Here is a 57,671-nt window from a genome sequence, read left to right on the forward strand (position 1 = left end):
CACTGCCGTCACGGGTTGTTTCATCGGTATAGGTGCACCTGCATCATACTTGTTGCGCTTCACATACTGCCCCGCCCCTGCTGTTCCGGCATACTGTCGATCTCGAATGACATACTCCCCGCGGCACAACACCGTCACCGGACACCCCTGTACCTGCATGCCTTCAAATGCACTGTAATCCACGTTCATATGATGCGTATCTGCCGAGATCACCCTGTTTACAGAGGGGTCAAAAATAACGATATCCGCATCTGTCCCGACAGCCAGAGTCCCTTTCTGCGGGAATAGTCCAAATAACTTGCTCGCTCTTGTCGAACATAGATCGACCCACTGATTGAGCGTAATCCGCCCCTTGACTACACCTTCCGAATACAGAATGCTGAGGCGATCTTCGATGACCGGCCCTCCATTAGGAATTTTGCTAAAATCATCCTTGCCCAGGTCCTTCTGCCCTTTGAAATTAAACGAGCAATGATCAGAGCCAATCGTCTGCAACTGACCGCTTTTCAATGCATTCCACAGCACTTCCTGATGCGCTACTTCCCGCAGCGGAGGTGACCAAACATACTTTGCACCCTCAAAGTCCGGCTGATCCATGATCGACTGATCCAAAGTCAAATACTGAGGACAGGTCTCCCCCCAGATTCGGTAGCCCATTTCACGCATACGTGCGATCTGCTCCACCGCTTCCGCACAGGTCACATGCACGACATACAGCTGTGAATCCGCAAGTGCAGCCAGACGCGCCGCACGCCCTGTTGCTTCTCCCTCCAGCAAGGATGGACGAGTCAGCGCATGATGAATCGGCTCGGTGCGCCCTTCAGCGAGCGCCTGTCGAACCAGCAGGTCAATGACATCCCCGTTCTCGGCATGCACCATCACGAGTGCGCCGTACTCTTTTGCCTTCTGCAGCGTCTGGAAGAGAATCCCGTCATCGGCCTGAAACTGGTTTTTATACGCCATGAACACCTTGAAGGATGATACACCCTCTTCTTCAATGATCTGCGGCAGCTCTTCCAGCACCTGATCATTCATCTCCCCAATCATGAGATGGAAACCGTAGTCGATGGCGGCTTTACCCTCGGCTTTGGCATGCCACTCTTGGAGTGATTCGATTAATGGACGGCCTTTTTGTGTCAGACAGAAATCAATGATCATTGTTGTACCGCCAAAGGCTGCCGCTTTCGTTCCCGTCGCAAAATCATCCGCCGTTACCGTTCCACCGAAGGGCATATCCAGATGTGTATGCGGGTCGATCCCGCCCGGAATGACGTAACAGCCCGCTGCATCCACAACCTCCGTTCGTTCGTCAGGCATCAGTCCGATGCCAATCTGTGTGATTTTACCCTTTTCGATCAAAATATCTGCTTCAAAGGTATCTGACGCTGTGACCAACACACCGTTACGAATCAATTTGCGGGTACTCATGATATCGCCTCCTTGGTTGATTGATCTCTAACGGATTGCAGCATGGCAATCGCAGACTGACGTTCATTCCAGGTTACAGGTTCCTGCTCAGGTACAAGCTCAACCATCTCTATCGCCCCATCCACCGGGCAGACGATCGAACACAGATTACAGCCAACACAATCCTCCTCCACCACTTCTAGATAGGAACCGGACGGGTCGGTCAACATATCAATACACTGGTGCGAAGTGTCCTCACAAGCAATATGGCATTTGTTGCAATTGATGCAGACATCGCGGTTGATGCGGGCGACCACTTTGTAGTTCAGATCAAGATTGCCCCAATCCGAGTAACGTGGAACCGTCTGACCTACCAGTTCTGCGACACTGCTCAGGCCCTTTTCATCCAAGTAATCGTTCAGCCCATCAATCATGTCCTCCACAATGCGGAATCCATGATGCATCGCTGCGGTACATACTTGGACCCCTGTAGCGCCCATGAGCAGAAACTCTGCGGTATCCCGCCAATCAGATATGCCGCCTATGCCCGAGATCGGCACACCCACCTCCGGATTACGCGCGCACTCGGCAACCATGTTCAGTGCAATTGGCTTCACGGCTGGTCCACAGTATCCACCGTGCGCGCCTTTGCCGCCCACATGGGGCACGGTATTCCACGAATCCAGATCCACACCTGCCAGGGAGTTAATCGTATTGATCAGGGAGATCGCATCTGCGCCACCGCGGACAGCTGCCCGGGCAGTCGCCGTAATATCCGTGATATTCGGCGTGAGTTTCACGATCACCGGTGTGGTCGCCACTTCCTTCACCCACATCGTCTGGAGTTCGACCAGGTCAGGTTGCTGACCAGAGGCGGCTCCCATACCACGTTCGGCCATGCCATGCGGGCAACCAAAGTTCAGCTCCAGGCCATCGACGCCGACAGCCTCCACCTTTTTGACAATCTCATGCCACTTCTCCCGCGTAGGTTCCACCATCAGTGAAGCGATAACCGCACGGTCCGGGAAGCGTTTCTTGGTCTCGGCGATCTCCCGCAGATTCACTTCCAGCGGACGGTCCGATATCAATTCAATATTATTAAACCCCGCCACCCGCTGCCCACCAAAATGGACAGCCGCGAAACGCGATGATGTATTGATAATTGGCTCGCCCAGCGTCTTCCACACCGCACCACCCCAGCCCGCCTCGAACGCACGCTGAACCTGATATCCCGTATTGGTCGGTGGTGCAGATGCCAACCAGAATGGATTGGGTGATCGAATACCTGCCAGATTAATGGATAAGTCAGCCATAACGATCCCTCCTTGGTGTTGTTTGAACTTACAGTCTGCCGCTTACGGCACGGAAGCTACTAAAACACGTGCAGTTTGTTATCGGTACATTGTATAGCGCCTGCTCATGCCGTCTCTTCCACCTGTCCAGGCAATGCCTTCATGACTGCGGCAGCAGCCAGCTTACCCTGCTGTGCAGCCGAGACAACCATCGCCTCACCCTGGCCCTGACCAAAAATGACATCTCCTGCCGCATAGATCTGAGGATGCGAGGAGCGGTACGTATGCGGCTCTATCTCGACGACGCCCCAGTGGTGACGCAGCCCAAACGCTTCAATTAATGGTAATAAACGATGCTGTCCAATCGCCCGGATGACCGTATCACATTCAATCATGAACTCCGATCCCTCCACAGGCACAGGCAACGCGCGCCCACCACCAGGCGGGGAAATTAGCTCCATTTTCACACATTCCACAGCTTGAACCCGACCATTCTCGTCTCCAATGATACGCTGCGGCATCGTAAACCACCGGAACTCTACACCCTCCTGCTTGGCAAACGTATATTCAAACGCATACGCCGTCATCTGGCTTTCCCCGCGCCGATATAACATCTGCACCCGCTCGGCACCAAGGCGTACCGAACAGGTCGCTGCATCTACCGCCGTATTGCCCGCGCCAATAACGGCGACCTTCAGACCATTCAGCGCGGGTGGAACACCCTGCTTGGTAGACTCCACCAGTTCAATCGCGTCATAGACACCTTCCAGTGTCTCCCCTTCAATGCCCAGCATGGGTACTGAACCCATGCCACAGGCCAGAATGACCGCTTCATGCTGCTCCAGCAACTGCGAAGCAGGGATATCCACACCAATGCGCACACCATAACGAATCTGCACACCAAGCGCCTCTACCTGCTCCACTTCCCATAGCGCAACCGATTCGGGCAAACGGAAAGATACGATGCCGTACGTATTCAGCCCCCCGCCTTTGGGTTTGGCCTCGTAGATCGTCACCTCATATCCTTCGCGCCCCAGTTCACGTGCCGCTGACAGTCCTGCTGGCCCTGCTCCCACAACAGCGACGGTTCTCCCATTGGCAGGTGCTGCCTGGAATAACGGCTCATTCTTCGCACGCGCCCAGTCGGTGGCATATCGCTGCAAGTCACCAATCCGGATCGGCTTCGACGATTCGTTTAGCACACATGCGCCTTCACAGAGCTCTTCCGTGGGACATACACGTGCGCAGCTGGCTCCAACCGGATTCGCATGCATGATGGTGCGGGCGGAACCTTTCAGGTGCCCTGTTGATATTTTGCTAATAAAAGAAGGGATATTAATGTCGGTTGGACAAGCCTTGATACAAGGTGCATCGTAACAGTACAGACAGCGGTTCGACTCCTCCATCGCTTCCTTGCCTGTCATGGCGGGTTTCATCTCGGCAAAACGACTCTCCCACCCATAATCGGATAACGTTGTTCCTGAGCTGTTCATCAATGTCATGCACCTCCTGGAGAATGATCCACGCTATCTAAAACAATCTTACGTGCATTACACATGCCACCCCGCTGACAGAATCACTTACCGATCACTCGTTGCTGCTTCCTACAGACTAACCAGATGTTCGTACGTTTCCGGCCTGCGATCCCGGTAGAACTGCCACACATTACGCACCTCACGAATCATCTCCGTATCCATCTCTCCAATAACGACCTCATCCTGATCCCGGCTACCTATCGCTACCATTCTGCCTCGCGGGTCCACCAGGTACGACTGTCCATAAAATTCACCCATATTCCACGGCGCTTCCACGCCAACACGGTTAATGGCCGCTACATAATAGCCGTTAGCTACCGCGTGAGCAGGCTGTTCCAGTTTCCACAGATATTCCGATGTACCCGCAACCGTAGCGGACGGATTGAATACAATTTCTGCCCCTGCGAGCCCAAGCAATCGTGCCCCTTCCGGAAAATGACGATCATAACAGATGTACACACCCACTCTGGCGTAGGCCGTATCAAAAACCGGAAACCCAAGGTTACCTGGTTTGAAATAATACTTTTCCCAGAACCCATTCGTACCCTCACCTGCTTCCACATGCGGGATATGATGTTTGCGGTATTTGCCCAGATACGTACCATCCGCATCAATAACGGCTGCCGTATTGTAATACGAAGCAATGCCCTCCACCTCGTATACAGGTAAAATAATCACCACCGCAAGCTCCTTTGCCAGCTCCTGAAAACGTCTGGTCGTTGGTCCTTCCGGCACCGGTTCAGCGGATGCATACCATTTGGGATTCTGCTCTGTGCAAAAGTACGGCCCATAGAATACTTCCTGCAACCCGATGATCTTGGCGCCTCTTGCAGCCGCTTCACGGACCAGCGTTATGTGTTTCTGAACCGCAGCTTCTTTGTGCACCTCAACGGGAGCCGAACCTTCGATTTCATGAGAAGCCTGTATTAATCCGATGCTGATTTTGCTCATAACGTCACAACGCCTCCTCAGGTAAAATGATTGATTGGTTCATTCCACTGCACATCCTCCGAATGGTGCGATACAACACTTCCGTGCCAAGTACAATATCCTCCGGGGAGGAATATTCGCTGGGATGATGACTGATGCCGTCTTTGCTGCGGACAAAGATCATGCCATAATCACACGCAAGCGAAATGGCCAACGCATCATGGAACGGACCACTCATCAGTTCTGGCAAAATAACCCCGATCTCTTCCGCGGATGAACGAATCACCGACTTGATTGGCTCTGCACAATACCGCGGCTCACTATTCGTATCCTCTGTCAGCGAGTAGGTTAGACCATATCGGAAACTCACGTCATCCAAAATGTTCATCAATCGGGCTTCAAGCCGGTTCCTGCGCTCCATCTCCATGTCTCGCAAATCAACCGTGAAACTGACTTCCTCTGGGATGATGTTACGCGAGTCTGGAAACACCCTCAGACTACCCACCGTACCTACGGTTGGAGCTTCCGGGTCTTCTCTCACCATATCGTCAAAAGCCGCAATGACTTTGGCGCTGCCTACCAAAGCATCATGCCGCATCCCCATCGGAACGGAGCCCGCATGACCCGCCATGCCTTTCATCGTCACCGTAAGCCACAACGGGCCCGAGATGCCCGTCACCAGACCTACTGGTGCATTCAACGCTTCCAGCACCGGCCCCTGCTCAATGTGCAGCTCCAGATAACTGCCAATGGAACCTGGCGGATAGATCGCTTCTTCAAAATCCGAAGGAGAACAGCCGAAGGCTTCCAGCGCCTCCCGGCGAGTCACTCCGTTTTTATCCTGACGCTCCAGTTCGCCCTCTTCCAACTGACCGGTTATACCACGCGAGCCGAAAAGGCCTTTGTTAAAACGGGAACCCTCTTCATCGCAAAAGGCAATCACTTCAATCGGCATTAGGGGCTGAATGCCATTTTCGATCAGGCACTGCACGGCTTCGAGTGCGCCAAGCACACCAATCGCTCCATCATATCGACCGCCGTAGGGCTGAGAGTCGATGTGGGAACCAATCATGAGGATCGGCAGCGCCTGATCCTCACCTTCCAGACGACCAATCAGATTGCCAAACGGATCAAGTCGTGTCGTCAAACCGGCATTTTCCATCCAGAGACGAACCTGTATGATGCCGTCCATATCTTCCGGGGTCAGGGCAAGTCGGCAGACACCCGTCTCCGCGATTCGGCCAATCTGTGACAACTGCTCAATTCGCTCATTCAGCCGATGCTGATTAATGACTTTGCCTCTTGTGGTCTGCATCCTCCCTCGCCTCCTTGTGTTTTATCCATCCACGCCAACTAACCTGCGTCCAGACTACGTAGCGCAACGAGTAAACTTCCAGCGATCAGATCCAACTCATCCTCGGTGGTGACAAAAGGTGGGGAGATCGTCAAAATGTTTGCAAACCCCGGCACGGTATCGCCGTTCTTGCCAATCAGGATGCCGTCCCTTTTACAACTGGCGAGTACCTTCATCACTTTGTCCGCCTCCGCAGGAGAACCGTCTGCTTCAATCAATTCAATGCCACAGGCGAATCCGAATGAACGGATATCCCCCACAACAGGCAGTTCGAGCAATGGCTCCAGCTTCTCACGAAGCAGATATCCCAGTTCTTCCGCCCGGCTGACCAGATTCTCTCGTTCCAGAATCTCCAGATTCGCCAGTGCCACCCGGCAGGACACGGGATTCCCGCCAAATGTATTCACATGGCGAAAATGGGCATCCGGGCCGGGTTCCCGGAACGTATCATACAGATCGGCTCGCACGGCCGTTGCTGATAGCGGCGAATAGGCACTGGTCATGCCTTTTGCCATCGTCACAATATCAGGCTGTACGCCATAGTTCTGATGACCAAATTTCTGCCCAGAGCGGCCAAAACCACAGATTACCTCATCTACAATGAGCAACACACCATAGCGCTGACAGATCTCTTGCACGGTACGCATATAATCCGGCGGGGGTACAATCATGCCGCCTCCTGTGATTACCGGCTCCATAATTACTGCGGCAACCGTCTCAGGACCTTCCCAACGAATCACCTCTTCATAGATAGTTGCACATTCGAGTCCGCACCCATCCTTGTTTCGTCCAAACGGACAGCGGTAACAATACGGTGGTGGAATATGAGAGAAACCTACGCCAAGCGGCTCGTATTTGATCTTGCGGGCAGCTTGCCCGGTGGCGCCCAGTGCGCCCATGGAGTTACCATGATAAGCACGGTGACGGGAAATGAATTTGTGACGAGTAGGCTCACCATTCTGATGGTGATACTGACGGGCTATTTTGAAAGCCACCTCATTCGCATCTGAACCTGAGTTGGAGAAGAATATTCGATACTCCCCCTCCAGCCATTCATTCAGCTTCTCCGCCAGCAAAATCGCCGGTTCGTGACTCTGCGTCATCGGTACATAAGCGAGTGCTTTCATCTGTTCATAGGCACTTCTCGCAATCTCCTCACGGCCATGCCCCACATTCACACACCACAGTCCGGACATCGCATCCAGATAACGCGTACCATCCTGATCGGTGATCCAACTGCCCTCCCCACTTACCGCAATCATTGGATGATCGTTATGAGGCGAGATGTGATGCCACACGTATTTGCGATCCTTCTCCAGCCATTCTTCCTTCGTACCGCCAAGCGGCTGAGGCTGCTGATCCACAGAACTCATTCGTCATCCTCCTCCACACGCTTATTTCACCGCTTCTTCATAGATGCTTTTCTCGAGCGCTTCATCCAGGTTGGCAGCTTTTTTGATCAGACCATAGTTCAGTGCAATATCCGCAGTCCGGGTAAATGACTCATCCACAAAACTGCCGACTTGCTGCTCCGTAAATCCTTCCGGTTGAATCAGCTTCGCAATCTCTTCCAGCATCGTGACCTGATGTTCACGGGTGGTGCTGCCATCCGTCACATTACTCATCACGATATCCACCGTTTCATCCTGTTGATCAATGGCGTAATTCCACCCTTTCAGAATGGCACGGGTCACTTTGATCGCAAGCTCACGGTTGCTGTCTACCCAATCCTTTTTGGCAATCAGCGTATCCTCCAGCATGCCAACACCGGCATCTTCAATGTTGAACACATCCAGATCGGATTCTTTCATTCCACTTTCCAGTACAACGTGGTATTCGTTATAGATCGTCGCCGTAGCTACATCTACCTGATCGTTGAAAAACTGATCCATTGTGAAGCCCTGCTTCACCAATTCAATGTCTTTCTTCGGGTCCAGGCCGTTCTTCTCCATGAACGCGAGCACCTGAAACTGCTGACTGCCAAACCAGGTACTGACCATCTTGCCCTTCATCTGAGCCGGATCGGTAATGCCCAGGGACTTCTTCGCAATCAAACGATAGCTGCTCTTCTGTGAGATCTGGGCGAGCGAGACGAGTGGCAGGCCGTTATCCCGGCTGACCAGCAGACTGTCTACACCCGTAATGCCCACATCGGCCGCGCCATTGACCACCTGCTGCTCAATCACGATATCCGGGCCACCCGGAATAATCTCGGCATCAATGCCTTCCTCTGCAAAAAAACCTTTTTCCTTCGCTGCATAAATCCCGGCAAACTGCGCCTGCGGCACCCATTTCAGTTGAATTTTCACTTTGGTTAACGGTTGATCTGCTTCTCCCGCCCCTCCTGAACTCGCGGCAATAGGTCCAGCCGCTGGCTCGGACTTCGTAGAACATGCGCTCAGCATCGTAACAACCAACAGGAGCAATACCAGCAAACCCGGCTTCAACGTTTTGTACATGTACAGAACAACCCCCTGTTTATATACGAATTTTCAAGCATCAGTCCGAGTTCAAAAAGTCTGCTTTTCAGTACCGTGGACTTTTTGAACAACCTCAATCACGTATTACGATCTATGGATGGTTGATACCCTGATGTATGTTAGTGATCTGTGCGTGCACGATTCCACGGAATGAGTCGCTTTTCTGCCAGAACAACCGCTTCATACAGCACAATACCGAGCGCAGCGGCGATGACAATGCAGGACCAGGCCAAGGGCATGTTCGCCAGTCGAATCTGATCCGAGAGCAAGTATCCGAGCCCTTGTGAGGCAATGAAAAACTCACCCACAATGGCCCCGATAATACTGGTCGACATATTGATCTTCAGTCCGGCAAAGAGGGAAGGCATGGCGTGAGGCAGTCTCAGCTTCCAAAAAAACTGCATCCTGCTCGCAGCAAGGCCACTCAGCAGATCACTGTACTGCGGTTGAATGGAAGTCAGCCCTTTGAACAGGCTGACGGCCATGGCGGCCATTGTAATCACCGTGACGACTGCAATACGCGACCAGATCCCATCACCAAACCAATTGTTCATAATCGGGGCAAGGGCCACAATCGGAACAGCGTTCAGTGCTGACAAAACCGTAACCGCGGCCCTGCCGCTTGTTGGAAAGAACGATGCACCCGCTGCCGCTAGAGCGCCCAACAATGATCCGAGCAAGAAACCTCCCAGCATTTCGGTTCCGCTGTACATCGCATAACGAAAGAGCATATTGGCATTTTCCTGAATGGATGCCGCAATCGCGGAAGGCAAAGGTAGTTGGTAACTTTCCAGCGAAAATATCCAATGAAACAACCTGAGCTGCCAAAGGGTGAGAAACAACACACCAGCACCCCAAGGAAGCATGCTCAGTGCAATGGAGCGCCCGCGAACGCTGGTGCCCAATCTGGCCTTTTCAGCTTGTCCCTGTTGTCCATGAATTTCCGATCCGGGAGAAGCCGTCATCTGTGAACCAGTGAGGGGCGTAGCCGCGCCAGTTACAGCAGCAATTGCCACACCTTCATCCTGCTTCCGTTGCAAAACTTGACCTTCACTCATGTGGCATCCCCTCCTTTGGCCCTGAATTCAGGCTGCCAAGGGGTCAGCCAACGTTCTGCCAAACTGATGGCCAGATACGAGATCAGGCCAATGCCAATGCTAAGCATGATGGTCGCCCAGAACATGCCAACTTGGGCATGACCGTAATATAACGAACTGACCATCAGGACGCCGAGTCCATCGGGAGCGCCCATCAATTCCACAACGATGGAGGAGGTCACCGCCAGCGGAGCGGCTATTTTCAACCCAGAAAATAGTCCCGGAAGTGCTGAGGGCAGCAGACATTTGATATATCGTGCAGTCAGTGAAGCTCCACAGGAACGCATAAGTTCCAGGTGCTCTGGTGCTGTACTTTTCAATCCTTTTAACGTATGGATGATGATCGGGAAGAAAGTAACATACGCCGCCATAACAATTCGGGCCCACTCCCCGTTGTGAATGATGCCGTACACAATTGGTGCTAGACCAATAACCGGAACCATCTGTGAGGAGACAACATATGGCGATAACGTGCGCTCCAGCCAGACAGCCGCACTCATGAGCAGCGCCAAACCCAGACCCAGCAACGTTCCCCCTGCAAAACCAATGGCTGCATTGCCAAACGTGACAGCCCCCTGCTCTGCGAGCGTACTCGAGTAACGAAACAAGGCTACAAAGACTTCGTGCAGATAAGGAAGGCGAGACGCCGCCTGCTGGGGTGACAAGAACAGTTGGAGTATCCAGGCGATTCCTTCCCACAGCACCAATATGGCCATAATCCAGATGACAACCCAGGAGCGATATCCTGGTTTAAAGAACCGCAGAGACATGAGATTCATCACGCTCCTCGTAGAAGCAGTTGCGAATGGTCGTGATCATGTGGTAGAAGGCTTCCGTTTCTCTTAGTTCACTATGACGTTCGGAAGGCAGATTGACGGAATGAATGGAATGCACCTGTCCCGGATGTGCCGAGAGTACGATGATCCGGTCGGATAGAAATACCGCTTCGGGGATGCTGTGTGTGACAAAGAGGAAGGTCTTGCCTGTTGAGCGCTTGATCTCAAGCAGCTCCAATTGAAGTTTTTCTTTGGTGAATTCGTCCAGGGCCGAAAAGGGTTCATCCATCAGCAGCAATGGTGGATCAAGCGCAAGGGCACGTGCAATGGATACACGTTGCTGCATCCCGCCGCTGAGCTGCCATGGATAATGGTCTGCGAAGCGGGTTAGCCCTACCATTTCAAGCAGTTCACCGCTAATGCGGCGGCACTCCTTCCGGCGGGTACCGAGCAGCTCCAAGGGCAATTCCACATTGTGACGAACGGTGCGCCAATCGAACAGGGCTGGTGTCTGGAAAACGATGCCGAACTGTCGCTGTAGACGAGCACGCTCAGGTTCCTGACCTGCAATGCGTACGGTGCCTGAGGTGGGCTGAAGCAGATCACCTACCAGCCGGAGCAAGGTCGACTTACCACAGCCGGAAGGGCCCAGCAGAGAGACAAACTCATTGGACTGGATCTGGAATGTAACATCCGACAAGGCAGTCACTTGTTGTGTACCTTTGCCAAAAACAACGGACACATGATCTACATCAATATGGCAGGCTTCGGGGACTGTGGCTGAGGATATGGAGGACATGGGCATTCTCCTTTGTGGGAAGTTGTTTTCATTGCACACCAAGGCTGAATGGGAGGTTTATATACACAAACGTAACAGGTTTTGCTTGTTAGATAATACTATATCGCTTTGGGCGGGGATTACATTATACAGTGTGTTTTGAGTATGGGCCTGTTCATGTTACACAATGTAAAATGAGACCCATTCTCAGATGTATTCATGTGAATTTCCTTGGTAGAAAGCTAACATATATTTCACCTAACAATAAACGTACGATCATTTGTATTTATTGAATGAATATTCGGAAAATATGACATATCCCCTCGTATTCTTGTTCGTTTTCTTGTATAAAGATTGAATATAGAATCCAGAAATTGGGGTGGTCATGATGTTTGATTGGCTGGGATGGAGAAAAGGATTGCCGCTGTGGCGATCGTATCGGTTGAACGCACATATGAAGGAAGATGTCGAACAGATCTTTGAGGGGATTGCGGAAACGAGACGGCAGCTTATGATGGACTGGGCAGATGAACAATGGAATCACCTGGACCGTTTGCTCCAACAGATACAGTCGGTCCAATTAGAGGATGTATTACAAGGTTCACAGCAACGAAGCAAACTAGATGCATGGTTTCAATCCAGTTATATTCGAGCCGTAGACAGTACGGAGCTATTCATGCTGAACGAACAGAATCAGGTGGTATTCTCTACATATAAGAAACATATTGGACAGATCTATGAAGATTACGAAGCTTTAATTGGACCAGGATTGAAATACTCCAGAGCAGATCTCCATGGAAAAAAATGCTTGTATGGTCCTTATTCTGATCCACTGACGTTGGATATTGGTCCACGCTCGTCCGCTTTTCACGATGATGTCACCTTGCTGTTTATCTCCCCAATCCTGCAGGAAGGTCGATATGTCGGTTCATTATGCAGCCGTGTACCCGGGGATATACTCGGTGACCTGATCCAACGAGAATCTGGTCATATCTATCCTGATTCCGGTGACAATTACCTCTTTATGGCTGAGTCAATATTACGGCCCCATCTGCAACCAGGCACCGCCTTATCCCGAAGCCGCTTCGAGGACCGTACTTTTACACATGGGGAAAATCTCAAAGATGGTGTCACCACCGAATGGGGTATCGTTTCCGTCAAGGAGCATACCGAGCTGGAACTCATGTTCACTGACCCGTCGACCGGAGAACTACACCCCGGAGTAGCAAACACCATTCAGAATGGTTCCAATCTGTTCGTAGCTTTTCCCGGCTACTCGGACTATCGCCATATTTCTGTGATCGGCAAAGGCATCACCTTCCAGCTGCCACACTGTCCTGATCGCTGGGGCATGATGTGTGAAGGGGATCTGGAGGAAGTGTATCGGATACGAAGCATCGGCTGGCGCCAGTTCAAGCAGCACAGTCTCTTCACGCTTTTGTCAGGCGTTGCAGGAGCAGCTCTTGTCTATGCCCTCACTGGTAGTGGGTGGAGCGCAGCAGCAATGGCCGCTGTTAATGTGTTATTCGGATTCTTCACTGCATTACAGCTGCATCGCAGCCAATATCAACGAGTTCATGAAGACTTGCGTCGCATCAGCCGATTTATTCGAATTAACGCCGAAGGCAGGGGGGATCTGACCCAGCGCCTGGACACGTCTGCTTTTGCCCAAGATGAATCAGGTGAACTGGCGAAGTGGATCAACAACATGATCGATTCTCTGGAAGGCATTATGCTGAAGGTACAACTTGCCACGGTAGACGTTATGGATAATCAGTATCAGATGCGAACTTCAACAGAGACAACCCAAGGTACGACTGAGCGTGTGAACTACAAGCTTGGTTCGATGATTCAGGCCATTCGCACCCAACTGGAAGATCTCGACCAGGCCAAGATCGCTGCTGATCACATGCGCATAACGCTGCAACAACTGGAGACCTCTGCTACCGAACAGATCAGCGTGGCTCAACAGGAAGTGGAACGAATCGGCGATAAAATGACCCAAATCTCAGGAGCGGTGTCCGATACCAACCGTACCATCCTGTCCTTCATGGATACCATGAAAGAGATTTACCGTGCACTGGCTGTCATTGATGAAATTTCAGCTCAGACCAACCTGCTGGCTCTGAATGCCACCATTGAAGCTGCACGCGTGGGCGAACATGGCCAAGGGTTCTCAGTCGTGGCAGGGGAAATCCGCAAGCTGGCCGAGTTATCCCGCTCTTCAACTGAAAATATTCATCAGATTCTGGACCGAATCTCAACGGCAGCAGGAGCCGCATCTCAATTAATCACAGAGGGTGATCAGGTACTGGCTGAAGGAACAACACTGGTTCAGGCCGCTTCGCAACTTCTGCAAAATGCTACCGCTGAAGAACCTGAGCGCACGCAAGTCGTGGATCAAGTGGTCATGCTGATGGAGAATATTGCTGCAATCAGCCATCAAAATCGGGCGACTTCTGCTGAGGTAGAAGCAGAGATGATGGAGCTGATCCGTGATATGTTGCAGGTTCAGCATTCTTCTCATAATGTGGAAGCCATTACCGTCTTTCTGCAACAACTCGTGGGTCAATTCCATCTAAACCATCCTGCCAAAAATGCTGTCATCTGACGTCATCGTTGACGCGGATTGGAGAAATAGCTAAAATTTGATGCAACTGTTCCTTTTGAAATTGTCGTATCATTTATAATAGAAGATTTCCAATCTGAACCGATGAAAGGGTGGTCTGCATGGAACTGCTTCAGGATTCATTTGGCCGGATACATGACTACATCCGTATTTCTGTTACGGACCGCTGTAATTTACGCTGTGTGTACTGCATGCCTGCAGAGGGCATGGAGTTTGCTCCACATGATGAGATTATGAGCTACGAAGAGATTGCGCAGGTGCTGAAGGTGCTCGCTCCCATGGGCATGCGCAAAGTCCGACTCACCGGGGGCGAACCGTTGGTACGCAAGGATCTGCACAAGCTCGTCAGCATGATCTCGGCAATTGACGGGATTGACGATATTGCCCTGACTACCAACGCTCTTCTGCTGGACAAACAAGCTCAGGCGTTGAAAGATGCCGGGTTGAACCGGATTAACATCAGTCTGGATTCCCTGCGCGCTGATCGCTTCTCCATGATTACCCGCGGCGGAGATGTGAACAAGGTGCTGAAAGGCATTGAAGCTGCAACTGCCGCTGGCCTTGCTCCGATCAAGCTGAATGTTGTGCTGATGAAGGGTATCAACGATGATGAGATCAAGGATTTTATTGCAATGACGATTGATCAACCTCTTCATGTGCGTTTTATTGAATATATGCCGATTGGACAGGCTTCAGATTCATGGCGCAAATCTTATTTGCCGCTGGAAGCCGTGACAGATGTATGTGCTGAAGCAGGCTGGACGGTAGAAAATACAACAGGCCCTGCGGGCAATGGCCCATCACGAAATATGAAAATTGCGGGCTCCGAAGGCACATTTGGATTGATTCATCCCGTAAGCGATCACTTCTGTGACAATTGCAACCGACTTCGGCTGACCGCAGACGGACATATCAAAGCCTGCCTCTACTGGTCAGATGAGTATAATGTTCGCCGCTTCGTGGATGATCCGAATGCCATGGCGGCGCTTTTCCTCAAAGCGCTGGGTACGAAACCAAAGAATCATGAGATGGCTCTGGCTTTGGAACAAAAAATGCAATCTCATACACCGACGGTACGCCGCATGTCCCAGATTGGCGGATAGCAACAGTACGCATATAACACGACCGCGCATTCCTGCGTATGGATATATATCTGTACCGTCAGGAAGACCTCTTCACACAACGGAAGAGGTAACGCTGGCGCGGTGACCCCTTACGTAAATCAGCTTTCATAACGTGAAGTGAAGCGTGTCATAAAACATAGGTGGATAACCAAAGCAGACAAGAGCATGATGTTCTTGTCTGCTTTTTCGTTATTTTTTCGTAAATTTCTGAAAAACTCCAATTCCCCTGTTTCATTTGTTGGAAATTTAATTAATATACGTTATGCCCTTATCAGGCCTTCAAGATTAACCTCATTCTGACGATGTATACAATACATCTAGATGATACATATACATTATAGGAGCTGAACCTTATTGAACATCGTTGAAGCACTCGTTGCAGCAAGTCCATATTTTAAAATTATGCTGAAAGAACATGATATCATGATTGCGGTAACCGACACGGAGAAGTTCTGGTATTATGTTCCCAGCAACGAACTCGATCTGGGCATCAAGGCAGGAGACCCCGTTTCCCTCGATGACCCTACACTCCGCCGGGCACTTATACATGGAGAAACTTCAGCGAACCGTATTGATGCAAAATTCTATGGCACATCAATCAACTCGGCGGCCACCCCACTTCGGGATGAGCAAGGAAATATCGTAGGCACACTTGCCATTGGTTTCTCTCTTCAGAATGAAGAAAAACTGGAGTACTTCACTGAATTGATCGGCGGTATCAGCGGAAAATTAACAGATATGGTGCAGACGGTAGCCGCCCAATCCGAGCAATTGACGGCATCTTCCACGCAGATTTTGGATAATACCCGCATGGCTGTGCAGAACTCAGGTGAAGTGAACAAAGTCGCCGCATTCATCCGTGAAATCTCAGAACAGACCAATCTGCTCGGCCTGAATGCAGCCATCGAAGCAGCCCGAGCAGGTGAAGCAGGCGCCGGATTCAGCGTTGTTGCATCTGAAGTGCGCAAACTTTCTACAGGTACCAAAGAAGCTACGGTGAATATCGAACGTTCCTTGAAGGATGTTCAGCATTCCATTCAGCAGATGGAGCAGGAGATCACATCCATCTCACAGTCTAGCAACCAACAAGCGGTGCTGGTAACCGAGTTCAGCGAGGTCATTGATCAGTTGAACAGTGTAAGCCGTGATCTGAAAGTGTTTATTGAATCCATGCTGCTGAAGGCGGAATAGATCCGATTACGATGACCCTAATTCAAATGACCCGCCATATATGGGAGACACAACATCGAAGTATTATCGAGCACTACATATTCCTACTCAATAACTAGATCAGTTAGCTATGCTGATAATCAAATTCAGCACCTACATTGAACCCTCCGTGCGATTAACGTCACGGGGAGTTTTTTTATTTTAACAGGATGAGTCACATCACGGTCCTTCTATGAATAGATGAGCTTCCACAGCATCATAACCGCCAGCCCAACCATGACCACAGCGGACAACCGATTAAACACCAGACTGATGCGTCCAGTTCGATCCGTTCTGCCAATCACCCTGCCTGCGCCTGCAAGTCCCAAGAACCATATCCACGATACAGCCGCGGCTGTCAGGGCAAAATAGATGCGCTCCACCCCTTCATACTCAAGTGAACTGGTGCCAATCACGGCAACGGTGTCCAGCAGCGCATGGGGATTGAGTAAAGATACGGATGCGGCGAACGCAATCTGTCGCCCTGCTGACATTACCGTTTGCGAACCTTCCACAGATTCGGATGACCTCCAGATACTCCAAGCCATATACAGCAAAAACAAACTTCCTGCGCCATACAACACATTCGCCAGAACTGGCCATTGCAGCAAAATGAGCGACACCCCTCCAACGGCTGCCCCGATCAACAACGTATCACTGACCCCTGCCGTTATTACAGCAGGCAGTGCATGTATATAACGCCTCTGGCTCATGCCCTGGTTAAAAATAAATACATTCTGCACACCCAGTGGTAAGATCAGGCCAAACGCCAGAACCACTGCGTGAATAACAACCTCCATCGTGCTTCCCCCTTATCTCTGTCCTTCATATTAGGGGAGATGATAACTGACGTAACCAACCACTTGGATGGCATCAGACCCAACCAAATGATATAGTGTTCGTTACAAAGAAAAACGGAGGTGATTCTGCCTGTAATGGAACGTTCTGATTCTCGGCTAAACATGGGGTGGAAGCCGAACCCTTCTCTCGACTTGCCCTTGTATCGCCAGATTGAAGCCTATGTCCGGCAGAAAATCACAACGGGCGAATGGTCAGCAGGATACCGTCTCCCCTCACAGCGAATATGGGCTGAGTCCATGGGGGTAAACCGCAGTACATTGGTCACTGCCCTTGATAATCTGGCCGCCGCTGGTCTGATTGAGGGCAGACATGGCGGGGGAACTTATATTTCAGGCTCCGGTTGGCATGGTATGGCTCACGGAGCCATGCCTAACTGGAACGAAGCCATCGAGGAGGGCTGGTATTATCCCAACCTGCCCGAGATCCAGCAGATTAATCAGGCTGAATTCCGGCCTGGCATCATACGCCTAGGTACAGGGGAGCTTGCCCCGGAGCTGATGCCTCAGGATGCTTTTAACGACATTCTGTATTCCCTATCCCATCGTTCGCGTATACTCAACTACCTGGAACCTCAAGGAAGCCTGGAGCTTCGTGAGGCTTTGTCAGTCCATTTGCAGGCTACTGGCATTCCAGCCTCTCCAGATTCCATACTGATTGTATCGGGCTCTCTTCAGGCGCTACACTTGATTTCGGTCGGACTTCTCCCTCGCGGATCAGCAGTTCTGCTGGAAAAACCGTCGTATCTCTATTCCATTCACGCCTTTCAGTCGGCAGGGTTGAAAATGAGTGGTATCCCGATGGATGACGAAGGCCTACACATTGCACGTCTGGAGGAAGCTGCGCAGCATGTAAAAGATCAAGACCACATCTCGCTTCTCTACACGATCCCGAGCTTTCACAATCCCACCGGCTCTGTCATGAGTGATCACCGCCGGGAAGAACTGATGACCACGGCTCGAACACTAGGCATCTCCATACTGGAGGATGCCGCCTACAGTGATCTGTGGCTGGATACTCCTCCTCCCTCATCGCTGAAGGCGCGTGACCAGGAAGGACGGGTGCTGCATATGGGTACCCTGTCAAAAGCAGTCAGCCCCGGACTACGTCTCGGATGGCTAGTTGGGCCAGAGCCGGTCATTCGCCGTTTCGCCGATATCAAGATGCAGACCGATTATGGTACCAGTTCACTCGCCCAAGAAGCTGCTGCCCTGTGGTTCGCAGAAGGACATCACGCTGGACATATGGAACGCCTTCGCCCTGAACTACGCAGACGCAGAGATACCATGCTGGAGCTGCTTCAAAGTCACTTTCATGGTATTGCGGAGTGGGAAATACCCGCTGGTGGATTTTATATCTGGCTGCAATTCACGGTCTCCCCTCTCTCCATCCGCCAATTGTTCCATACCTGTCTGGAGCAAAATGTACTTATCCACCCGGGTTATCTGTATGACCGGCTGGATGCGAGTCACATTCGGCTGTCTTACGCTTATGCCTCACCTGATGAGATGGAGCGTGGACTACAATGCCTCGCAGAGGCTGTCCAGAGGCTCATGGATTCTGAATCCTGACTTCGACGAATACTGTTTCCTGACTTCGCAATCAAAAAACAGCCTTGACCTGGAAGGACCATGTCCTTCAGATCAAGGCTATTCGCGTAAATTTTGTAAGTTTAGCCGAATACCAGTACGGGCAAATACCAGCTGCGCTCCGGGATTCCTTTGAATGTTCTACCCTTTGACCGCACCCTCCGCAATACCCTCCATAATGAACTTCTGGAAAAACGCATAGATTAGAATAACCGGAATTGCAGTCAGTACCAGGGAGGACAGAATCAACGGCCATTCCTTGTTATATTCACCAAACAGCATGTTCGTGGACAGAATCAGCGTATAACGATTCACATCGGTTAGCATGAGCAGTGGCAACAAAAAGTCATTCCAGATCCACAGGAAGTCCAGAATCGCGATGGTGACTGTGATCGGAAGCAAGAGCGGGAAGATAATCTGGAAGAACGTCTGGAACTCATTACATCCATCCATCTGAGCCGACTCCTCCAATTCACGCGGAATAGACTTCACAAACCCGTGGTAGAGGAAGATTGCCATGTTCACACCAAGCCCGATATAGATCAAAGCCAATCCGTACGTGCTTCCTTGCACCCCCATGCCTTTGGCTACCCGTGTCAGCGGAATCATGATTGAGTGGAACGGTACTAACATGGACGCAACAAACAGGAAGAAGATCAGGTTGCTCAAACGTCCGGAGGTACGTGACAGCTTGTATCCCGCAAGTGAGGCACAGAAGACAATTCCCCCGATCCCCAGAAAGGATACAATCGCCGAGTTCATCGAACTGCCCAGCAGATTGATTTTGTTAAACGCGTCCGAATAATTCTCCCAGTGAAGCGTTGTTGGCAGCGCGAGAAAGGATTGGAACATCTCACCCTGTGTTTTGAAAGAGTTCACCACCGCCATGTAGATCGGCAGCATGGCAACGAGAGAGCCCAGAATCAGCAGCAGTCGAATCAGATAACTGTTCAGTCGTTGCATCCTCATGCTTCCACCTCTTTCTTCTTCATGACGGTGATCTGGATGAGGGTAAAGATGAGTACGATGATGAACAGCACAACCGATTTGGCACTCGCATAGCCGTATCTGAAGTTGTTGGAGAACGCTTCTTCATAGATGTTCATCGTGATCACCTGCGTGGCTCTGCCCGGTCCACCACCCGTCAGTCCATACACCACTTCAAACACTTTGAATGCTCCGTTCAGCGTAAGGAAGAAACAGATGGTCACGGCATGAGTAATCATTGGCAACACCACATTGCCCAGCACCTGGAATGCGTTGGCCCCATCAATAACAGCCGCTTCCTTGAGGCTTTTTGGCACACCCTGAAGAGCAGCCAGATAGATGATCATCATATACCCTACACCGTTCCAGAGCGATACGATCAGAATGGAGTAAAATGAAAACTTCGGATCACCCAGCCATTGCTGGTCGAGGAACGAAAAGGCCAGTTTCTGTGCGAGCTGTGGCAGCACCTGAGAGAAGATAAATGTCCACATGAAAGCACTGATGATTGTACTGATCATGTTAGGCATGAAGAACAGCGTCCGGAAGAGCCCCTTGCTGCGCGTTCGTGACTCAATCAACACGGCGAGCAACAAGGCAATTCCATTTTGCAGAATCAGCATAAATATTACATATTTCATCGTGAACCACAGGGAGTTCAGAAAGTCAGGATCTTCTTTGAACAATTCCACGAAGTTGCCCAGACCGATAAAGCTGTAATCCCGATTGAGTCCGTTCCAATCCGTCAGACTATAGAACATGCCACTAAACGTGGGATACAGCAGGAAAATCGCATAGATGACAAAGGCAGGCGCAGTGAACGCGAGCAGTGACAGATACTTCTTGAACACATTCGTAGCCATTGGTTCTCCCCCTTTTCACTCGAAGCGGATGATTGTAAACGAGGGAACGAAGAACGTTCTGCCTGCCATATCATCTGCTTGGAGACTGTAACGAAATAAAGTACCGCTCATTTGTTGATTACACTCCCAAACCCATTGAGATTTTGTCAACAAAACAAAAGCAGGTACTCCATTCCTCACAGCTCCTTACTTGTTGACTTTGTTGTAGGATTTCCACGCCTTGTCGAGCGCATCGATAACCTGCTGTTGATTTAATTGCCCAGAGTAGTAGCCTTGCAACGCTTTGCCTGACTCGTCTTTCACCGCTTGAGGGAGGGATGGGTCCTCATATGCTTTACCTTCACTCACATATTTCTGAGCATCGTCTACCCACGGGAAGCTCTTGAAGTCATGGATCTTGGCAATCGGATTGAACTTGAGTGCTTCGAAGAATGCACTTGAATCCTTGTCATCGAGAATGTAGTTCACGAAATCGAGTGCCACTTCTTTGTTTTTGCTAGATGACGATACTGCCAGTGAAGTGGAGGTACTCAGATTGATTTTGGTATCATCCGGATTGTCATTAATCGGCATTGGTGCTACACCAAAGTTCAAGTCCGGGTTGGACTTCAGAATGGTTTCGGCAAACCATGGTCCCTGAATCCACATCGCGGCGCTTCCTGATGCGAAGGCTGCTGAACCATCATCTCCGCCCACTTCCAGCGCTTTGTCCGTTCCATTGGCATTGACGAGATCGAAGATATCAAACAATGCTTTCATATCGGAGAAGGAGCCCTGATCCTGATTCATCTTCTCCACGAAGTCTTTGTGCTCAGACTGAGTTAATGCACCCACGGTAAGTGGCAGGAATAATTGCGGAATCCAGGCTTCTTTGTAGGATAGTTCAAACGGTGTAATGTTGGCTGCTTTGAGTTTCTCCACGACCGCTTTCATTTCCGTTAAAGTCGTTGGCACTTCCAGCCCTTGCTCTTCGAAAATATCTTTATTGTACAGATAGCCCCATGATACTGTTTCCAATGGAACAGCTACGATTTTGCCCTCCGCATCCGTTATGGAAGGTTTAACCGAATCCAGCAGCTTATCGACAAAAGGTTGGCCCGACAGGTCTTCCAGATAACCCGCTTTGCTGAATGGTGGAATCTCATTGACTGCATGCAGGGCGAACACATCCGGTGCATCATTGGAGGCGAGACGAGTCTTCAGAATCTGAGGGGCATTGTCCGCTGGCGGCATCTCCAGTTGCACGTTCACCTCAATGTTTTTTTCTGCTTTCTCCTTGGCTTTGAACTGTTCTATATATTTATCGTAATGTTCTTTCAGCCGAGGTTGTGCAACGAATACTTTGAGTGATACCGTGCTGCCTGATGCCGATTCCTCCTGCCCATTGTCCGTTCCTGCATTGGAACCGCAACCTGCGAGCAGAACACTGACCAGTACCGCACTTGCTACACTTTTCCATACTTTCATCTCTTATGACCTCCCGGTGTGTAACTGGTTTGTCTTTCATAGGCTCATTATATATCAGAGGATGAAAGCGCTTCATTGGACAAAATTAGACTTGTGTATTGGATTATTTTAAACCTTAATCCTGCCGCAAATGCTCTCTCGAACGACTCATTCCGTGCTGCTGCTTGAATTGCCTGACATACGAGGTTGTCCCTTCCGCATCTCCCCAGGAGATACTCCGAAATGCTTTTTGAAAACCCGATAGAAGTAGGACACATCTTCATAACCCGCCATCTCGGCAACATGCTTGAACGGAATCTGTTCGTCCATCACCCACTCTTTCGCTCTCGTCATACGTAATTGGACAACATAGTCGGTCACGTTCACCTCATACTCCTTCTTGAATACCTTGCTGAGATATTCCTTGCTGACAAAAAAGATCTGGGCGAGCTGCTCCAGCGTAATCATCTCCATACAGTGCTGCTCCATGTATTGCTTCACCTCGTCCAGGTTCAGCTTGTTCTTGAACTTACGCTGCGCAATGAGCTGCTCCAAAGCCTGATAGTACGGAGTCGAAATCCATGTGATCGTGGATTCGATGGAAGCCAGCGCTGTTGAAGGAGGTAGCGCCGTTGCTTCGGGCCGTTCGTACAAGCCATTGGAGACGCATAGTTCATCCAACAAAGCCTGTAATTCATAGGCTACCCTTCCAAGCTGCCGAGGTCTGTTAATCTCGCATCGTTCCAGCTTCTGCTGCAATTGCTGGAACCACTCCCGCAGACCCTGAACATTCAGGTCATTAAACCGCAAACGAGCCTGCTGCTGAAACAGGGAGAACTCACCAGCAAACGCAGAGGGATACGATTCCCATGATTCAGGCGCAGATTCCACCTTTTCCAATTCTTTTGCACATTTGGCAAGTACACCATTCAGTTCATCCGGATTCACCGGTTTGAGCAGATAATCTGCAGCCCGATGGCGAATCGCATGTTTGGCATAATTGAAGTCATCATATCCGCTCACCACGATCACCTTGATCTGAGGGTATTGTCCGCTCAACGTCTGTAACAGCTCCACACCGTCTGTGCCGGGCATGCGCATGTCCGTAATGATAATGTGAGGCTGAAGCTGCTCGACCAGTTGTATGGCCTGCTCACCATCCTCTGCCTCACCTGCAACGGTCATGCCGAGTTCATTCCAATCTCCCAGGTTGCGCAGAATATCCCGGTTCCACGGTTCATCATCTACCAGCAGCACTCTGTACAGTTCCTTGTTCACAAGGCTTCGCCTCCTGTATTGCAGGGGATTCGTACCGTAACGCTTGTCCCCTGTCCATATTCACTTTCCATGCTCATCCCGTACTCAGGTCCAAAATGCATTATAATTCGCGAGGCCGCATTGACCAGTCCAATACTTGTACCTGAACTCCACACCCGATCTGCCTGCCGGGTAAGCCGCTCCAGTCTGGACTGCATCTCCATTAGTTTCTCAGCATCCATACCCATACCGTTATCACGAATTCGAATGGTTACATCTGTAGGTTCACAGACGACCTCAATGCCCAGCTTCCACTCGCCCTGTTTCTTCTCCAGACCATGCAAAAATGCATTCTCCACAATGGGTTGCAAAGACAACTTGGGGATATAACACGCCCGAATTTCTCCGGTAATCTCCAGTGTATATTCAAGCCTGCCGGCAAAACGTTGCTTCTGAATCAGCATATAATGCTCCAACTGATCGAGTTCAGCCTGTAGAGGGACAAGTCCATCCGGCGCTCGCACAATATAACGAAACATCTCGCTCAAGGCTCGAATGACCTTGTAACTGTCTGCCGGTTTTTGCGAGTAGACCATGCCGCCAATCATCTGCAACGTATTTTGCAGGAAATGCGGATGGATCTGAGATTGCAGTGCTTTGAGCTCGGCCGTCTGCTTCTCCAGATTCATCAGGTAGTTGTCGCGAATATGTTCCCGAATACGACTAGCCATGCCGTGCAGATTTTTCTCCAGCAGACCAATCTCATCTACCCGACCGCTTCGCACCACTTCCCTGTCCTTGATCAGTTGAATACCCTTCATGGAATTTGCCAATCTGACAATGGGCTTCGATGTACGCCAGGCTACGAGCGCAGCTAGTCCTACAGATATGACAGTGGCCAGGCCACCCACAACCAATCCGTATTTCATCGTTTCCAAGGCACTTTCGTTAATAACATGGGCAGGTACAATCTTGATCACACGCAGTCCTGACGGCTCAATGGAATGAAAGAATACGTACTCCTTGGCTGTACGGATAAACCCCGAACTTTCTTTTGTGCCAGCCAATTTCTCCAGTGCTTCCGCTGAAGGCTGAATCTCTTGGTTTGGCTGATAGACCGGACTGCCCGTACTGTCAGCAATGTATACCGCATAGTCTCCCCGGCTATCCAGCAGCTCCAGGGTCTGGTTGAACTCAGCCCACTTGACCTCCAGACTGATGGCGCCGATCTGTGCCTGATCCTCGAAGCGGTTCATGCTGCGGGTCATATGGAACTTTTGCGGATCGTCCGGATCATTGATAATTGTAAAATCTTTATGTTGTGCAAAAAGCTCATGATATCCTTCCGGTATTTCCGATACCGCTTTGATGCGAGAATCCATGGAGTTGAAGGTGAACAGGGTGTCCAATTCCTTCAGATAGAGTTCAACACCAAATACATAAATACCCGCCGAATAGTATACACTGTTGAGCATATTGAACATGGCCTTCTGTTCATCGAATCGGCTGGCTGCCGGCGCTTCCTCGTTCAATGCCAGATATTGATGCAATTCGTCACTGATCTGAATCGAATAAATAATATTGTTCATGCGGGCGAACTGTTCACCCAGATAGATGGAGGCCCAGTTCATATTGGCTCGGTTGGTCTCCATAATCTCCTCTTCCATGGAAGAGCGGGTATTCTCAGCTGCCATAGCGGTCATGGCAATGACGGGCACAACGGCCAGCAGCGTCATGGTAAGAATCAATTTATTGCGAATGCTGCGTTTGAAAGGATCTATCAGCTTCCGATAACATTCGGTAAACACAGCGCATCCACTCCTGAGCTAAAATAGATAAACGCCCCAGCATGGAAGCCGAGGGCGCTTTGGTCTTTATATTCGTTTGGAAATGTTACAACTAATGCTATTTACACGGACACTTCGATGACAGAACAACCTTCGATCGCTGTTATCCCCAGATTTTTTCTGATTCCCTTTTTGAAAAGGGAAAATCCGGGGATAAAGGCGCACGCTTCGCTTCGTTAGGTTATTTCTGTCATCTCCGTTTTTGTGTAAATTTATAGTTCAACATCCATTGCCTACTCTATTATTGTTCGATAATCCGTATGCCCCATGGTTCCAACTCGATCTTCTCTCCTTCAGCAATAGGGGTTCCGGCCAGAAGTTCAGTCCCTTCTCCATAAGCATTCACGAAGGATGTGGCCTCATCCGCATAATTGAAATAATAGCGAATCGTGTTCCCTTGATCGTTCACACCTGTCTTCACAATGACAGGAAAAGCCAGCTCCTGATCAGCTCCCCATACACCCGCTTCCTTCATGACACGTTCCAACACCTTACGGATCACCGCAGAACTGGTATAACAGCCGACATAGGTTGCTTTGCCTTTTCCATAGGCATTCTGGGTAATTGCCGCATACTCACCCCAATGTGGATGATCATACCAAGCGAGTACTTCAGCCGTTGTCGGCGTAATCAGTTCCATCCAGGTGTGGACCTGGTTCTGCTCTTCACCAACTCCAAATGGATCATCGCGCAGCGAAACATGTTTTGGCTCTACAAATAGGTTGTAGCTGATCCCGCATGCCTCACTAATTAAGCCGGGCTGGCGGGTAGAGCGTACCTTGATATGCTCATTTGTGAATCCGCTTTTGAACGAGTAGACGATATGTCCGCCATCCTGTACGAATTGATTCAATTTTTCCAGCAATGCATCCGAAGCAGCATACAGAGCAGGTACAACGAGCACGTCATACTCCGCATAACTCTCAACCGATGGGTCGATGAGGTCACAGCTAATGTTCATCTTGTACAATTCATCGTACATCCAGCGCACCACGTCATTGTAGTTCTTGTCACTGGTGAAGTTAAAACCAAACCATTTGATGGATGTCAGAGCCTCATTGCTAAAAAGCACTGCCACCCGATTCTTTTTCTTCAGATTCACAAGCTGAGGACTCAGTCTTGCAAAATCCCTACCAATGGTCTTCGCTTCGTTGTACACCGGATTCGGTTCGAAATCATGACTGAGCAATCCTTTCCAATACGTCTCAAACGAATTGTGCAACGAATGCCAGTGCCAGTAAGCGACCATGTTCGCCCCTGATGCCAGATGACTGAATGCCTGCAAACGCAGTTGTCCCGGATACGGAACCCAATGCCAGAACGCCTGCGCTTCGGTCTCCAGTACCAGATAGTTCGATTGTTTGGTCGAACGCGCCACATCCCCGCCGAATGAAATTTCAATGCCTGTCAGATCATCCTGGGAAGGATGGTAGATGTCCACACTGGTGATGTCAAAAGGTTTCGATGCGGCAAAATGATCCACATCCCCTTGAATGCCGTAGGAATATCCACGCCAATCGAAGTCGAAGTTCTGGGTAACAAACTGTCCTGCCTGTTTGTATTCATTCACGATCCCCACTTGCCAAGCCAAAAAGTTGGTTACCAGCTGCCGCTGGAACTTGGCAAATTCAGCGCCCAGACTGCCGTTGATCGTTCCTACCACAGACGGGAAGTCCTCCCAGCTATTGATTCGATTGCTCCAGTAGTCGAGACCAAATTCCTTGTTAAGCTCTTCCAGAGAACTGAACTTGTTCCGCATATATTTGACGAATTGCAGTTGCACATTATCTCCGGCCGTATTGTAATGCTTTGTCTCGTTATCTGTCTGATAACCGATAACCGCTGGATGTGTGCTTACCCGAGAGATTAGCTTCCGGATGATCCGTTCGGCATAGAATAGATAGGTTGGGTGTGTAATATCCATGATCTGTCTTGCGCCGTATTTACCAGGTCCCTGAGAGGTGGTAGCCAGCACGTCCGGATGTTCCTTGACCATCCATGTTGGAACAGCATACGTTGGTGTCCCGACGATAACCTGAATTCCCGCTTCATGCATGGCATCCAGCACACGGTCTACGGAAGAAAAGTCAAATACGCCATTCTGCGGTTCATGGGTACTCCAGGTGGATTCTGCAATACGGACCACGTTGATGCCTGCATCCTTCATCATCTGAATGTCCTTGTCCAATCTTTCGTAAGGCATATATTCATCATAGTAAGCTACGCCATATAATAATTTGTCCATGATTTAATCTCCTTTTTAGGTGGAAAATATAATGTTCTTGACGTGTGCAAGAGTTGACATATTCCAATCCGTAATGGTAGCGTTTACATTATTATAGGTCGAAGAACTTGGATTGTTCAGCAACCACTTCAAACGCTGATGCGTTGCATGGATCATCCATCCTTGCGTTAAACTGATTATAATGAAGTATACTACGGGTGCCGATTGTATAAGGCAAGTTGTTTTTACCCTTTTCCGAGGTGAATATGATGGATATCCGATCACAGCTCCGAGAAATGCCTCACCATACGCTGGCCCACTGGCTGCCTATTATCGACTGTAACATCAAATTCTATGGTGCTCACAGCCAACAAGTACCCTGTGGATGGGCGATGCCGGAGGAATCACATCCGGGCTTTGAGATTATGTTGATCATCGAAGGTACGCAGGAGAGTGTGATTCATGGTTATACCTATACCGTGGAGGAAGGTTCCATTCTTCTCATTCCTCCCGGGTTCAAACATACAAATCAATGTGTATCCACGGAAGGCATGACTTATTTTAGCGCTCACTTTAATGTGGATGATCCGGTCTTCACCCTGAAGCTGATGTCACAGCACAGCCGAATCTACGCAGCAGGTACGGCAGATAATAGGAAGATGCGCGTTGTGCTGGAGAGTTGGATGGGGATGATTAACATATCTGAGGCCTACACGTCCACTGACAAAATGATCATGCAGGCACGCATGTTTGAACTGTTCGCCCTGTTGTCCCAAGCCGCTGACCATGAACCGGAGTCCACCACTTCCGTTGCTGCTTCACATGCACCAGCTCCAACAGCCATGCATTATGCGGGAGCTATAGCAGAGGCAATCAAGCAGGCATTCCATGCCCAGCTTCGAACCAAGGAAAGCAGTGTATCCACGGTCAAAGTAGAGCAGATTATATCCTCGTTTGGCATCAGCCCGGGATATGGTCTACAGGTCTTTCGCAAGGTGTACGGGCGTTCGCCCAGGGCTTACCTGTCCAGCTTGAAGTTGCAGGAGGCCAAAGTATTGATCGAACAGCCAGAGCTGTCGCTCGGGGAAATTGCGTGGAAGCTCGGTTACACCCATCTGTCCCATTTCAGCAGACAATTCAAACGCTGGACAGGCCAAAGCCCGCTTCAATATCGCAATCATCATGCAGAATCATCAGGTGATCCTGTATCTTACAGATCTGAATCGAGTCCAGAATCTTGATTACGGATACGTTCGTACTCTTCCGGCGTGTTCATATTACTCATTTGCATCGCTACTTGATGAACGCCCGCTCTCTCAAGCTCTTCTGCTTCGACATAACAGCAACCGATCTCTTCAAGCCATCGCATAACTCGAAGATGATCCTGTATCAGGCGCTGCTCCAGATCAGGGAGCACTCGTATGTGATAAGCCCCTGCAAGAGGGTGGACATGTCCATCCACGCGTGGAACGATAGCAGAATAAGAGTTATGCGATTCGACCAGTTTTTTTATTCCATCAAAGAAAGACGTTTGCAGGAGCGGCATATCGCAGGCGCATACCAGATTCCAGTCTGTATCGGAAGCTTCCAGCGCCGCGTGGAGACCGGCGAGTGGCCCCTTCCCCGGATAGTGATCCTGAACGCAGTCGTAGCCCATTGCACCGTAGGTTGTCACATTGGGTCCGGCAGCCACGATGATACGGGATACGGCGGGTCTCATCGCCTTCGTGACATGTTGCAGTACTAGGGAACCGTTCAGTTCCAGCATGGCCTTGTTGGTCCCCATGCGGCTGGATAAACCTCCTGCCAATATGATGCCTGTCCATTCCCTCGTGTTCATGTCGTTATCCTCCTCTGATCACGATATGTGTATGACTGCATCAATTTCAAAACGTTCGCTATGCATTGAATCCCCTTTCAACAAATGATACATTGAACAATATGCATTTGAAAGGAATGGCTTAATTGGACAGACCTGCACCTTCAAGAGGCAATCCCTCATTGGTTTCTCTGAAACTATATAACTTTTTCATATATGGAGCTATCTCGATCTTCGCCGGATTCCTGCAACTTTACCTGCAAGAGATTGGCATGACCAAACTGGAGATTGGCAGTCTCATGGCGATTGGACCTTTTGTATCCTTGTTTGCCAACCCGTTCTGGGGTTTCTGGAGCGATAAATCTCGCAACATTCGCATCATTCTGATGATTATGATGGGAGGTACATTTGTGCTCGCCCAGGGTGTGTTCTATGCGCCCACTTATACATGGATCTATGTAGCCATGATTTTCTTTTATTTTTTTCAAAGTCCATTATTTGCTCAAACGAACAGTCTGATTCTCGGATATATCGATGGTACAACCCAAAAATTCGGGTCATTCCGGCTCTGGGGTTCACTCGGTTGGGCACTGACTGCCGTCGCAGCCGGACCGCTCATTGACCGTTTTGGCATCGGCAGTGTATCCATTATATTTGCATGCATGATTGCCACCGCCTTTGTATTATCCGTATTTCTACCCAGACAGCCGATCGCTTCGGATACACCCGTGGTTACTTTTCGGCGGTTTGGCAAAGTCATGTTTAATCCGTATTTTATGGCATTTATCGGCCTGGGTGTGCTCGTATCGGTGCCTAATGCAATGAACAGTACGTTTATGTCACTATATATTGTAGAAATGGGTGGTGACAAACAGATGGTCGGCTGGGCCATCTTCACCTCATCCATTCTCGAAGTCGGCGTATTCCTGCTGCTCGACCGCTTGCTCAAACGCAAAATGAGCATGCTCTTGGCATCTCTCATTCTGATCAGTGTGCTGTTTGCACTGCGCTGGCAGCTCATGGCACTGGCTAACAACCCGCTGGAGATTGTATTCATTCAGTTGATGCACTCCATTACGTTTGGTGGGTACTTCTATGTGGGTACGCAGCTGACCATGCTGTTTATTCCAAGACCTTATCGTTCCTCCGGTCAAGCGGTATATACAATGGCCTGGGGCGGTCTCTCCGGCGTCATTGCCGGTCTGTTCGGCGGCTGGTTGTTCCAGAGCTTCGGTGCGGAAATCATGTATAGCATTGGCGTATTCTTCTCGCTCATCGGCGCTGTTGGATTTAGCATCATGTGGTTATCGAATCGACGTAACGGCTATCAGCCAGTTGTATTGACGGAGATGGGCAATATGGATGAGGACCGATAATCTTTTGTTAGAAAGAGTTGAGAGATCGTTTTACACAAGAGCACTACGATGACAGAATACCCTTCCGATCGCTGTTATCCCCGGATTTTTTGATTCCCTTTTCAAAGGGTAAAATCCGGGGATAAAGGCGAACGCTCTGCTTCTTCAGGTTATTTCTGTCCTCTCCGTTATCGTGTAAATAAACCGTTCAAACATTCAGACAAAAGATTAAGCATAGGTGTAGTAAAGAGAAAGGCGTCTCCATGGGTTGTTGCCATGGAGACGCCTTTTACATTTATAAATTTAAATCTACAAGTTAAGCTTATAGCTCTAACTTGTAGACTTAATCCTACGCCTTGACTTTACCTTATGCCTTTGGCAGTTGGAACGAGCTTTTCAGGGATACGACCCGGTTAAATACCGGACGACCTGGCTCGGAGTGTTTTGGATCTACACTGAAGTAACCATGACGGAAGAATTGGAATTTATCCTGAGCGTTTGCTTCCTTCATCTCTTGCTCCACATACCCATTAACAATCTCAAGGGAGTTCGGATTCAGTTGATCCAGGAACGTTTTCTCCGGTTGCTCTTCCACAACCTCAGTTTCTGCCCCGGCTACAGCCACTTCCACCTCTGCTTCCGGTGCTTCATCCAGAATCAACGGCTCGTACAGACGGAATTCAGCAGGTACCGCTTGAGTCGCTTCTACCCAGTGGATTGTTCCTTTGACTTTACGACCAGTGAAGCCACTGCCGCTCTTTGTCTCCACATCATAGGTACAATGAATCTCGGTTACATTACCTTCTGCGTCTTTGATCACATCGTTACATTTGATGAAGTATGCATGTTTCAGACGAACTTCGTTGCCAGGGAACAAACGGAAATATTTGTTCGGCGGATTCTCCATGAAATCGTCTTGTTCAATATAAATCTCACGGGAGAACGGAATTTGGCGATTACCCATCTCCGGGTTCTCCACATTGTTCTCTGCTTCAAGCCATTCCACTTGCCCCTCAGGGTAGTTGGTAATAACCACTTTGAGCGGGTGCAGGACAGCCATCGTGCGTGGAGCTTTCAGTTTCAAGTCTTCACGTACAAAGTGCTCCAGCGTTTGCAGGTCGATAACTCCATAGTTTTTGGAAATGCCTGTCTCATATACAAAATCACGAATAGCTTCCGGTGTATAACCCCGGCGGCGCAGACCCGAAATTGTTGGCATACGTGGATCATCCCATCCATCCACATGTCCTTCATCTACGAGCAGTTTCAGTTTCCGCTTGCTTGTTACCATCTGGGACAGATTCAGGCGACCAAATTCATATTGATGCGGTTTGTTCTCCATCTCACACTCGGCAATAACCCAATCGTAGAATGGACGTTGATCCTCGAACTCCAAGGAGCAGAGGGAATGCGTTACACCTTCAATTGCATCTTCGAGCGGGTGAGCAAAGGCGTACATCGGATAGATACACCATTTGTCGCCCGTGTTATGATGGTGTGCATGTGAAATCCGGTAAATAACCGGATCGCGTAGATTGATATTCGGTGCAGACATATCGATCTTGGCACGCAGCACTTTCTCTCCGTTCTTGAATTCGCCTGCACGCATACGTGTGAACAGGTCGAGATTCTCTTCCACCGAACGATCACGGTACGGGCTGTTCTTGCCCGGCTCCGTCAGCGTTCCGCGCATTGCACGGATTTCGTCGGCACTTTGGTCGTCGATGTAGGCTTTTCCTTTTTTAATCAACAAGACAGCACGGTTGTACATCTCGTCAAAATAATCCGAGGCAAAACGTTTTTCGTTCCACTCGTATCCGAGCCATTTCACGTCTTCCTGAATCGATTGAACGTACTCAACATCTTCCTTGACCGGGTTCGTGTCATCAAAGCGCAGGTTCGTTTTGCCGCCAAATTCGCCGCCCAGCGTAAAGTTAATCCAGATCGCCTTGGCATGGCCGATATGCAGATAACCGTTCGGTTCCGGAGGAAAACGGGTAATAACTTCCTGGACTTTCCCAGACCGGAGATCTTCGGTAATAATATTTTTGATAAAGTTAGGTGGGGTTGTACGATTGTCCACAGGTATCAAACCTTTCATGAATGGATTGGAGCCTTCGGGAATTGCAGCAATTCCGGCTATAATTCCTTAATAACGAAGTCATTTCCTGAAAAAATCTATTTTCTTGGAAAGTTTCGTACGCGTTTCATTTAAATATACCTTTAACGGGGGAGGAGTTCAATAAAGAACGGCACCAAAGTCAGGATCAGCCATGCATAAATAGGCCCAAAACCATTTTGACGGGTTCGCTCGAATCATGTAGCATGATAGTAAAAACAAATTAAAGGGAGGGTTTCCCATTCCATTGAACTCGCTTAAACTGACCAAAGAACAGCAGGATGAAGCCATTCGCACCATCCAGTCGTATTTCGAAGAGGAACGTGGCGAAGAACTGGGTGATCTGGCCGCTTGGGGTGTCCTCGACCTGTTCATGACACAGCTCGCTCCCTACATATATAATCAGGCACTCCGTGACGCACGCACAACAGTTAATCAACGCATGGCCTCGATGGAAGAAGACCTGTTTGCACTGGAGCAAAAGTTACCCAAGACTTCCCGCTAATCCACTAATTTATAAAGAAAGAAGGTTGCATTCATGTTTACCTATTCATTGGATGAATATACCGAACTCCGGCCGCTGGCCATGGAACATACCAAACCGCTGTTCGAACTGACGGATCGCTCGCGGGATCAATTGAGACATTGGTTGCCGTGGGTGGATCATGTGACAGAAGTGGAACACACCTCGAACTTTATTACCAACGCGTTAAAACAAGGTGCCGAGAATGGCGGATTCACCGCCGGAGTATGGTCAAAGGGGGATCTAGCCGGCGTCATCGGATTCCACGAGATTAACTGGACTAACCGCTCGGTAAGCATCGGATATTGGCTTGGCAAAGGTTTTGAAGGTCAAGGCTTGATGACAAGCGCTTGTCGCGTTCTGGTTGATTATGCACTGGTGACCCTGGATCTGAATCGCGTCGAGATTCGCTCGGCAACCAACAACAAACGGAGTCGCGCTATCCCAGAAAGACTCGGATTTGTTCTCGAAGGTGTCATTCGTCAGGCAGAGAAGCTGCCTAAAGGTTACGTGAACCATGCAGTATACGGCATGCTTCAGCATGAATGGGAACTTTTGCGCTAATTCGCCTACATAATAAATCAGGAGAGATCTCTCCCAACATACCGGAATAACAGGAATACCCTCTATCTCCACAGAATGTGGTGACAGAGGGTATTTTATTGTATCCATGGATTTTATAGGGCTCGGACCATGCCACCATCCACGATCAATGAGGTTCCGGTAATGTACGTATTGGCCCCGGATAACAGGAACACCACCGCTTTGGCAAACTCCTCCGGTTGACCATAACGTCCTAGTGGAATCTCTTTACGGAACTGGTCAGATACCTCTTCCTCACTGATTCCGTTCTGCTCAGCCCGCGCTGCATCCAATTCACGAATACGATCTGTTGCAATACGTCCTGGTGCCACCGTGTTGATCAAAATTCCGTATGGAGCCAGCTCCTGGGATAACGTCTTCGCCAATCCAAACACGCCGGTACGGAACGTGTTGGACAGCACCAGACCCGGAATGGGCTGTTTCACCGAAGTTGAAGCGATATTCACAATGTGGCCTCCGCTTTCTTTCATATAAGGAAGAGCACCGCGAATCAGCCTTACATAACTGAGTACATTTAATTCAAATGCACGCTCCCAATCTTCATCGGTCAGTGACTCAAATGAACCCGATGGTGGGCCACCCGAATTGTTCACCAGAATATCAATCTGCCCAAACAGCTCCGCTGTCTTATGAATCAGAGCCTCAATATCTTCCTTGCGTGTCACATCGGTTGCACAATATTCCACACGTCCACCACCACCAAGCGCCAGCAGCTCCTGCTTCACTGCTGCGAGCTTTTCTTCGCTCCGGCTGGCAAGCATGACGTCAGCACCTTCTGCTGCCAATTGAGCGGCTACTGCTTTGCCCAGCCCTCGACTGGAAGCCAGCACCAGTGCTTTTTTACCTTGAAGTCCCATGTCCATCGTTGTTCCTCCTTCTCAGCTAGTCTCTATTTGGTCTGGATAAAATAACCCATAAGAATATCGTCCACATACTTGCCTCCGATATAAAACTCGGACACCAGCCTGCCTTCCGTCACAAATCCACACTGTGTATAAAACGTGATGGCTCCCGGATTGCTGGATAGCACGCGCAGCCTGAGCTTGTGAACGCCTTGTTGGGCCGCATGTTGCTTCATGGCATCCATCAAAGCTGTAGCAATGCCACAACGCCGATCATGAGGGTGAACTGCAATATGAATCTCGTAGACATGACGGTTGACCGGCATACCTGTGGCTGGCTGAAAGCCCACATAACCACATACCCGCTCTCCCTGCACCGCAATCAATTGACTGCCTGGCGGACAATGCTGCAGATATTGCTGTCTGGAACGCCAATGCATCGGTGCAGGAGAGGTGTATTTGTCCCATACCAGGGCATCCAACCCCATTAGCTGGGCAGCATCCTTAATCTCCGATGGACGAATCGTAAATGTATGGCTGGTAAGCATAATGATTCAACCTTTCGTGCTATAGTCGACAACGCTGTACGTTACAACGTTGGGAAAGTTAAGAGAGTTAAGAAATTTGAGAAACTTAGGAATAGGAAGACATTGTTCGTTTACTTCACTATTTAAGTTTTTTGTTCTATATATTGTAGCATAGCCTCAGCTTTGACTAAAATTCCACTCGGTATTGAACCTTTTCGCAAAATGAAATAAACACTTAACCTTGCCGTAACGTCATGCTTTATACTGATTCGATAAGGAGGGGATGCATGATGAATATCAAAGAGGCAGCAAGCAGGCTTGGTATATCGGCGAGAGCCATTCGTTTTTATGAGGAAAAAGGATTAATTCTCCCCGCCAAACAGTCTAGTAACGGGTATCGTACATACACTGAGAATGATATCTGGCGGCTTCAAACCATTGCTGCACTGCGTGAGATTGGCATGTCGCTACAAGATATTACACATGCGCTCGGAGAGATTGATCAAGGGAATCAGCAGCGGCTGGAAGAATATCTGGAGCTGCAACAGGCCGTCATGTATGCCCAGTGGATTGAGTTGAAACGTATGATGGATACAACCCAACGTATGATTGACCTGAATCGTCAGGAAGTACCGCTGGATGTCAGCCATCTGCACGATCTTGCGGACAGTGCCCGTCGCCTGCGTGAAGCCCGGCAGAACTGGCATGATCGGTGGAATTATGACACGCAGGCAGCCATCCATGATCAGCGAGTGCAGGCTGAAGGCAGAGTCAGTACTGAACATCCCAATTCAGAGGACAATCATCATTCGGACAACGCCTCCCCTGTAAGCCATGAGAATGAAGTTCTACATCCACACCAGGATGCAGATCATTCCACGCCGGGCGACTCCAATGATACGGTACAGTCTTCCTTTTATCTGTATCACAACTATGACGAAGCGCTCGAACAGACAGCACATTGGATCTCTCCCGCCCTTGGTGAGAAAGGACTCGATATCGGTACAGGCACAGGTAATCTGGCTGGGAAACTGCTACAGCACGGCGCAGACATGACCGCAATCGACCAATCCCGGGAGATGCTGCGCAGATGCCGCACCAAATATCCTGAGATGCATGTGAAACTTGGGAATTTTCTGGCGCTGCCTTTTGCCGATCATTCCTTCGATTTTGTTGTATCCAGCTTTGCTTTCCATCATCTGAGTGCAGACCAGCAACTATTGGCTTTACAGGAGATGCAGCGGGTATTAACCTCGCGCGGACGTATCGGTCTAACCGATCTGATGTTTGTGGATGCTGCTCACCGTGAATCCTACATTCGGCAGGCCGAAACCACAGGACATGAGGAACAGCTGCGTGCCTTGCGCGAGCGTCACTTCCCTCTGCTGGGTGAGCTATGCGGCTGGTTGGAGCAGCAGGGCTACGTAACCAAGCATGTGCGGCATAATGAGCTGTTACATACGTTACTGGCGGTTCCACTGCGGTAAGCAATCATGAGCATATGCCAAAAAGGCCATCCCGCCTTGAATAAAGGAGGATGACCTTGGTGTACATCATGTTATGAAATTACATATAGATATCAACAACCGTACGCTCAGTTGCACTACGTGCTTGTCTGAACTCATCAAGCGAGATGCTTACACCGCCCTGACGGTAACGGTTCGCTGTACGCTCGGTACGAATGTCCTTGCCGTTCACTGCTACACGGCTCACAGCACCTTCGTTCAAGTGATAGATAAACGTCACTGGCTCACCTGCATACTCGAATTCGAATTGCATGCCGTTCAGCTCAGCTGGCAATACCGGGTCAATGACCAGATCGCCGCCCTCTTGACGAATGCCCAGTGCGTTGGAGATCAGCTGGTTCATGTAGATTCCAGGGCCGCTGGAGTAGATTCTCCATCCGCCTTTCACTTGTACAGTCCCTTTACGAAGCTGGTCAAAATGCTCCTGCGCCTCGTAACGCGTATTAAACTTGCCGTCCGAACTGCTGAAGTACGAGTTCGCTTGGCGAATCTCCGCGTTAGGTACAACCTCACCGATACCAACCGGGTTGATCATCGCGAGACCATTCCAGACCTGATCTGTCTTACCGAGCTTCGCCATCGCTTCTACGTAACGGATATGAGCATGAACATATTGTAAACCAATCTCACGTCCGAAGTTGGATGCTTGCTCTGCACGTTTGAAGTGTGTGCTTACACCACCAGCATATTGAGCTGGACGATTCATCAGACGCACGCCATCCGGGCATAGGAACTGCTCACGGATCAATGCGTAATGAGACTCTGCTTGCTCCGCATTCAGCAACTCACCAATCATGCTGCGCGTCATTGGCAACAGACGATATTGAATGCCTGTCTCTGTGTCCGTTGGATGAAGCATCAGCTTCGCTTGGTCGGCTTCTTCCATGTATACAAAGCCTGGAATCACATCTGTGCCCAGCATGTAACGGTTAAAGTCCTCACGAATGCCTTGAGCTAGCACGTCAAGCTCCTGTGCAAAGTCCGCATCCTTGAATTTCAGCGCTTGCGAGAGCACGTTTACGGACTGATACGTCAATGCCACCGTCCAACTGCTCACCATGTATTGCTTCAGCTGTGCATTGGCTGGTTGGAGCGTATCATCCCAGTCGCCATCTCCGTAGGAAGACAGAAACGTATCGTGCAGGAAGTGCGAACGGATATATTCGATCTCTTTTTTCGCGTGATCCAATACCGTTGCCGTCTCTTCCGTGAACCCGAAGCTATGCTTGACGGTATAAGGTACTTTCTCATCCAGGATTGCATAGTCGCGAGTCGCTGTCAGGTAGTCCGCCAATACTTTCAACGGCCATACGATGATGTCGCCATGACTCTCTTCCTGTTGAATCGCAAAGTATTTATCAAACATGAACCATTGCGGCCAGTTGCCATCATCTTCATATTGGTGGGTATAAACCATTTTGATGATATCGCGAACTTGCTCATATTTTTGCGTTGCCATAAAGTACTCCACCGGACCTTGGCACACATCCCGTGTACCCCAAGCCGCGCCGCCATACTGCTCCAAACCGTGAGGCACGGAGTAGTGAACCAGCATATTGTGGGTGTACCACCAAGCCAGCGCATTTACTTTGAACAGATCCTCAGCACTCTGACCTTCGCCACGGGACAAACGGAATCCGTTCATCACACCTGCGAAGAACTCGCGGTATGCCTGTACTTCCTCTTCAAACGTCAGGCTTGAACCTGCTACCACTCCGCTATCCGCTTGACCTTCCAATACCCCTTGTACCTTCAGCGTCCATTCAGCACTCGCTTCCAGACTAAGCGTTACCAGCGATGCGGAACCACTGCGGATACCACTTGCCAGCAACGTTTCGTCCCCTACATTCACAGCTGCGCCGTCCACCGACATGCGGTATTGCAGATCTGGATACGTTCCTGCACTAATCGCTTGTGGATCAGCCTTGAAGATCAAAGTATCGCCATCCTGCGTCATATGCAGCGGATATTCGTATTCATTCACATTCATCGTAATCTGGTTTGTTACCAGGTAACGGTATGCTGTGCCGCTTGTGGAGCGTACGTTCATGTTCACCTCGGTGGTGTGTGCCCCTGTATAGTTCGTTACGATGATCGTATCGGATGCCGTTTTGTAGATCCAACGTACATAGTTGAAGCCAATTTCGAACAGGGAAGGCATCGTCAGCAGACGATATTGTCCGTCCATTTCCACATAGATGCGTTGTCCCGCCGTTTTCGGCACGTTTAGTGCATTGCGAGCATTACTGATCATTTTATTAAAATTGGTGTTACCAATAACGAGTTGTGAGTTGAAAATACCGTACATATACGATGTTGTCGTAATAACCTGTGCTCCAAGTTGCACGTTGCCACCACTCATCAGAATGTGACCGTGTGGACGCTCTACGAGCAATTCTTTTGCTTTCAGAACGATATGCTCATAGCTGCCTGTGAAGAAGGACAACAGTTCCTCACCGCTGTGCTCTTCCTGATGACGATCAGGGAACAGTTCATGAATCTCATCTTGTGTCAGATCAAATGTAACCAGTGGTTCACCCAGGAAGGAGGACAGTTTCACCTGTTCCAACGTGTCACCATTTTCCACAGTCAGAGCCTGTACTTCATTCCATGCTGCGGTAACTTCATCTCCGAATTCCAGTGCAGAGATTCCTTCGGCATGATTAGGCTTCGCCAGTCCATAGAAGACCACCTGAGCTTCTCCGTTTAGATTCAGCAGTTCAGATTGCAGCGCCGTGTAGGCAAATTCATACTGATACGTCTCATTTGCCAGCGTTGGGCGATTCAAGCTCTCTGGTTGATTCGTTTCCTTGTACGACAGACCGAAGAATTGGAATCCATCTGTGGAGTAACCAACTGCTTTCGTCAGGGAACCTTGTTGCATATAAGGAAATGCGCCGCCCTGAGGCTGGTTTTGACGGGAACAAACGACATAACCTTTCGCTTCATCTTCAAACACCGTGTGGTCAATGTATTGTGACAGATAAGCTTCATTACTGCGTACCGCACCTGGATCAGCAAGACCTACATCCTGTCCGTATACCACGTCTACGTTATGTTGTTGTCCTGTGAGCTTCACATCCCAGAACCATACACCTTGAGGTGTAGCCGTAAATACGACCTGATAGCCAATGCCTTTTTCGCTACCTTCCAGCTGGACTGTGCCCTCCCAGATCAACTGGTTGCTGGATTGTGCCTTGCTTGTAATCACCTTGCTGTTCGAACGTACACCGAGCAACGGGAACGAGCTGATATTCTCTCCCTCATGTACACGCAGGTACAAGTTGTTCAATGATCCATCAATCTGGTTGTTGAGCAACTGGTTCAACATCGTTGTGCCGGATGTAGCTTGGTATAGGTCGCCACTGTTCAAAAAGGTAAAGGATAACTCTCCGGCACTTAAGCGGATCGGTTCATTAATCATCGTTGTCATAAGGTTCACTCCTTGAAATAGTTAAAATCGAAACGTTTCGATAAATCTGAAAAAGAATAGGGGCCTCTTCAAACCGGCCATTTACAGCCCGTCCGGACGATAACCCCATCATTAAACTTTTACTTCAGCATGCAGGCAGTTCTTTGTTGTTCAGACTCGGTCTAAACCGAACGTACAGAGCTGCGCTCGATCAAGTTAATCGTTAACGTATATGAAGGGTCAACCGCTTCGCCATTGAGCATCTGGAATAACAGATGTCCGGCGAGCGACCCGGCTTCATGCTTCGGCTGGCGTATCGTTGTCAGCGGTGGATTCACATATTCGGACAACTGAATATCATCAAAACCGATCACGGAAATATCATTCGGCACCGATACACCACGCTCTTCCAATGCCTTCAGGCCGCCAATCGCCATCTCATCGTTACCGTAAAATACCGCTGAGGGAAGATCGCCTTGCATGATCATCATCTTGGTTGCGCTGTATCCGCCCTCACGTACAAAATTGCCGTTCAGGCGCCATTTGGACTTTTCTTCAAATCCCGCTTCCCGCATCGCTCGCAGATACCCTTGGTAACGGAGCGCGTTGTCATACGAGTTGGATGGACCGCTGATATATGCAATCTTCTGATGTCCTGCCTGAATCAGGTGGCGGGTAGCAAGGTAACCGCCCTGCTCTCCGTCTACCAGCACGTTGACCAGATGGTCACTCGACAGCTGACGATCCATCACAATGATCGGAAAACGAGGACCGGCAGATTCTACCAGAATATCATCATGAATGTTATGCGCCAGGATGATGGCTCCATCTACTCTTTTTTCACGCAAAAATCGCACTGCCGTTGAGTCCCGTCCACCCATGGAGCTGCACGCAATCAGGTCATACCCGTTCGCAAGTGCTACATCCTGTACACTACGGATCAACTCCGAGTAATACGGGCCCGACAGATCGGTCAGGATCAAAGCGATCGTGTTCGTCCGGCTCCGTTTCAGGTCCATGGCAAAGCCGTTCTTGCGGTAATTCAGTTCTCGTGCTGCCTCAAGCACTTTAGCTTTGGTCTTGGCACTAACCTTGCTATCCCCGCTCAGCGCATAGGAAGCAGTCGAGAGTGCTACACCTGCCAGCTTTGCCACATCCTTAATCGTTGCCATTCCACGTTCGCTCCTTCTAAACTATATATAAGTTCAACTAAAGAATATTTACACTTACCACTCCGATGACAGAATAACCTTCCGATCGCTGTTATCCCCAGATTTTTTTTAATTCCCTTCTTCAAAGGGAAAATCCGGGGATAAAGGCGAACGCTTCGCTTCTTCACGTTATTTCTGTCCTCTCCGTTCTCGCGTAAAAAGTTTAGTTGAACCTATATAGAACAAATTCAAGGTTACCCACATTTTATACGGTACATGGTTAGAACAACCACTAAATCCTTCATTATCGTTTATTAATCTTTATACATATCATAGCGATGGATGTCAATCGAAACGTTTCGAGGTGTTCTCAAAAAAAATCCTCGTTCCCATCCTTATGGGACCACGGTTGAATGCGTCCCGTTCCAATCCATACCATTAATGATGGTCATGACGCGTCTTTCAATCTGGCGCCCTATGACCAGTTATTGCCTAATACAATGAAACTGGCAGTAAACGCCAGATTGAAACGTTTCGACATTTTCATTATAGTCGGTGTTGATAGCGATTTCAACCACTTTATCTATTTTTCACAGAAAAAGTTGAATTGTCCAATCTGTCCATCCACGTCACTCCGTTTATAGTATATACTGCATAATAGTTGAGATCCGCGAATTACGCCAGTATACAAAGGGCATGAGACGCATAATGCCCCTGCTGACTTATATAAGGAGACAGTTATTTAATGAATATTTCCAAACCCACATACCAAAAAAAACCACTGTCCCGTCCCGTTTCCTTGCAGAAGATTCAGTCCGTACCTGTTGCCCTGTTCAAGCTGTGCCATCTGGTGCAGCTTCACGACCGCGAGGCATTCTCCCGCATAGATGAGATGTTGAGCACACTTCACGTACTATACGTCATTACTGCTGGCCAGGCCAGGCTGATCAGTGCAGAGGGCAAACTGACATTAAATGCAGGCTCTGCAGTCGTTCGACAAGCTGGAAGCCTGCTTCAGCACGAGAGCAAGCGCGGCTCCCTGTCGCCAGTACAGGGCATTGCTATTGCTTTTGATTCCATTGAAAATGAACAGCTGTTCTGGCCGTTCGGGATACCAGCCCCCATTGCGAGCCGTACTCTCACCGACAGGGCAGTAGAGCTGATTCAAGCAAGTTCGACAGGCCATGATTCGAGCCCCTTCAGGCCACATATGCTTTTCTATGAATTACTGGATATTTTGCGGGATCATGTAGCTCATTCTGCTCATGAAGATCAATCCTGGCTCGATGCTGTACTCAGACATATCCATCAGATGTATACGCATCCGCTGACTCGCGAACAATTGGCACGCGATGCGAATGTGAGTCCTGAGCATTTTTCAAGAGAGTTCAAGAAGCATACAGGTCTTACGTTTGTTGAATATGTGACCCGTCTCAGAATCAGGATGGCTCAGGAACATCTGTTGTTCGCGAACCCTACGCTACAGGAAATTGCACAACTAACAGGCTACAGGGACACCTTTTATCTGAGCCGCAAATTCAAACAGATGGTTGGATCAGCCCCAACACACTACCGGAAAATGCCCAAGAAGATTGTATCTTTGACTTACAATTATACGGCCTCACTTCTGGCACTGGGCCACACTCCCCACATGGGCGCCGTTGCCAGCTGGATGGAAGAAAAAATGGGGGAACATGGTCATGATGGTCATGAACCATTTGAGCAACATTCCGAATATGAGCTGGTTAAACATACGGATCTGATTGCAAACGCTCAGCCCGATGTCATTATCGGATATGCACCGCATCCCACTTCCGATGAACTACGTCTGATCGCACCGACCATTCTGATGCCCTTTGAGGAAATCGATTGGCAGGAGCAGCTTCTTCTTTTGGGCCGAATTACCGGGCTTGAGTCCAATGCACAAGCGTTGTTAGATCAATATCACCAACTTGAACAAGAAGCCAATCATACGTTGGACCAACAGATGGCAGGAACACGAGGGTCCGCCGTTTGCATGTTTATGATTGGAGAAGACGGGGCTTATATCTACGGTCATGGCTGGGGCAGAGCTTCTCATGTGCTGTATCAATCGCTGGGCTTCACTCCACCCTCACGTATGGAGCAGGATGGGCAGTTACTTACGGGGTACGTTCATGTTCCGTTGTCCGAGATTCACTTGTATGCCGCAGATCACATGTTTGTCGCCTTCCCTGAGGAACCTGCCGAACGAGAAATGCTGGATAACCTGTTGAATCAGGAATCTTGGGGCACCCTCTCCGCCGTTCGTGAAGGACGTGTATACGAGATTGATGCCGACATGTTCTATGGATTTGATCCCTTGTCCGTTATGGAGCAGTTGCAGTATATCATGCGTCTCCTCACATCATAATTGTCCATGCTGTAGTGATCATAGTTGTCCATGTACAAATATCACATCTTCCTCTATGTTATTAATGAGAATAATAATCATTATTGATTATACACAGGGGGAACAAATATGTTTGCTACAAAAAAACGCTTTTCCGGCTTGCTGCTTATGCTCGCCATCATTATGATTCTGGCTGCTTGTAGCAGCGGAACAGGCTCGACTGCCACTGAACAGACATCGGCAGCGGGAACAGAAACGACAACCGGATCCTCCGAAACGAACATAGACACGTCGTCCAGTTCGGACAATTCGAATGCTACACGGATCTACAAGTCATTAAGCGGGGATGTTGAGATTCCGGCTGAACCGAAACGAATCGTCACGGATATGTACGTAAGTGATCTGCTCGCACTGGGTGTGAAACCCGTTGGGGCTGTTCAATATTATTTGGAAAACCCGTTCTATGCAGATCAGGTGGCGGGCATTGAAAGTATCGGTGATCGGGCAGCGGTATCCATGGAGAAGATTATTGCCTTGAACCCGGATCTGATCATTACCTACTCTGATCAAGCCGAAGAGATTGAAAGTTATAAAAAAATCGCACCAACTGTGGTCATTCCGTACGGTACATTCACCAATGTACATGACGAAATCCGGGGATTCGGAGAGCTGATGAACAAATCCGAAGCAGCCGAAGCTTGGCTGAAAACGTACGATGAACGAATTGAAGCCGCTCGCGCCAAGGTGAAAACAGTCATCAAACCGGAGGAAACCTTCTCCATCCTTGAAGTATCCGACAAAAGTTATTATGGATATGGAGACAACTTTGGTCGAGGAGGACAAGCGGTCTACAGTGCTTTGCAACTTGCCCCTCTCGAAATCACCAAAAAAGAACTGATGGGTGATACCCAATGGAAAGAGATTTCTCGTGAAGTTGTTGGTGATTATGCAGGGGATCATATCTTCTTAACCGTTGGAGAGAACAATAAAAATTACAAAGGTGATGCCATCTGGCAATCCCTGCCGGCTGTGAAAAACAATCAGGTGTATGAATTATTAGAAGACCGTTACTGGTACTTCGACCCGATTGCAATTCAAGGTCAGGCTGAAGAATTCGCCGATATGATCGTAGAACGTGCCGAGCAAAACCGTAAATAACATAAGGATGAATCCAGGTGTCCGGACAGGCTAGGGCGCGTCTGAAAACTCCGAAGGAAGCAGATTTTGCCGAATTTTCGTTCCAAGCAAGAAAGTTTTCCGCAGGCGTGCCGGGGCACGTCAAGGGAAAGTGACGCAGCAGGGGGCGAAAAGGCGGTAAAAGATGCACTTCAACGAGTTTTGAGACACGCCCTAATTAGCCTGTTCGGGCATTTGTGCCATATCGAGGAGGACTTACATATGCTTCGCCGTTTTATGTCTTATTATCGTCCTTATAAAAGGCTCTTTATCTTGGACTTCTCCTGTGCCATTGCCGCCGCACTGCTGGAGTTGGCCTTTCCACTCGCCGTTAACCGAGTGGTCGATCAGCTGCTTCCGGCTGGCAATTGGTCCATGATCTTAGCGGCGTGTGTTGGGTTGCTCGGCATCTACCTGCTCAGTTCCTTTTTCCATTATGCAGTGACCTATTGGGGCCACAAACTTGGCATTAACATCGAATCCGATATGCGGCGTGAACTGTTCCAGCGTGTACAGAAACAGTCCTTCCGCTTCTTCGATAACAATAAGACCGGACATCTGGTCTCCCGCATGACCAACGATCTGATGGATATTGGTGAGATCGCGCATCACGGACCCGAGGACCTGTTCATTGCCCTCATGACACTCGCCGGAGCTTTCGGGATTATGCTGGGGATCAACTGGCAGCTCGCTGTGATGACGTTCATCATCGTGCCGCTGATGATCTACCTGTCGCTGTATTTCAGTCGCAAAATGTCCACGGCGTTCAAGCGCATGTTTGCGGATATCGCCGATTATAATGCACGGGTCGAGAACAATGTGAGCGGCATCCGTGTGGTACAAGCTTTTGCCAATGAAAAACATGAAGTAGGACGTTTCGTCGAGAACAACGAACGTTTCAGACTCACCAAACTAATCACCTACCGCATCATGGCCTGGAACTCTTCACTTAGCTTCATTCTGATGAAGTTTGTATCGCTGTTTGTACTGGTATGTGGAACCTGGTTTGTCATTCAAGGCAGTATGACCTACGGGGAATTCATCGCTTTTGTAATGCTGTCCAATGTATTCCTTGGACCGATCGAGAAGATTAACTCCGTCATCGAGACGTATCCCAAAGGCATCGCCGGATTCAGACGTTACCTGGAGCTGCTTGAAGCTGTGCCGGATGTAGAAGATACACATCAGGCGAAACCGATTCCGAATGTCAGAGGCGATATTGCCTTCCATAACGTTACCTTTTCTTATGGAGAACACAAACCTACACTGTCTCAGGTCAATCTGGATATTCAGGCAGGCCAGACGGTTGCTCTGGTCGGACCTTCGGGTGGGGGTAAAACGACGCTATGCAGTCTGATCCCACGTTTCTACGATGTGGATGCGGGACATATCTCCGTCGATGGCATTCCGGTGAAGGATATGACGCTGGAATCACTGCGCTCCCATATCGGGATTGTACAGCAGGATATTTTCCTGTTTGACGGAACGATTCGCGAAAATATTGCATACGGCAAACTGAATGCTTCCGATGAGGAAATCTGGCAAGCCATTCGCCGGGCCCAACTGGAAGAGCTGGTACAATCCCAGCCAGACGGACTGGACACCATGATTGGTGAACGTGGCGTGAAGTTGTCCGGCGGACAGAAGCAACGTTTATCCATCGCAAGAATGATCCTAAAAAACCCACCTATTCTCATTCTGGATGAAGCCACTTCCGCGCTCGACACCGAAACAGAAGCTGCCATTCAACTGGCCTTGTCCGAGCTGGCTCAGGGACGTACGACATTGGTCATTGCCCATCGACTGGCGACGATTAGACATGCCGATCGCATCGTGGTGGTAGAGAACGGTAGTGTAGCTGAACAAGGCAGCCATGAAGAACTGCTCGCGCGCAAAGGTTCGTACAGCCGACTGCATCAAGCCCAGTTTGGTTAAAGGCAGGGCTTAAAAGTGAAACCAAGTGGTTTGTAGGCTTAAACACATGGTCACAACAACAGAACAACCTTCCCTCTGTCCTAGAGTGAAGGTTGTTTTATATTTACTATTCGTTATATAAATTGAACTACATATTTACACGAGAACGCAGAGGACAGAAATAACCTGAAGAAGCGGGAGCGTTCGCCTTTATCCCCGGATTTTCCCCTTTGAAAAAGGAAATCCAAAAAAATCTGGGGATAACAGCGATCAGAAGGTTGTTCTGTCATCGAAGTGGCAAGTGTAAATGGCGTTTAGTTCAATTTATATAACTACCCATCCAGAATGGCATTTGCTCGCTCACGAAATTCCACCGCCGCCTGCTCAGGCGTAATTTTGCCAAACAGCAGAAGATCATACAACTCACGTAACACCGCAGTGACCTCTGGCGCTCCTACGGGATCAGGCGGGTCCATCTGAGTGCTGTTATCCGCAACCCAATCGATATAATCAAACACCTGCGCCAGCTCCGGTTCAACCACCAGCTTCATCCGCTCTTTGACACTGGATGAGACAGGCACACCCCGCTCCCCTTTGAGCAGCAGATTGGCATCCAAATCATTCACAAAAAAGCTGATGAACTTGGCAGCCTCCTCCTTATGTCTGGAATTACCCGCCATGGAGAAAAACATGCCTGGCTTCAAGAACAATCCATCCTGGCTGTTTGGCCCAGGCATTGGGGAGATGGTTAAGGGTTTGCCATAACGCTGAGCGGTGCTGATAAATTGGTTGGAATACCCCCAGCTAAACAAAGCCTCTCCCAGATAAAACGGGTCGTTATCAGGCTGGCCAATATCTGATGTCCAGATATCAGGTGCAAAAATAAGCTTCTTCTCCGCGAGCTGCTGCATCCTGCCAAAATAATCAATAAACAACCCATCATCCTCATACCCCAACCTCTTGCCATCCTCCGCGTATAGCTTGGAACCATACTGTCTCAAGTAATACGCGAAAAACTGTTCCGGCGTAAAATAGGTTCCCAGATAGATGCCTTTCCCGAGCAATTGCTCGCCCATCCGGTCAAAATCCGCCCATGTCCACGTATCCGTTGGCAATTCAATATCATTGGCTCTTAACACTTCCGGATCATAGATGCTGAGCATGGCGTTAACCCCCAAACTGAGACCATAGGTTTTTCCATTCAGGCTACCACTCTCCAACTGTTCCTTCTCAATATCTGTCGTGTCAATCAGCCCGCTCTGCATGTACGGCGTCATATCCTCCAACAGTTGCAGCGAACTGTACTGGGACAGATAGGAGATGTCCATCTGGATAATGTCGGGCAACGCATTGCCTGCTGCATGTGGGGCGAGTTTTCTCCAGTATTCGTTGAAACTGCTATATTCGTATTCGATGTTCACATGTGGATTCAACTTCTCATACAGGTTGATAACAGCTATCGTTGCATTGTTGCGGAACTCCCCACCCCACCAAGCGATTCGCAGCGTTATCGGCTCTTCTTCCACAATCATGCCTGGCCTTTGATCCAACTGGTTCACGCAGCCAGGAAGAGTCAGCATAAGACAGAGCATGCCCATCATTCGCATCCATCTTCCCATAGCTTCTCCTCCTTACCTGGTGATGGGGGTGGCAGCAGCACCGTTACTCTCGTTCCACGCCCCGGCTTGCTCTCCAGCAGAACATCATATTCTTCGCCAAAAGCCAGACGCACCCGCTCCCTGATATTCAGCAGACCAATACCTGTGCCTCTGGTTTTCACTTCACCGCGCAGCACCTGTTCCACATATTCGGGTTCCATGCCGGGACCGTGATCCTCCACGATCAGGGCCAGCTTGCCACCTGATATTTCGGCATACACTCGAATCAGACATGATCCAACCTGTGGTTCCAAACCGTATTGAATGGCATTCTCCAGTAGTGGCTGTAGGGTCAACTTGGGAATGGCACAACCCAGATAGGAAGCAGGCACATCCATACGGAAATCCAATCGTTGCCGGAAACGGTAGGTCTGAATGGTGATGTAATGATTGACGATCTCCAGTTCTTCGGCAATGGTAATGATATTTTGTTTGAAGCTGATGGAGGAACGCAACAAATATCCGAGTGACAGCACCATACTGGAGATTTGCTCCTGCCTGTTCTTTTTGGCGAGCCAATGGATCGAGTCCAGTGCATTATACAGAAAGTGGGGATTGATCTGCGCCTGCAGCGCCTTAAACTCCGTTTCCTTAATGACCAGCTGGCTTGCATAATTTTCTTTGATCAATGTATTAATATGTGTAATCATCATTCGATACGTTCGCTGTAGTAATCCCAATTCATCCATGTGCTGGTGTGTTGGAATGGACAGATTGGCGTCTATATTCTCCAGATCGCCATACTGCACTTCCTTCATCTGACTGATGAGCTGCCGGATTGGCCTTGTCAGACTGCGTGTGAACACCATACCAAGTGCGAGAACAACCAGAATGACGATAAGATAAACGACAATTAGTATATTTTTCAACCATATAATACGTTCAAAAATCTCATCATAAGAGGCCATATTATAGTAAACCCAGCCGGTGTAGGCGGATTTCTTCTGGGAAAGAAATATCTCCCTCCCATCCAGATTTTTGATCTCATATCCCCCACTGCCTGGAAGTGGATTCAGCCCCGCGGACACCGCTTCTGGAAGCTGGCGATAAGGATACACCACATCACTGCCTGCTTTTAAAATAATGTCACTGTCCTGGCTATCGATGCCCGCATACTCCTCAACGAGTCGCTCGATATTAATACGCAGAAACAGTATGCCTACCGGTTCCAGGGTCATCGGTTCGTAGGCTCGCACCTGACGGACCATAACCAGCATCGGGTCATCGTCATCCGGGTATAACCAGCGCACTGCACCATTGGCCTGCTCCGCAGCCGCAATCATCCGATCATATTTTTCCTGGGATACGGTTAGTGTCTCGCCATATTTATTCACTCTTCCCCTGGAATCAATCAGATGAACGGACTGCACATAACGTGCAGCCCCACTAATATGCTCCCATAACCGGTCCGTGATTTTCTTCCGTTCAATAAAGCTTGAATATGCGCTATCGTCATCCAGCAACGACTTCAAGGCTCTTTGAATCTGAGTATCGGAGATCATGTTTAATGATAACGCTTCCAACTTCTGAAGTTCAACATCCACTGTAGACGAAGAAAGGTTCAGAAGTCGGGACGACTTATCAAACAGCTGTTTGTCATAAACGGAATACGTATAATACAAGGACCCAAACGCCAGGATGATGATAAACGCCATCATGAACATAATCATCAGAAACATTTTCATTTTGATGCTGAGTTTACGGTAGGCTGTCATGACCAAAGCGCTCCTTTGAACCACGTGATACTACTAGGTATATCACATGCAGGAAGGTTTTCCCAAAGTTTTAGCGCTCGATTTCTCACGTGTTATTTGGACTGATATCGGTCATAGGCCGCCTGATGAACCTCAATCGCCCGGTCAATGTCCATGCTCTTGATCGTTTCAGCCATGGTGTCAAATTCGGTGATCGGTTTCTGCCCGCTAATGATGGCCGTCATCGTCTCATTCAAATACGTATTCACCTGGCTCATGATGGACGTACTTGTAGTTACCTCATCTGTTGACAAACGAATTGGGGGAAGCGTTAATGCTGAGCTTGCTTTCATCCATTCCGCATTCGCGGCACGCTGTCCGTCATCAAATAATAATGCATCCAGATAACGACTATCCTGATTGATCGGACCGTCCATAATGGATAAGGCATAGGAAGCCAGTGCCTGGTCATACGTCAGACCGTTCGGATTATTAATGATGGTATCTGTGAATTTGACACCTTCCCCGTCACGAACATAGCTGTCATTTTCGATACCAAAGTTGAACAGATCACTACCCTCTTCGCTATAGTTGTAGTCCATCCACTGAACAATATATTTCAATTTGTCTTCGTCTGCGGAAGCCGTAATGGCCTCACCATAAGTCAACACTTTAGCGTCCAGATTAAATGTCGCATAGGAAGTTCCATCCGGAGATACAGGCCACGGTACACCAGTCACGTTAAAGTTCGGATCCGTATCTCTCATCAGATTGAAGTATTTCCCCATGCCACTGAACACACCACCCTGATATGCGCCTGCCAGATTGCTGGTGACCTTGTAATCGAAAGCTTTACCGTCATTGGTCATGATCTCGGGATCAATCAGCCCTTCCTTGTACCACTTGGCCATGGTCTCCAAGAAATCACGGTAGCCCGGCTGAATCGGTCCAAACTCCACCTTGTCTCCATTCATCTGGAAGCCACCAATCACGCCAAAGGCCGCTGCAAAATCATGGAGCTTGGTCAGGTTACCCGGCCCCCAGTTTCCGGTGAAAGGAAGCTCATCAGGCTTACCGTTGCCGTTAGGGTCCTGTTCCTTAAATGCCTTAAGTACCGTATACCACTCATCGATATTGGTAGGTACCTTAAGGTTCAATGCATCAAGCCAGTCCTGGCGCATAATTAAACCGGAAGTGGCATTCAGCTTCAATGCATCCAGCTTCAGCAGCGGGAACATATAGATTGTGCCATCGTCGAGTGCAATCTGTTTCTTCACATCCGGATCGGATTCAATAATCCGCTTTAAGTTCGGTGCATAATTGTCGATCAGTTCATTCAAACGAATGATGCGACCGTCCTTGATCATTTTTTCCGGTCCGCCAACGGCATCCGCCCAGTTATAATAAATGACGTCCGGCAGCTCCTTTGTAGAGATCAACAGATTGAACTGGTCGCGCTGTTGTCCAAGCGGAGGATGTGTGAACTTCACTTGGATGCCAGTTAATTTCTCCTTTTCCTTGTAAGCCGCCATATCGCCAAAATTGTTCAAGGAAGCTGTCAGTTTGGCATCATTGGCGCGCCAGTAGTCAATGGTAAATGGCTCACTTGTAATCGGTAGCGGAATCTCGGTCAACGCCTGAACCGAAGGTTCTGTTCCTTCTGCTGGTTCTGCGTTACCTGGTTCATTATCCCCCGTACAGCCCGCCAGTAAAGTCATGGTAAGTAGCGATGACAACAGGATGGACCCCATTCTTTTTTTCACGTAATTCGCCTCCATAGGATACATTTTTTATTGTTTCACAGCGCCGATTAGAGCGCCCTGAACAAAATAACGTTGGATGAACGGATATACCAGCATAATAGGCAGCGTGGAGATAATAATGGTCGCATATTTGATGTTCTCTCCAATGGCAAAGCCGGTATCGGCGCCCGCACCCATGGCCTCTGTACTGCTGCTGATCAGAATATCACGCATAATAATCTGGATCGGATATAACTCCTGACTGCGCAGGTAGAGCATTGGTCCAACATAATCATTCCAATGGTCAACCGCATAATACAGCATCATGACGGCCAGAATCGGTTTCGACAAGGGCAGCAAAATCCGGAACAAAATCAGAAAGTCATTGGCACCATCAAGCTTCGCCGATTCGATCAGACTGATCGGAATGCCCTCAAAGTTTGTTTTCATAATGAGGAAATAAAATGTGCTGATGGCACCCGGAATAATAAGCGCAAAACGGGTATCCACCATGCCCAGATTCTGAATCAGCAGAAAAGTTGGAATCATGCCCCCACCGAAGAACATCGTGAACGTAATTAACTTCATCAACGTTTTTCTGCCCATCAGATCACCTCGTGACAGCCCATATGCGGCCAGCGAAGTCATGAGCAGATTGATGGCTGTACCCACCACAACATAGAACAAGGTGTTCATATATCCCGTATAGATGCGAGTATCCTGAAATACCGACTTGTACGCTCCAAGCTGAAAACCTTCAGGAATGAGCATCAGTGAACGGGAACGCAGCATCTGGTCCGGGTCGCTGATTGAGGAATTGAACACGTACAGCATCGGGTAAAAGCATAAAACCATGATCACCAAGAGCAGCAGTGTATTGAATACATCAAAAAGTCGTTCCCCTATAGACTGTCTCATCGCTTCACCTTCCGATTACCATAGACTGGTTGAGTTAAGCTTTCTGCTGATCGCGTTTGCGATAATGAGCAGCGCAAAATTAATGACGCCGTTAAATAGTCCGATGGCGGTTGAATACGTATAGTTCCCCTCCAAAATACCGGATCGATAAACAAAGGTGGATATGACATCCGATGTCTCATAGGTCGGTGCCGTTTGCATCAACAATATTTTCTGAAAATCCGCGTTCATGACCGCCCCCATACGCAGAATTAACATGATCACTATCGTTGGCATAATGCCCGGCAGTGTAATATGTAACAGCTGTCTCCAGCGGCCTGCGCCGTCAATTTTGGAAGCCTCATACAACTGAGGATCAATACCACTTAGTGCTGCCAAAAAGATAATCGAGGCCCAGCCTGCGCCCTGCCATATGTTGGACAGGATGTACATCGGACGGAACATACCTTTTTCCGCCAGAAACATAATCGGCTGCAGATCAAAAAAGTCACGAATGACGTTAAATAACCCACCGTCCAGAGATGAGAACGTTTTCAACATTCCAACCACGACGACAACCGAAATAAAATGCGGCATATAACTGATGGTCTGTACTGCGCCTCTGAACCACTTCTTCCGGACTTCATTCAGCAGCAGTGCTAGTAGAATCGGAGCCGGGAAACCAAACACAATACTGTAAAAACTCAAAATCAGTGTGTTCTTAATCAGTCGCCAGAAATAATAACTTTCAAAAAACATGGTGAAGTTGTCAAATCCGACCCATTCGCCTGCCAAGATTCCTTTGATCGGGTTGTAGGATTCCTGAAACGCCATCAGTAGCCCGTACATTGGCCCATAGCTGAAAATCAGATAGTAGGCTACCACAGGAACGAGCATCAGATAAACGTATCTGTTGCGGACAAGTTCCTTTTTCACCGAACTCCATTTGCCAGCTGGCTTCAAACGCCCAGGTTCAATTCCCCGGCTTCGCTTCAGCTCCATCCACTCAACCTCCACTCTCGATGTTCATTCACTAACATGACACTTCTAATGATAGAAGCGAGCGCCTTTTCTTCCCATGCTCATTTCCGATAAATGGATGTTCAAAACCGAGTTCCGTCCGACAAAAAAAGACCCTGCTGCCGATGAATGGCGTATAGGGCCCGATCACAGATTAGATGTAGATCGGATATAAAGATTAGCTATGTAGAAGCGACAGCAACGCTGTCTTAGGGTACTTTTTTATACTCGGAAGGGGAGAAACCTGTGTATTTCTTGAACATTTTGCTGAAATACGGCCAGTTGGCACCAAAGCCTGTCTGTTCGGCAAGCGAGGATACGGTGTAGTTCCCGTCCTGCTCCAGAAGCTCCAACGCTTTACGGATGCGGTAGCTTAACACATAGTTCGTAAATTTCTCACCGGTTTCTTTTTTGAACATTTTGCCGATGTAGTCTGGATTCATGTATATTTCCCCGGCGATGGACTGGAGTGTTAATGTCTCGTCCCTGTAGCGCTTCTCTACCAGCTGTTTCACACTACCTACCATCTGCGATTGTCTGGAGCGGTGTTGTTCGTAGCGGCGCAGGGTGATTTCTTTGGCGACGGCAAGCAGAAACTGTTGAAAAGAATGCAGCGTGCTGGTTTCAATCATGCCTGGCAACTGATCCATATACCTTTTCATCTCGGCAGAGCCACTGAGTCGAATCATCTCCATAAACATCTGAATAAGATAGGACTTCGTTTGGGAGATATCGTATCGCAAGCTGGCAAGCAGCTGAAACATCCGGTTCAGCTCTGTTCCAACTTCCTGCCAGTGTCCGGCCTTGATTGCAGTAACCATCCGCTCCGGATCGTATTCGAATTCAGGAAGACTGTGCTCCCCGGGAGAGTAAATATCCCGTTCCATAATAAGACTGCCCTCACCGAGATAGAATCGGTAATTGAGATAAACCAGCGTCTGCATGTACAAATGGCGTGCCTGCGAAAGATCTTCTGGCTCGCTCAGCGCAATCGTGAGATCATCATGATAATATCGGGTAAATGTGGCGCGAATCTCATCGATATTATGGAACAACTGCGTTTCAGACAACTTGTCCTCCATGATTAGTAGCACATGCCCCCCAACCGTGGCACTTAAGATGGGATTGTGAAATATATCTTCGGCAATGTTCTTAACCGCGAACAAGTGCAAATACTCATGATCCCCCTCAATCTCTACCAGCAGCAACCGCACACGCTGATCCTGGAACTGTACATCGAATAATTCCTCGAAATACTTCCATTCCTTGACCCCGTATGTTCTGTTGGTCACCAGCTCTTTCAGAAAATATTCCTTGGCATGTGGCAGTACACGCTCCAGATTATATTGGATCGACTGCACAAAACGCTCTTGATCGGTTAACTCCCGCTTCTCACTAACCAATTCACTAATAGCCTGTACAAGATGCTCTTCACTGCAGGGCTTGAGCAGATAGTGCTTCACTCCATAATGCATGGCCGTCTTCGCATATTCGAATTCGGTGAAACCCGTGAGCATGATGAATGAGATATCCTGATACTTCTCCGCCACTGCTTCAACCAGCTGTAAGCCATCCATTCCCGGCATGCGAATGTCCGAGATGATAATATCGGGACGTTGCCGCTCAATTGAAGCAAGCGCTTCCAATCCATCTTGAGCAATGCCGATCAGTTCTGTTCCTAGTCGGGACCAGTTCACGACACTGGAGATCCCATCCGAGATCATAAATTCATCATCGACCAACAAAACCTTGTACATTGTATGCATCCTCCTGCCTTTAACCAGTTCCATTCTATTATATGGGCATTATGCTCAAATAGAGGGGAGAACGTTGAATGACATGGAATTGAACCCTAACAAGTCTGATTGTTGAACATTCCTGAGTCATCTCATCTGAAAAATCATTCGCTGGCACGGCTATTGGAGTTAGTCTCTGTAAAGACAAAACAACCTTCACCCGGTACTGGGGATGAAGGTTAGCCTCGCTTCATTTTATAACATCATCAGGGTATGGGTACGGACGGAGTAATTCTGGTACATCATTACGTATCCATCCCATACTCCTTCACTTCACGATTACGGTTCAACACCGCGTGCAGTACAAAACCAAGTACCGCAATCGCTGCTGTGCCTGTTGCCAGCCACGCTACAGGAATAAGTCCCTGTTTGTCATACATAACCCCCATCGCATAGGGGCCGATAACCCGTCCAACTGCACCGATCCCACCCGATATCCCGATGTAAAAAGGTGCTGCCCTGCCTGCATGCTCCGATATAAAGGCAGGCGTCGCAGGGGAGATCAGCATCTCTCCAAACGTGGCAAGTACCATTGCAAGCACCATGCCCGGATAGCTGTACATGGTAATCATGACAATGTAGGCCATGCCATAGAATACCGCACTCGTCGTCATCTGGGCCGTGGAGGTACGGGCCATGGTCCGTTTCACCCAGCTGGTAAAAGGTTGTCCCACAAAGATCAGCACCCCGTTCAGGGTCCAGAGCAGACCGTACATTCTTTTTTCCATACCCTCAGAGATGATATACGGGGACACGCCTGTGTTCCAGATGGAATTGCCGAATAACAGGAAGAGTACGCCCAAGCTCATAAACAGATATAATCGGGTATTGCCCAGCAGTGCCCAGACGCCAGGCCCATCGGGAACGGTTTTGCGTTTGGTCAGATGTACTTCCCCCTGATCCGGTTCGACTCGCGACAGATAATACCAGAAGAAAATCGCGAACCCGGCTGAGGTCACCCCGTTCAGTACAAAGCTGAGGTGATAGGAAAAGTCAGCCAGAAAACCGCTCAGCGCTGTACCAATCGCCACCCCGATATTGTTCGCCACATAGATAATATTGAATAATTCACCGCGTCGCTCCGCAAACCGGAAGCCGATAAATGCCTGAATCGCTGGCAGCGACAATGAACTGAACAGGCCAATCCAGCCCATCGCACATATAAATACGACCCAATACGCGCTAATCCAGGGCAGTGCAAACAAACCTAACGCATTAAGCGCCAGTGAACCAATGATCAGCTTCTTCACGCCTACTCTGTGATACAAGGAACCACCAAGCAATTGTCCAAAGATGCCACCCAGGGACTGAATCAGGATCACAAAACCCGCGTTGGCCATCGTCCGTCCAAGCTCGTCAAATACATACATTGTGGTCAGCGGCCACATCAAAGCACTGCCTGTTGCGTTAACCAGACTTGCTAATAAAAATATTCTCACTTCTTTTGGATAGTTATCCAGCCATCTCATCATCTCTAATCCATTCTCCTTAGTACCTCTGCACATACAAATAGCCATAAAAAATAGACCTTTGCCCTGACGGCATAACCATAACCAGCCAGAGCGAAGGTTTTATGAAGTGTTACATCTATTGCACTATAATCCTGCACACATTCTAGCCTTTGTTCATCTTACCTCAAAAAAATCATGCTGCAAGCACACTCATTGACGCTTCACTTCAACAGTGGCCGAGAAGAAGGTCGCCCCGTTCCCCATGTCCGACAACCGATTGGACGTCAGTGAATTCGCTCGCTGCTTCTTGCCGTCACCATCCCACCATAAGCCTTGGCTGATGACGGTTCCCGGCAACATGGCTTCACTCACCTTGGCGGTAAGTTCGATGCG

Annotated in this window: 43 protein-coding genes (2 of these 43 cut by a window edge); 12 read left to right on the forward strand and 31 right to left on the reverse strand. The window is 49.1% G+C overall.

What is annotated here, in order from left to right; all coding sequences use genetic code 11:
• The 10 genes from hydA to NST33_RS28665 form a co-directional block, all read right to left on the reverse strand.
• Positions 1-1,428 carry the 5' portion of a dihydropyrimidinase gene (gene hydA / locus NST33_RS28620; RefSeq protein ID WP_339305931.1) on the reverse strand. Its footprint begins 18 nt before the window's first position, so the window shows 1,428 of its 1,446 coding nt (coding positions 1-1,428); the start codon lies at positions 1,426-1,428; its stop codon lies off the left edge, out of view.
• Complete coding sequence (preA, locus tag NST33_RS28625) at positions 1,425-2,720, reverse strand: NAD-dependent dihydropyrimidine dehydrogenase subunit PreA (RefSeq protein ID WP_076319240.1); 1,296 nt, start codon at positions 2,718-2,720, stop codon at positions 1,425-1,427. Before preA ends, hydA begins: the two co-directional genes overlap by 4 nt.
• Before the next feature lie 104 nt (positions 2,721-2,824).
• A complete protein-coding gene (locus tag NST33_RS28630; RefSeq protein WP_260633051.1) occupies positions 2,825-4,192 on the reverse strand; it encodes an NAD(P)-dependent oxidoreductase in 1,368 nt (455 codons plus the stop codon).
• 111 nt (positions 4,193-4,303) lie between these two features.
• The gene (locus tag NST33_RS28635) at positions 4,304-5,185 is read right to left on the reverse strand and encodes a nitrilase-related carbon-nitrogen hydrolase (RefSeq protein ID WP_221825454.1); all 882 of its coding nucleotides are present in this window, start codon (positions 5,183-5,185) and stop codon (positions 4,304-4,306) included.
• A gap of 4 nt (positions 5,186-5,189) precedes the next feature.
• The gene (locus tag NST33_RS28640; protein ID WP_221825457.1) at positions 5,190-6,479 is read right to left on the reverse strand and encodes a M20 family metallo-hydrolase; all 1,290 of its coding nucleotides are present in this window, start codon (positions 6,477-6,479) and stop codon (positions 5,190-5,192) included.
• Positions 6,480-6,517: 38 nt separating this feature from the next.
• The gene (locus NST33_RS28645) at positions 6,518-7,891 is read right to left on the reverse strand and encodes an aspartate aminotransferase family protein (RefSeq protein ID WP_339305934.1); all 1,374 of its coding nucleotides are present in this window, start codon (positions 7,889-7,891) and stop codon (positions 6,518-6,520) included.
• A gap of 21 nt (positions 7,892-7,912) precedes the next feature.
• Positions 7,913-8,977: an ABC transporter substrate-binding protein gene (locus tag NST33_RS28650; RefSeq protein ID WP_339305936.1), complete on the reverse strand. Its 1,065-nt coding sequence runs from the start codon at positions 8,975-8,977 to the stop codon at positions 7,913-7,915.
• A gap of 140 nt (positions 8,978-9,117) precedes the next feature.
• Positions 9,118-10,056, reverse strand: coding sequence for an ABC transporter permease (locus NST33_RS28655; RefSeq protein ID WP_339305938.1), 939 nt, complete (start codon positions 10,054-10,056; stop codon positions 9,118-9,120).
• On the reverse strand, positions 10,053-10,865 hold the full coding sequence (locus NST33_RS28660) for an ABC transporter permease subunit (RefSeq protein ID WP_339305940.1): 813 nt from the start codon (positions 10,863-10,865) through the stop codon (positions 10,053-10,055). The genes NST33_RS28655 and NST33_RS28660 overlap by 4 nt, the downstream gene beginning before the upstream one ends.
• Complete coding sequence (locus NST33_RS28665) at positions 10,846-11,670, reverse strand: ABC transporter ATP-binding protein (protein ID WP_237177369.1); 825 nt, start codon at positions 11,668-11,670, stop codon at positions 10,846-10,848. Before NST33_RS28665 ends, NST33_RS28660 begins: the two co-directional genes overlap by 20 nt.
• Positions 11,671-12,034: 364 nt before the next feature.
• Between NST33_RS28665 and NST33_RS28670 the strand changes: the two genes are divergently transcribed.
• From NST33_RS28670 to NST33_RS28680, 3 genes are all read left to right on the forward strand, one after another.
• A complete protein-coding gene (locus NST33_RS28670; RefSeq protein ID WP_339305943.1) occupies positions 12,035-14,260 on the forward strand; it encodes a methyl-accepting chemotaxis protein in 2,226 nt (741 codons plus the stop codon).
• A gap of 119 nt (positions 14,261-14,379) precedes the next feature.
• The gene (moaA, locus tag NST33_RS28675) at positions 14,380-15,381 is read left to right on the forward strand and encodes a GTP 3',8-cyclase MoaA (protein WP_100528370.1); all 1,002 of its coding nucleotides are present in this window, start codon (positions 14,380-14,382) and stop codon (positions 15,379-15,381) included.
• Positions 15,382-15,756: 375 nt separating this feature from the next.
• Complete coding sequence (locus NST33_RS28680; RefSeq protein ID WP_036612668.1) at positions 15,757-16,593, forward strand: methyl-accepting chemotaxis protein; 837 nt, start codon at positions 15,757-15,759, stop codon at positions 16,591-16,593.
• A 209-nt stretch (positions 16,594-16,802) separates the two neighbouring features.
• Here NST33_RS28680 and NST33_RS28685 read toward each other — a convergent pair whose 3' ends face one another.
• Positions 16,803-17,411 (reverse strand): LysE/ArgO family amino acid transporter, encoded by a 609-nt coding sequence (locus NST33_RS28685; RefSeq protein ID WP_339305945.1) that lies wholly within the window; start codon positions 17,409-17,411, stop codon positions 16,803-16,805.
• Between the two features lie 135 nt (positions 17,412-17,546).
• Between NST33_RS28685 and NST33_RS28690 the strand changes: the two genes are divergently transcribed.
• Positions 17,547-19,040 (forward strand): PLP-dependent aminotransferase family protein, encoded by a 1,494-nt coding sequence (locus NST33_RS28690; RefSeq protein WP_339305947.1) that lies wholly within the window; start codon positions 17,547-17,549, stop codon positions 19,038-19,040.
• Positions 19,041-19,199: 159 nt separating this feature from the next.
• Here NST33_RS28690 and NST33_RS28695 read toward each other — a convergent pair whose 3' ends face one another.
• The 6 genes from NST33_RS28695 to NST33_RS28720 form a co-directional block, all read right to left on the reverse strand.
• The gene (locus NST33_RS28695; protein WP_047840740.1) at positions 19,200-20,027 is read right to left on the reverse strand and encodes a carbohydrate ABC transporter permease; all 828 of its coding nucleotides are present in this window, start codon (positions 20,025-20,027) and stop codon (positions 19,200-19,202) included.
• Positions 20,024-20,908 (reverse strand): sugar ABC transporter permease, encoded by an 885-nt coding sequence (locus tag NST33_RS28700; protein WP_339305949.1) that lies wholly within the window; start codon positions 20,906-20,908, stop codon positions 20,024-20,026. Before NST33_RS28700 ends, NST33_RS28695 begins: the two co-directional genes overlap by 4 nt.
• Before the next feature lie 186 nt (positions 20,909-21,094).
• Positions 21,095-22,375: an extracellular solute-binding protein gene (locus NST33_RS28705; RefSeq protein ID WP_221825477.1), complete on the reverse strand. Its 1,281-nt coding sequence runs from the start codon at positions 22,373-22,375 to the stop codon at positions 21,095-21,097.
• 147 nt (positions 22,376-22,522) lie between these two features.
• Positions 22,523-23,632 carry a response regulator gene (locus tag NST33_RS28710; RefSeq protein WP_339305951.1) on the reverse strand — a complete coding sequence of 370 codons (1,110 nt, stop codon included), beginning with the start codon at positions 23,630-23,632 and terminating at the stop codon, positions 22,523-22,525.
• Positions 23,629-25,419 carry a sensor histidine kinase gene (locus tag NST33_RS28715; RefSeq protein ID WP_339305953.1) on the reverse strand — a complete coding sequence of 597 codons (1,791 nt, stop codon included), beginning with the start codon at positions 25,417-25,419 and terminating at the stop codon, positions 23,629-23,631. Before NST33_RS28715 ends, NST33_RS28710 begins: the two co-directional genes overlap by 4 nt.
• Positions 25,420-25,699: 280 nt before the next feature.
• Positions 25,700-27,703 carry a beta-galactosidase gene (locus tag NST33_RS28720; RefSeq protein ID WP_339305955.1) on the reverse strand — a complete coding sequence of 668 codons (2,004 nt, stop codon included), beginning with the start codon at positions 27,701-27,703 and terminating at the stop codon, positions 25,700-25,702.
• 275 nt (positions 27,704-27,978) lie between these two features.
• Between NST33_RS28720 and NST33_RS28725 the strand changes: the two genes are divergently transcribed.
• The gene (locus NST33_RS28725) at positions 27,979-28,923 is read left to right on the forward strand and encodes an AraC family transcriptional regulator (protein ID WP_339305957.1); all 945 of its coding nucleotides are present in this window, start codon (positions 27,979-27,981) and stop codon (positions 28,921-28,923) included.
• Here NST33_RS28725 and NST33_RS28730 read toward each other — a convergent pair.
• Positions 28,893-29,522, reverse strand: coding sequence for a molybdenum cofactor guanylyltransferase (locus NST33_RS28730; RefSeq protein ID WP_339305959.1), 630 nt, complete (start codon positions 29,520-29,522; stop codon positions 28,893-28,895). The two genes, NST33_RS28725 and NST33_RS28730, sit on opposite strands and share 31 nt — an antisense overlap.
• A gap of 161 nt (positions 29,523-29,683) precedes the next feature.
• On the opposite strand from NST33_RS28730, the gene NST33_RS28735 reads away from it, so the two are divergent.
• Positions 29,684-30,877, forward strand: a complete 1,194-nt coding sequence (locus NST33_RS28735; protein WP_036667790.1) for an MFS transporter — start codon at positions 29,684-29,686, stop codon at positions 30,875-30,877.
• Positions 30,878-31,223: 346 nt separating this feature from the next.
• On the opposite strand, the gene NST33_RS28740 is transcribed toward NST33_RS28735, so the two are convergent.
• Positions 31,224-32,957: a glutamine--tRNA ligase/YqeY domain fusion protein gene (locus tag NST33_RS28740; protein ID WP_339305961.1), complete on the reverse strand. Its 1,734-nt coding sequence runs from the start codon at positions 32,955-32,957 to the stop codon at positions 31,224-31,226.
• Positions 32,958-33,222: 265 nt separating this feature from the next.
• Here NST33_RS28740 and NST33_RS28745 point away from each other — a divergent pair, with 265 nt between their 5' ends.
• Positions 33,223-33,480: a DUF2164 domain-containing protein gene (locus NST33_RS28745; protein WP_091012850.1), complete on the forward strand. Its 258-nt coding sequence runs from the start codon at positions 33,223-33,225 to the stop codon at positions 33,478-33,480.
• 33 nt (positions 33,481-33,513) lie between these two features.
• Positions 33,514-34,062: a GNAT family protein gene (locus NST33_RS28750; protein WP_036612698.1), complete on the forward strand. Its 549-nt coding sequence runs from the start codon at positions 33,514-33,516 to the stop codon at positions 34,060-34,062.
• Positions 34,063-34,175: 113 nt separating this feature from the next.
• Here the strand turns inward: NST33_RS28750 and NST33_RS28755 are convergent, their stop codons facing one another.
• Together NST33_RS28755 and NST33_RS28760 are read right to left on the reverse strand one after the other, a co-directional pair.
• Complete coding sequence (locus tag NST33_RS28755; protein ID WP_047840749.1) at positions 34,176-34,964, reverse strand: SDR family oxidoreductase; 789 nt, start codon at positions 34,962-34,964, stop codon at positions 34,176-34,178.
• 26 nt (positions 34,965-34,990) lie between these two features.
• Positions 34,991-35,491 carry a GNAT family N-acetyltransferase gene (locus tag NST33_RS28760; protein WP_221825490.1) on the reverse strand — a complete coding sequence of 167 codons (501 nt, stop codon included), beginning with the start codon at positions 35,489-35,491 and terminating at the stop codon, positions 34,991-34,993.
• A gap of 266 nt (positions 35,492-35,757) precedes the next feature.
• On the opposite strand from NST33_RS28760, the gene NST33_RS28765 reads away from it, so the two are divergent.
• On the forward strand, positions 35,758-36,957 hold the full coding sequence (locus NST33_RS28765; RefSeq protein ID WP_221825493.1) for a methyltransferase domain-containing protein: 1,200 nt from the start codon (positions 35,758-35,760) through the stop codon (positions 36,955-36,957).
• A gap of 79 nt (positions 36,958-37,036) precedes the next feature.
• Here NST33_RS28765 and NST33_RS28770 read toward each other — a convergent pair whose 3' ends face one another.
• Positions 37,037-40,429 carry a cellobiose phosphorylase gene (locus NST33_RS28770; protein WP_339305965.1) on the reverse strand — a complete coding sequence of 1,131 codons (3,393 nt, stop codon included), beginning with the start codon at positions 40,427-40,429 and terminating at the stop codon, positions 37,037-37,039.
• Positions 40,430-40,590: 161 nt separating this feature from the next.
• Positions 40,591-41,580 (reverse strand): LacI family DNA-binding transcriptional regulator, encoded by a 990-nt coding sequence (locus NST33_RS28775; protein WP_339305967.1) that lies wholly within the window; start codon positions 41,578-41,580, stop codon positions 40,591-40,593.
• 724 nt (positions 41,581-42,304) lie between these two features.
• Here NST33_RS28775 and NST33_RS28780 point away from each other — a divergent pair.
• From NST33_RS28780 to NST33_RS28790, 3 genes are all read left to right on the forward strand, one after another.
• Positions 42,305-43,951, forward strand: coding sequence for an AraC family transcriptional regulator (locus tag NST33_RS28780; RefSeq protein ID WP_339305969.1), 1,647 nt, complete (start codon positions 42,305-42,307; stop codon positions 43,949-43,951).
• Positions 43,952-44,059: 108 nt separating this feature from the next.
• Positions 44,060-45,088, forward strand: a complete 1,029-nt coding sequence (locus tag NST33_RS28785) for an ABC transporter substrate-binding protein (protein ID WP_339305971.1) — start codon at positions 44,060-44,062, stop codon at positions 45,086-45,088.
• 240 nt (positions 45,089-45,328) lie between these two features.
• Positions 45,329-47,041 (forward strand): ABC transporter ATP-binding protein, encoded by a 1,713-nt coding sequence (locus NST33_RS28790; RefSeq protein ID WP_339305973.1) that lies wholly within the window; start codon positions 45,329-45,331, stop codon positions 47,039-47,041.
• A 311-nt stretch (positions 47,042-47,352) separates the two neighbouring features.
• Here the strand turns inward: NST33_RS28790 and NST33_RS28795 are convergent, their stop codons facing one another.
• From NST33_RS28795 to NST33_RS28830, 8 genes are all read right to left on the reverse strand, one after another.
• A complete protein-coding gene (locus tag NST33_RS28795) occupies positions 47,353-48,639 on the reverse strand; it encodes an ABC transporter substrate-binding protein (protein WP_339305975.1) in 1,287 nt (428 codons plus the stop codon).
• Positions 48,618-50,393, reverse strand: coding sequence for a sensor histidine kinase (locus tag NST33_RS28800; protein ID WP_339305977.1), 1,776 nt, complete (start codon positions 50,391-50,393; stop codon positions 48,618-48,620). Before NST33_RS28800 ends, NST33_RS28795 begins: the two co-directional genes overlap by 22 nt.
• Before the next feature lie 92 nt (positions 50,394-50,485).
• Positions 50,486-52,135 (reverse strand): ABC transporter substrate-binding protein, encoded by a 1,650-nt coding sequence (locus tag NST33_RS28805; protein WP_339305979.1) that lies wholly within the window; start codon positions 52,133-52,135, stop codon positions 50,486-50,488.
• 27 nt (positions 52,136-52,162) lie between these two features.
• Positions 52,163-53,032, reverse strand: coding sequence for a carbohydrate ABC transporter permease (locus NST33_RS28810; RefSeq protein ID WP_339305981.1), 870 nt, complete (start codon positions 53,030-53,032; stop codon positions 52,163-52,165).
• 15 nt (positions 53,033-53,047) lie between these two features.
• Positions 53,048-54,013 carry an ABC transporter permease subunit gene (locus NST33_RS28815; protein WP_339305983.1) on the reverse strand — a complete coding sequence of 322 codons (966 nt, stop codon included), beginning with the start codon at positions 54,011-54,013 and terminating at the stop codon, positions 53,048-53,050.
• Positions 54,014-54,240: 227 nt separating this feature from the next.
• Positions 54,241-55,788 carry a response regulator gene (locus NST33_RS28820; RefSeq protein WP_339305985.1) on the reverse strand — a complete coding sequence of 516 codons (1,548 nt, stop codon included), beginning with the start codon at positions 55,786-55,788 and terminating at the stop codon, positions 54,241-54,243.
• Between the two features lie 284 nt (positions 55,789-56,072).
• Positions 56,073-57,296 (reverse strand): MFS transporter, encoded by a 1,224-nt coding sequence (locus tag NST33_RS28825; RefSeq protein ID WP_221825628.1) that lies wholly within the window; start codon positions 57,294-57,296, stop codon positions 56,073-56,075.
• Positions 57,297-57,488: 192 nt separating this feature from the next.
• Positions 57,489-57,671 carry the 3' portion of a molybdopterin oxidoreductase family protein gene (locus NST33_RS28830; protein WP_221825512.1) on the reverse strand. Its footprint extends 1,881 nt past the window's final position, so 183 of the gene's 2,064 nt are visible here — the last part of the coding sequence; the start codon falls outside the window, past its right edge — the gene reads right to left on this strand; the stop codon is at positions 57,489-57,491.

The sequence above is a fragment of the Paenibacillus sp. FSL L8-0435 genome, from assembly GCF_037965655.1.
Classification (GTDB): domain Bacteria; phylum Bacillota; class Bacilli; order Paenibacillales; family Paenibacillaceae; genus Paenibacillus.

Excerpts from the sequence above, each read along its gene's own strand:
- NST33_RS28785 (WP_339305971.1), top strand. The coding sequence starts at position 44,060 with ATGTTTGCTACAAAAAAACGCTTTTCCGGCTTGCTGCTTATGCTCGCC.
- NST33_RS28760 (WP_221825490.1), bottom strand. The coding sequence starts at position 35,491 with ATGCTTACCAGCCATACATTTACGATTCGTCCATCGGAGATTAAGGAT.
- NST33_RS28795 (WP_339305975.1), bottom strand. The coding sequence starts at position 48,639 with ATGGGAAGATGGATGCGAATGATGGGCATGCTCTGTCTTATGCTGACT.
- NST33_RS28670 (WP_339305943.1), top strand. The coding sequence starts at position 12,035 with ATGATGTTTGATTGGCTGGGATGGAGAAAAGGATTGCCGCTGTGGCGA.
- moaA (WP_100528370.1), top strand. The coding sequence starts at position 14,380 with ATGGAACTGCTTCAGGATTCATTTGGCCGGATACATGACTACATCCGT.
- NST33_RS28725 (WP_339305957.1), top strand. The coding sequence starts at position 27,979 with ATGCCTCACCATACGCTGGCCCACTGGCTGCCTATTATCGACTGTAAC.
- NST33_RS28705 (WP_221825477.1), bottom strand. The coding sequence starts at position 22,375 with ATGAAAGTATGGAAAAGTGTAGCAAGTGCGGTACTGGTCAGTGTTCTG.
- NST33_RS28660 (WP_339305940.1), bottom strand. The coding sequence starts at position 10,865 with ATGTCTCTGCGGTTCTTTAAACCAGGATATCGCTCCTGGGTTGTCATC.
- NST33_RS28665 (WP_237177369.1), bottom strand. The coding sequence starts at position 11,670 with ATGTCCTCCATATCCTCAGCCACAGTCCCCGAAGCCTGCCATATTGAT.
- NST33_RS28825 (WP_221825628.1), bottom strand. The coding sequence starts at position 57,296 with ATGAGATGGCTGGATAACTATCCAAAAGAAGTGAGAATATTTTTATTA.
- preA (WP_076319240.1), bottom strand. The coding sequence starts at position 2,720 with ATGGCTGACTTATCCATTAATCTGGCAGGTATTCGATCACCCAATCCA.
- NST33_RS28730 (WP_339305959.1), bottom strand. The coding sequence starts at position 29,522 with ATGAACACGAGGGAATGGACAGGCATCATATTGGCAGGAGGTTTATCC.
- NST33_RS28780 (WP_339305969.1), top strand. The coding sequence starts at position 42,305 with ATGAATATTTCCAAACCCACATACCAAAAAAAACCACTGTCCCGTCCC.
- NST33_RS28650 (WP_339305936.1), bottom strand. The coding sequence starts at position 8,977 with ATGTACAAAACGTTGAAGCCGGGTTTGCTGGTATTGCTCCTGTTGGTT.
- NST33_RS28720 (WP_339305955.1), bottom strand. The coding sequence starts at position 27,703 with ATGGACAAATTATTATATGGCGTAGCTTACTATGATGAATATATGCCT.
- NST33_RS28640 (WP_221825457.1), bottom strand. The coding sequence starts at position 6,479 with ATGCAGACCACAAGAGGCAAAGTCATTAATCAGCATCGGCTGAATGAG.
- NST33_RS28800 (WP_339305977.1), bottom strand. The coding sequence starts at position 50,393 with ATGACAGCCTACCGTAAACTCAGCATCAAAATGAAAATGTTTCTGATG.
- NST33_RS28630 (WP_260633051.1), bottom strand. The coding sequence starts at position 4,192 with ATGAACAGCTCAGGAACAACGTTATCCGATTATGGGTGGGAGAGTCGT.
- NST33_RS28695 (WP_047840740.1), bottom strand. The coding sequence starts at position 20,027 with ATGAGGATGCAACGACTGAACAGTTATCTGATTCGACTGCTGCTGATT.
- NST33_RS28645 (WP_339305934.1), bottom strand. The coding sequence starts at position 7,891 with ATGAGTTCTGTGGATCAGCAGCCTCAGCCGCTTGGCGGTACGAAGGAA.
- NST33_RS28700 (WP_339305949.1), bottom strand. The coding sequence starts at position 20,908 with ATGGCTACGAATGTGTTCAAGAAGTATCTGTCACTGCTCGCGTTCACT.
- NST33_RS28655 (WP_339305938.1), bottom strand. The coding sequence starts at position 10,056 with ATGAGTGAAGGTCAAGTTTTGCAACGGAAGCAGGATGAAGGTGTGGCA.
- NST33_RS28775 (WP_339305967.1), bottom strand. The coding sequence starts at position 41,580 with ATGGCAACGATTAAGGATGTGGCAAAGCTGGCAGGTGTAGCACTCTCG.
- NST33_RS28750 (WP_036612698.1), top strand. The coding sequence starts at position 33,514 with ATGTTTACCTATTCATTGGATGAATATACCGAACTCCGGCCGCTGGCC.
- NST33_RS28820 (WP_339305985.1), bottom strand. The coding sequence starts at position 55,788 with ATGTACAAGGTTTTGTTGGTCGATGATGAATTTATGATCTCGGATGGG.
- NST33_RS28770 (WP_339305965.1), bottom strand. The coding sequence starts at position 40,429 with ATGACAACGATGATTAATGAACCGATCCGCTTAAGTGCCGGAGAGTTA.
- NST33_RS28815 (WP_339305983.1), bottom strand. The coding sequence starts at position 54,013 with ATGGAGCTGAAGCGAAGCCGGGGAATTGAACCTGGGCGTTTGAAGCCA.
- NST33_RS28635 (WP_221825454.1), bottom strand. The coding sequence starts at position 5,185 with ATGAGCAAAATCAGCATCGGATTAATACAGGCTTCTCATGAAATCGAA.
- NST33_RS28810 (WP_339305981.1), bottom strand. The coding sequence starts at position 53,032 with ATGAGACAGTCTATAGGGGAACGACTTTTTGATGTATTCAATACACTG.
- NST33_RS28765 (WP_221825493.1), top strand. The coding sequence starts at position 35,758 with ATGATGAATATCAAAGAGGCAGCAAGCAGGCTTGGTATATCGGCGAGA.
- NST33_RS28690 (WP_339305947.1), top strand. The coding sequence starts at position 17,547 with ATGGAACGTTCTGATTCTCGGCTAAACATGGGGTGGAAGCCGAACCCT.
- NST33_RS28740 (WP_339305961.1), bottom strand. The coding sequence starts at position 32,957 with ATGAAAGGTTTGATACCTGTGGACAATCGTACAACCCCACCTAACTTT.
- NST33_RS28755 (WP_047840749.1), bottom strand. The coding sequence starts at position 34,964 with ATGGACATGGGACTTCAAGGTAAAAAAGCACTGGTGCTGGCTTCCAGT.
- NST33_RS28685 (WP_339305945.1), bottom strand. The coding sequence starts at position 17,411 with ATGGAGGTTGTTATTCACGCAGTGGTTCTGGCGTTTGGCCTGATCTTA.
- NST33_RS28790 (WP_339305973.1), top strand. The coding sequence starts at position 45,329 with ATGCTTCGCCGTTTTATGTCTTATTATCGTCCTTATAAAAGGCTCTTT.